A 57,671-nucleotide genomic window follows, 5' to 3' on the forward strand; every position below is an offset into this window, starting at 1 on the left:
CGGTTACTCCTTACGCCTTTTCAACCTGAACGAGGTTCGTGTGGGATGGGTTGCCCTTCGCCAGCGGCGAAGGACGCTGCGTAGTGAGAACGTTGATGCAGCCCGCCTGATCGATGCGATTCGCATCCGGGTTATACCAGGCCCCTTCCCCCAGCGCGACAACGCCCGGCATCATGCGCGGCGTCACTTTGGCTTCGATATGCACCTCGCCACGCCCGTTGAAGATACGTACGCGATCGCCATTACTGATGCCGCGCGCTTTCGCATCCATCGGGTTGATCCACATCTCCTGCCGGCAGGCCGCTTTCAGTACGTCAACGTTGCCGTAGGTGGAGTGAACACGCGCTTTATAGTGGAAACCGGTCAACTGAAGCGGGAATTTTTCCGTCAGCGGATCGTTGTAGTTTTCGAAACCAGGCGTATAGATCGGCAGTGGATCGATAACGTCCCCTTCCGGCAATTCCCAGGTCGCGGCAATTTTTGCCAGCTCTTCCGAATAGATCTCGATTTTGCCCGACGGCGTGGTCAGCGGATTGGCCACCGGATCCTCGCGGAAGGCTTTGTACGCCACGTGATGCCCGTCCGGGTCGCGCTGTTTGTACATCCCCTGCTTGCGGAAGGTATCGAAGTCAGGCAGGTCTGGAATGGCTTTGCGGGAGAGCTCATGCAGATGGCGCATCCATCCTTCCTGAGTGCGTCCCTCGGTGAACTGCTGCTCAACGCCAAGACGTTTCGCCAGCTCGGACGTCATCTCATAGATGGTTTTGCACTCGAAGCGCGGTTTGATGGCCTGGTCAGTGAAGATCACATAGGACATGTTGCCGCAGGAGGCGTCCAGCGCGAAATCCATCTGCTCGGAGGCGGTGCAGTCTGGTAGCAGGATATCGGCATACTTCGCCGACGAGGTCATATGGCAGTCGATCACCACAATCATTTCGCACTTCTTATCGTCCTGCAAGATTTCGTGGGTGCGGTTGATTTCGGAGTGCTGGTTGATCAGGCAGTTGCCGGCATAGTTCCAGATCATTTTGATCGGCACATCCAGCTTATCTTTGCCCCGAACGCCGTCGCGCAGCGCGGTCATTTCCGGGCCGCGCTCGATCGCGTCAGTCCACATAAACATGGAGATGCTGGTCTGAACCGGATTGTCCAGCGTTGGCATACGTTCAAACGGTACTTCATACGAGCCTTCACGCGCGCCGCTATTACCGCCGTGAATGCCGACGTTGCCGGTCAGAATTGAGAGCATAGAAATGGCGCGAGTGGCAATCTCACCATTCGCGTGACGCTGTGGTCCCCAGCCCTGGCTGATATAAGCCGGTTTGGCTGAACCGATTTCACGTGCCAGCTGAACAATACGTTCGACAGGAATGCCGGTGATAGTGGATGCCCACTCTGGGGTTTTCGCCACGCCGTCGCTGCCCTGGCCAAGAATATAGGCTTTATAGTGCCCGTTAGCCGGTGCGCTGGCAGGCAGCGTCTTCTCGTCATAACCGACGCAGTATTTATCCAGGAACGGCTGGTCGACGAGGTTTTCAGTAATCATCACATACGCCAGCGCATTGACCAGCGCCGCGTCGGTACCAGGGCGAATGGGGATCCACTCATCTTCACGCCCGGCGCCGGTATCGGTGTAGCGTGGATCGACGATAATCATACGTGCGTTGGATTTGGCGCGCGCCTGCTCAAGGTAATAGGTTACCCCGCCGCCGCTCATGCGCGTTTCGCCCGGGTTGTTGCCGAACAACACCACCAGTTTACTGTTTTCGATATCCGACGGGCTGTTGCCGTCTGCCCAGCCGCCGTAGGTGTAGTTCAGGCCCGCGGCAATCTGTGCGGAAGAGTAGTCGCCGTAATGGTTGAGATAACCGCCGCAGCAGTTCATCAGGCGCGCTACCAGCGTTTTACCCGGCGGCCAGGAGCGGGTCATGGTGCCGCCAAGCGTCCCGGTGCCGTAGTTCAGGTAGATGGATTCGTTGCCGTACTCTTTGATCAGGCGCTGCATGTTGGTCGCGATAATATCGTAGGCTTCGTCCCAGCTAATGCGCTCGAACTTTCCTTCCCCACGCTTGCCGACACGCTTCATCGGATATTTCAGACGATCCGGGTTATAAACGCGACGGCGCATTGAGCGGCCACGCAGACAGGCACGAACCTGATGTAACCCTTCGTAATTATCATCGCCGGTATTGTCGGTTTCTACGTATTTGATTTCACCGTCCACGACGTGCATACGCAGCGGACAACGGCTACCACAGTTAACGGTACAGGCACTCCACACCACTTTTTCCGGGGCTGAAGCGGGAGACAGAGCCTCCGCCGCCGACGCCAGTCGGGTAAAGGGGAGCGTAAAGGCACTGCTGGCAATAGCCAGGCCGCCTATTGCCGTGGTTTTCATCAACCCACGGCGAGTGACCTCGGCAGCCATTAACGCTTCAGGCGCTTTGATTTTCATAAAGACTCACTTTGGTTGCTCACAAAGAAAAGAGAGGCGGTGCAAACCGCTATGTAGTTTTATATATAACGAAAAGCTACGTTATCGGTGTTTTATGCTAACTTTCGTTCGGAGGAGTATTACTACTTTAGAGGGAGGAGGTATTGCGTCGTATCAAATCAGGGATATAAAAAAAGCGCCCTGAGGCGCTTTTTTGTTTTGAAGCAAAATATTAACCGATGAACTGCTGGCCTTTCATGTAAGGACGCAGCACCTCAGGGATCTCAATGCGACCGTCTGCCTGCTGGTAGTTCTCCAGCACGGCCACCAGCGTACGGCCAACCGCCAGACCAGAACCGTTCAGGGTATGAACCAGACGGGTCTTCTTGTCGGACTTGCTGCGGCAACGCGCCTGCATACGACGCGCCTGGAAATCCCAGACGTTAGAGCAGGAGGAGATTTCACGGTAGGTATTCTGCGCAGGCACCCACACTTCGAGGTCGTAGGTTTTGCAGGCGCCGAAGCCCATATCCCCGGTGCACAGCGCCATACGGCGGTAAGACAGCCCCAGCAGCTCCAGCACTTTTTCCGCGTGGCCGGTCATCTCTTCCAGCGCATCCATCGATTCTTCCGGACGAACAATCTGCACCATCTCAACCTTATCGAACTGGTGCATACGGATCAGGCCGCGAGTATCACGACCGTAAGAACCCGCTTCAGAACGGAAGCAAGGAGAGTGCGCGGTCAGTTTGATTGGCAGATCGTCTTCGTCGATGATCTCGTCACGCACCAGGTTGGTCAGCGGCACTTCCGCGGTTGGGATCAGCGCGTAGTTACTGCTGTCTGCTTCCTCGTCCAGCGGACGGGTGTGGAACAGATCGCCGGCAAATTTCGGCAGCTGGCCTGTACCGTACAGCGTATCGTGGTTAACCAGATACGGTACGTAGGTTTCGCTGTAGCCGTGCTGCTCGGTGTGCAGATCCAGCATGAACTGAGCCAATGCACGGTGCAGGTGAGCAATTTGCCCTTTCATCACTACGAAGCGAGAACCGGTCAGCTTAACCGCTGCCGCAAAGTCCAGGCCCGCGTGCATTTCGCCCAGCGTCACGTGATCGCGCACTTCGAAGTCAAACTCGCGAGGCGTACCCCAGCGTTTCACTTCAACGTTGTCATTTTCGTCTTTGCCGACAGGCACGCTGTCGTCAGGAATGTTCGGGATCGCCAGAGCAATATCGCGAATTTCAGCCTGAAGAACGTCCAGTTCAGCTTTCGCCTTATCCAGCTCTTCACCCAGCTTGTTCACTTCCAGGCGTAATGGCTCAATGTCTTCCCCGCGCGCTTTCGCCTGGCCAATGGATTTCGATCGAGAATTACGCTCTGCTTGCAGATTTTCAGTTTGTACCTGCAAAACTTTACGACGCTCTTCAAGAGCGCGCAGCTTATCTACATCCAGCTTAAAGCCCCGGCGTGCCAGTTTTTCAGCGACTGCGTCTGGCTCATTACGCAGCAGATTGGGATCGAGCATGCTTATCCTGTGCTTATCGAATTAAAAAAGGAAAAAGTGACCACAGCCTGCGGCCACAGAGATATATTGCCAACATTACCGCAACGATTGAACTAACGGTAGCGTTTTATAGGGCTATTTTGATCCTGTCCGGCAAGCCAGGCGAGCTTTTCGCCAATCTTACCCTCAAGACCTCTGTTTGTAGGGTGATAATAGCGGGTTTGTGCCATCTCCTGCGGGAAATACTCCTCCCCGGCGGCGTAGGCATTGGGTTCATCATGGGCGTAGCGATACTCCTGCCCGTAACCCATCTCTTTCATCAGCTTTGTAGGGGCATTGCGAAGATGTACCGGAACGTCGTAATCCGGACGTTCACGTGCATCTGACATCGCCGCTTTGAAGGCGGTATACACCGCATTGCTTTTCGGTGCGCAGGCCAGATAGACAATCGCCTGAGCAATGGCGCGCTCACCCTCCGCAGGCCCGACGCGGGTAAAGCAATCCCAGGCAGAAAGCGCGACCTGCATGGCGCGCGGATCGGCATTGCCGACGTCTTCCGACGCAATCGCCAGGCAGCGGCGCGCAACGTATAGCGGATCGCCACCGGCGGTAATGATACGCGCATACCAGTAGAGCGCCGCATCCGGCGCGCTGCCGCGCACGGATTTATGTAACGCAGAGATCAGGTCGTAGAAACGGTCGCCTTTATTATCGAAGCGCGCGCTGCGTTCACCGGCAATTTCGGTGAGCAGTTCAGGCTTCAATACGCGCTTGCCCGCATCGTCCACTTCGGCCATATCGGCCATATCGGCCATCATTTCGAGCGTGTTCAGCGCGCGGCGCGCATCACCGTTCACCAGTTCGGCAATCGCACGACGCGTCTCGTCCGGCAAAACGATATCCTGCCCGCCGTAACCCCGCGCTTTGTCGTCCATCGCTTGCGTCAGAACCTTTTCGATATCTTCCGTGGTCAGCGATTTAAGCAGATACACGCGCGCCCGGGACAGCAGCGCAGAGTTCAGTTCAAACGACGGGTTTTCGGTGGTGGCGCCGATGAAGAAAATCGTACCGTCTTCAATGTGCGGCAGGAAGGCATCCTGCTGGCTCTTGTTGAAGCGGTGTACTTCGTCGACAAACAGAATGGTCCGACGTCCGGCATTGCGGTTTTGTCGCGCCCGCTCGATCGCCTCGCGGATCTCTTTCACCCCCGACGTGACCGCCGAGATGCGCTCAACGTCCGCGTTGGCATAGCGGGCAATCACTTCAGCGAGCGTGGTTTTTCCGGTGCCGGGTGGCCCCCAGAGGATCATGGAGTGCAGATGCCCGGCCTCGATGGCGCGCGGCAAGGGTTTCCCCGCAGCCAGCAGATGTTGCTGACCGATGTACTGCGCTAAATTTTCTGGCCGCATACGGGCGGCCAGAGGTTGAAACGCATTATCTGAAAAATCGAGCGACAAATTGCTCACTCATGCCTCTTACTTATTGCGTTGGTCGTCCACCGTTACGCCCTGCGGCGGGGTAAAGGTGAATTTCGATGCATCAACAGCGCCGTTTTGCTGAGACTTCAACTGATAGCTGCTGCGCTGATCGTCCTGCTCAACCGCGCCAAACTGATTGATGGTGCCGTTGCTGCTCACGTTAATGGTGAACTGCTTCAGATTACCGTTGCTGCCTTTTGGCGTCAGGACAAACTCGTCGCCGTTTTGTTTAATGTTGTACTGCTGCCAGTCGCTGGACTGGTTACGGGCAATGAGCATAAACGGCGTATTGCTGGTCGCGTCTTTCAGCCAGGTGGCGGTCGCCTGCTCAACGAACGGGTTGTAGAACCACAGGGTTTTACCGTCAGACACCAGAATGCTTTCATCCGGCTGGGTCATGTGCCAGTTGAACAGATTTGGGCGCTTCACCCACAAATCTCCCTGGCCTTCCTGCACCGCGTTGCCGCTGCCGTCAGTCACTTTTTGCGTGAAGCTGGCGTGGAAGCTGCTCACTTTATCCAGTCGGCTTTTAAGGTCGCTGGCTGCATCAGCCCAGACGCTGCTGGCAACAAAACTGGAGAGTAATGCACAGGCGATGGCGATTTTTTTCATTGTTATTCCTTAAAATACGTCTTCCCGATATGGGGGTTCCGTTTCTATTCTGTACCTGCCCGAAGGCAGGCGACAGAAGAATATGCTTAATTTTTGCTGATTTACCCTTCTTTGCAATCGCTGAAGGTTACTCAAACGGCGGTGGCGCCAGCACCTCACGGTTACCGTTGTGCCCCTGTTCGCTCACGATGCCCTGCGCTTCCATCTGCTCAATGATACGCGCCGCGCGGTTGTAGCCGATACGGAACTGGCGCTGCACGCCCGAGATGGACGCTTTACGTTTTTCGGTGACGAAATTAACCGCCTGGTCGAATAATGGATCCAGCTCTTCGCCGCCGTCAAAACCACCGCCGCCACCTTCGCTTTCGCTGTCGGAGGTGATGCCGTCAACGTATTGCGGACGCCCGCGCGCTTTCCAGTCCTGCACAACCGCGTGCACTTCCTGGTCGCGAACAAACGCACCGTGAACACGCACCGGCGAGGTGGAGTTCGGCCCGGAGTAGAGCATATCACCCATCCCTAGCAGCGACTCTGCTCCGCCCTGGTCAAGGATAGTACGCGAGTCAATTTTACTCGACACGGTAAACGCGATACGGGTCGGGATGTTTGCCTTAATAAGACCGGTGATAACGTCCACGGACGGACGCTGCGTAGCCAGAACCAGGTGGATACCCGCCGCACGCGCTTTCTGTGCCAGACGTGCAATCAGCTCTTCCACTTTCTTACCAACGGTCATCATCAGGTCGGCAAATTCATCCACCAGCACCACGATGTAAGGCAGTTTTTCCAGCACCGGATGTTGGGCATCCATGCTGTCACCCGGCTTCCAGTATGGGTCCGGAATCGGACGACCCATGCGCGCCGCCTCGGCGATCTTCTCGTTATAACCGGCCAGGTTACGCACGCCCAGCGCCGACATCAGCTTGTAGCGACGCTCCATTTCATTGACGCTCCAGCGCAGTGCATTGGCAGCGTCCTTCATGTCCGTGACCACTTCCGTCAGCAGGTGTGGAATGCCTTCGTAGACGGACAGTTCGAGCATTTTCGGGTCGATCATGATGAAACGCACGTCTTCAGGCTGCGCTTTGTAGAGCATGCTGAGGATCATGGCGTTCACACCGACCGATTTACCGGAACCGGTAGTACCCGCAACCAGCAGGTGCGGCATTTTCGCGAGATCGGCAACCACCGGATCGCCCGCAATGTCTTTCCCCAGCACCACGGTCAGCGGGGAAGGATTATCGCGGAACTTGGTGTTGTCCAGCACTTCACGCAGATAGACGGTCTGGCGTTTCTTGTTTGGCAGCTCAAGGCCAACGTAAGGCTTGCCCGGGATCACTTCCACCACGCGAACAGCCACGGTTGACAGGGAACGCGCCAGGTCGCGGGAGAGGTTAGAAATACGCGCCGCTTTTACGCCCGGCGCCAGGTTCAGTTCGAAACGGGTGATCACCGGTCCCGGTGAGTAGTTCACCACGTCCGCTTTAATACGGAAGTCAGCCAGACGCGCTTCCACCAGACGGGCCATCTGCTCGAGAGCAAAAGTATCAACCGGCTCGACTTCAGCCGGCGGCGGCGTTAACAGATCCAGCGACGGCAGCGGCGTGCTTGGGCGTTGCAGCGGTCGGCTGTCTCCGTTACGCATCAGCAGCGGATGAATCAGGCTCTCCTGCGGCTGCGGCTGCGGCTGCGGTGCTGGCTGCTGGAACTGCGGCTGTGGCGGTTGGGCAGGCGTCTGTGGTTGAGTATACGCCTGCGGCGCCGGCTGTTGCGGCTGCGCGTAAGCCTGTGGCGCTGGCGCCTGACGCACCGGTTCCGCTTCCGGCATTACGCTCGGCGTGAACAGCGGTTCGCTTGGGCCATCATCCACCAGATCTTTCATTGGTGAGAATTCGAAATCCGACAGCGAGAACGGGTTTGCCCCCGAAGGCTGCTCACCGGAATAACGCTGCTGCTGCGTAGCGGCAAACTGGCGCGCCAGCTCCGCTTCGGCCGCATCATCGTCGTCATGCTGTGAAGGCACGTCGTGCTGATACTCGTCGCCGTAGCGCTGATTCTGCTGGGCGGCAAACTGACGCGCCAGCTCGTCCTGATGCAGTTCGTCTGCATCATCTTCGTAGTCAGAACCACGCGCTTTCTCTTCTGCCATACGCTGGGAAGGCAGTTTAATGCCATAAGAGGCTAGCTCCCGGCGAGTCGGTACGCGCACGCGGTTAGGGCGCGGCAGCTGTGGACCAATGCCCTCTTTCACCTGAGGACGCGGGGCGCTGTCGGTTGCCGGGCTGAATAGCGGAGCGGACGCGGCAGCGGCTGCCGTTGCCTGCTTCACGGCTTCAGCACCCGACGCAACGGCTGGCGTAGGATCTACAGGTGGAATGCTTACCGAAGGCGCTTTTGCAACAGGCTCCTGTACCGGCTCGGGCACGGGCTGATACCAGGCGGCAAGCTGCTCGCGCTCACGGGCACGGCGCTCTTCCACTTCTTCAAAATAGTACAGTGGCGGACGAGACGGCTTCGCTTCCTCGACCACTTCGGGTTCAGGCTCTGGCGCAACGTAGGGCTGTTCATGTACAACGGGTTCTGGCGTATAAGCCTGATACGGTTGTTGCGGCTCGCTGACAGGCTCAGGCGGCTGATACGGCTGCTGCCACTGCTCCTGCTGAACGGGAATATAGCTTTCTGGCTCAGGCGCGATGGTCGGCTCAGGCGTATGGACGCCAGGCGCAGTCTGCCAGTCTACCTGCGGTTGCTGGATCGCGGACTCCGGGGCAGGCACAGGCGAGGACGGCATCACGGCTTCAACAGGTGCAACATGGGCCTGCGCCGCCGTCGTTGCGGCAGCAGCAGCGGCTACCGGTTCAGTCACGGAATGACCATTCAGCAGCGGATCGTATTCGTCATACTCACCCGGCGTGGCGCGATGACCAGAGAACAGTACGTCATCAGGATCGACGGCCGCACCGCGATACTCAATCTGCTCGTCTTCATCCATACGTTTGCCGGAGAACAGCGCGGCGTCCGTTTTACGGCCTAACGGGTTCGCAAATTTTTCAGCAACACGCTGGCGGCGCGCCAGAGCACCGCGCAGAATACGCGCGCGACGAGACTCACGACGCACATCAGGCGCATCGTCTTCGTCATACTCATCTTCGTATTCATCTTCATCGACCCACGTATCGTCACGACGGGTACGGTTGCTGGCGAACGTCAGCAGCGTCAGAATAAAGCTGCCGATCTTCTCAGCAATGCTCACCCAGGACCAGCCGGTAAACAGCGTCAGCCCCGCCGCCCAGATACACAGCAGCGCCAGCGTGCCGCCGCTGCTGTGAAGCATCGGTTGCAGCGCGGAGCTCAGAAGGCTGCCGATCACCCCGCCGGAGGCGAAATACCAGATATCATCGGCGTTGATCGCCGCCAGCCCACAGGAGGTGAGGATCAGCGCCAGGGCACCAATCAGGCGCAGCGAAACGGCAAAATAATCGATGTAGTCGTCGTTCTGTCGATGACGCCAGGCAAACCAGCATCCGCCAATAATGATGACGGGCAGGGTATAGGCCATCACACCGAAAATGAAAAAGAGCGTGTCCGCAAGCCAGGCGCCGGGAACGCCACCTAAGTTATGGATAGGCTCATGCCATGCGGTTTGTGACCAGCTGGGATCTGAGGGGTTGAAACTGAGTAAGGCGGCCATCAGCCAGACGGCAAAAAGGGCAATAACAATCAGCAAAGCCTCGAGGAGACGACGTCCGCTGCTTAGCTTCGATAGTGTGACTTCTTTGTCTTCAGTGTATTCCTGGCTCAAGAAAGGCTCTCCAGGTATCAGGCATGTCCTGCCTGTGTGCTAAAACGGACAACAGCGCCGGGTATCCCCGGCACTGTTGCTGTATGGATTAACAGGAGTGTAATCAAACTACACTGATTTTGCACCTGTTCCGTGTTAGCGCGTCTTAATAACCAGACGATTGCTCTGTTTGACCTCTTCCATCACCACATAAGTACGGGTGTCGTTCACGCCTGGCAGACGCAGCAGGGTTTCACCCAGCAGCTTACGGTAGGCGGACATATCGGGCACACGGGTTTTCAACAGGTAGTCGAAATCACCGGAAACCAGATGACACTCTTGAATTTCTTCAAGTTTTTGTACAGCGGCGTTAAATTGCTCAAACACATCCGGTGCACCACGATTCAGAGTAATCTCAACAAATACCAGAAGTGAGGCATCCAGATAATGCGGGTTCAGCAGAGCCGTATAGCCCTGGATAAAACCCTGTCTTTCCAGTCGACGCACACGCTCAAGGCACGGCGTCGGGGAAAGTCCCACACGTTTTGAAAGCTCGACGTTGGAAATACGCCCATCCTTTTGCAATTCATTAAGAATGTTACGATCGATACGGTCGAGATCTTTGCCAGGGCGCTTCTTGCTATCTACCATTATTATTGTCTCTCTGTATTCCTTCCCTACTCCTGCCTGGACCCTGTGCACATCACTGTTCAGAGCCTGCACCCGTTATTCATCACATCGCCTGGTTATGTATTTGACGCGATGTGGATTCGGGTTCTGCGGTAAGAAGACCGTTGCCCGAAAGCAGTCACAGACATCACGTATGGCGTCTGTCCACACCATGCGTAGATTTCACTGACCCGGTAAAAATGGCATTTACGTGCATGTCTATTCGGCATGCAGTTCATGCGTCTTTTTTTCTTCCTTGAATGTTTTCGCAAAAGCGCAGGGGATTGTCAAAGCAAAACATCGATTTTTAGTACAAGATGCCGGATATTCATTACGGAGGGGTATTAATCCTCATTTTATTGCCTTATAAACGCGCGATTTTCAGTAGCAGACGTGATATGAACGCATCTGATTCATAGGGCGCGGCTATTGCATATATCGGAAGCAAAACTGCCGTGCTCTTTTTTTACGGCAACAAATTCCCTACAATCCAGCCCATTGCCTGCCAACAACAATGGGGATCTCATGGGCACGACCAAACACAGTAAGCTGCTAATCCTTGGTTCTGGACCTGCGGGATATACCGCAGCGGTCTATGCTGCACGCGCTAACCTGCAACCGGTACTGATCACCGGGATGGAAAAAGGCGGTCAGCTGACCACCACCACGGAAGTGGAGAACTGGCCGGGCGACCCGAACGACCTGACCGGGCCGCTGCTGATGGAGCGCATGCACGAGCATGCCGCCAAATTCGAAACCGAAATCCTGTTCGACCACATTAACAAAGTGGATTTGCAGAACCGTCCGTTCCGCCTGACGGGTGACAGCGGTGAATACACCTGCGATGCGCTGATCATTGCCACCGGCGCCTCTGCCCGTTATCTCGGCCTGCCGTCTGAAGAAGCGTTCAAAGGCCGCGGCGTGTCAGCCTGCGCAACCTGCGACGGTTTCTTCTATCGCAACCAGAAAGTTGCGGTGATCGGCGGCGGTAATACCGCGGTCGAAGAAGCGCTGTACCTGGCGAACATCGCCTCGGAAGTGCACTTGATCCACCGTCGCGACACCTTCCGCGCTGAGAAGATCCTGATCAAACGCCTGATGGATAAAGTGGCGAGCGGCAACATTGTGCTGCACACCAACCGTACGCTGGAAGAAGTGACCGGCGACCAGATGGGCGTGGCGGGTCTGCGTATTCGTGATACGCAGAACACCGACACCGTCGAAACGCTGGAGGTGGCGGGCCTGTTCGTGGCCATCGGCCACAGCCCGAACACGGCTATCTTCGAAGGTCAGCTGGAGCTGGAAAACGGCTACATTAAAGTGCAGTCCGGCATTCACGGCAACGCGACCCAGACCAGCGTTCCGGGCGTCTTTGCGGCAGGCGACGTCATGGACCATATTTATCGTCAGGCGATCACCTCTGCGGGCACCGGCTGTATGGCCGCGCTGGACGCAGAACGCTATCTGGACGGACTGGCTGAACAAGGTAAATAATCTTTACAAGTCAGTAACAAACGTAAATAAAGGCGGCCATTGGTCGCCTTTATTTTTGCTCACGTGTAACATGCAGAGGTCTAATTTCTTATAACGTCACCTGCAAAGTACGCAATGGAAAAAACCCGTCAACAAGAGTTAACACGCTGGCTGAAACAGCAAAGCGTTCTATCCCGCCGCTGGCTTATGATTTCCCGCGTTCTGGGATTCATCAGCGGTCTGTTGATTGTTGCCCAGGCATGGCTGCTGGCCCGCATTCTCAATCATATGATCATGGAGAACATTCCGCGCGAAGCGCTGCTGTTGCCGTTTATCATTCTGGTGCTGGTTTTCATTCTGCGTGCGTGGGTGGTCTGGCTGCGCGAGCGGGTTGGGTTCCATGCCGGGCAGCACATCCGCTATGAGATTCGCCGCAAGGTGCTCGATCGGCTCTCGGAAGCCGGGCCTGCGTGGATCCAGGGTAAGCCAGCCGGCAGCTGGGCGACGCTGATCCTTGAGCAAATCGACGATATGCACGATTACTACGCGCGGTATCTTCCCCAGATGGCGCTGGCGGTATTTGTGCCTCTGTTGATTGTTATCGCCATCTTCCCGGTTAACTGGGTGGCGGCGCTGATCCTGCTGGGGACCGCCCCGCTGATCCCGCTGTTTATGGCGATGGTCGGCATGGGCGCGGCAGACGCAAACCGCCGCAACTTCCTGGCGCTGGGTCGGTTAAGCGGCCATTTCCTGGACCGTCTGCGCGGCATGGAAACCCTGCGTATCTTTGGTCGCGGTGAAGCGGAGACCGAAAACATTCGCCTGGCGTCGCAGGATTTTCGTCAGCGCACCATGGAAGTGTTGCGCATGGCCTTCCTCTCGTCCGGCGTGCTCGAGTTCTTCACCTCCCTGTCGATTGCGCTGGTGGCGGTTTACTTTGGCTTCTCCTACCTCGGCGCGCTGGACTTTGGCCACTACGGTACGGCGGTCACGCTTTCCGCCGGGTTCCTGGCGCTGATCCTGGCCCCGGAATTTTTCCAGCCGCTTCGCGATCTCGGCACCTTTTACCATGCCAAAGCGCAGGCGGTTGGCGCTGCCGACAGCCTGAAAACCTTCATGGAAACGCCGCTGGCGCATCCTGAGCGTGGTGAAGTGACGCTGAATACGAACGATCCGGTGACCATTGAAGCACAGGATTTTTCTGTTCTGTCGCCTGAAGGCAAAGTGCTGGCAGGTCCGCTGAACTTTACCCTGCCCGCCGGGCAACGTGTGGTGCTGGTGGGCACCAGCGGTTCAGGTAAAAGCTCATTGCTGAATGCGCTATCAGGCTTTATGGCCTACACCGGATCGCTGCGTATCAACAAAACGGAGCTGCGCGAGCTTGATCCTGATGCCTGGCGCAAGCAGCTGAGCTGGGTGGGTCAAAACCCGCAGCTGCCTGCTCTGACGCTGCGCGACAATGTGCTGCTGGCACGTCCGGATGCGCGTGACGATGAGCTGCAATCGGTCCTCGACCGCGCCTGGGTCAGCGAGTTTCTGCCGCTGCTTGCGCAGGGCGTCGATACGGTCATTGGCGATCAGTCTGCCGGGCTGTCGGTGGGCCAGGCACAGCGCGTCGCGGTTGCCCGTGCGCTGCTGAATCCCTGTTCGCTAATGCTGCTGGACGAACCCGCGGCCAGCCTGGATGCACATAGCGAGCAGCGCGTGATGGATGCGCTTAATGCCGCCTCACGCCAGCAAACCACCCTGATGGTGACCCACCAGCTGGAAGGTATTGCCGACTGGGATCGGATCTGGGTGATGGAAAACGGACACATTGTTGAGCAAGGCGATTACGCCGCGCTTGTTGCCGCGCAGGGGCCGTTTGCGAACCTGCTGGCGAATCGTCAGGAGGACATCTGATGCGCGCCCTGCTTCCCTATCTTGCACTGTATAAACGCCATAAATGGATGCTGACGCTCGGTATCGTGCTGGCGATCGTCACGCTGCTCGCCAGCATCGGCCTGCTTACGCTTTCCGGCTGGTTCCTCTCCGCGTCTGCGGCCGCAGGCTTTGCCGGGCTGTACAGCTTTAACTATATGCTGCCTGCCGCCGGGGTGCGCGGCACGGCGATTACGCGAACTGCCGGGCGCTATTTCGAGCGTCTGGTCAGCCACGACGCGACCTTCCGCGTGCTGCAACACCTGCGCATTTATACGTTCAGTAAGCTGCTGCCCCTCTCCCCTGCCGGACTGGCACGTTTTCGTCAGGGCGAATTACTCAACCGCGTGGTTGCGGATGTAGATACGCTGGATCACCTCTATCTCCGCGTCATTTCGCCCATGGTGGGCGCGTTTGTGGTGATTGTCGTGGTCACGCTGGGGTTGAGTTTCCTGGATGTTCCTATCGCGCTGACGCTCGGCGGCATCATGCTGATGACGCTGATTATTCTGCCCCCCCTGTTTTATCGTGCAGGTAAAACCACCGGGGAAAACCTGACGCGTCTGCGTGGAGAATACCGCCAGCAGCTCACCTCCTGGTTACAGGGACAGGCCGAGCTCACCATTTTTGGCGCCAGCAAACGCTACCGCGCCCGTATGGAAAATACGGAACTTAACTGGCATGAAGCCCAGCGTCGCCAGTCTGAGCTGACCGCGTTTTCTCAAGCGCTAATGATGTTAATTGGTGGGATTGCCGTTATCGCCATGCTCTGGATGGCCTCCGGTGGCGTGGGCGGTAACGCGCAGCCCGGTCCGCTCATTGCGCTGTTTGTTTTCTGTGCCCTGGCTGCCTTCGAAGCCTTGGCCCCGGTCACGGGCGCGTTTCAGCATCTCGGCCAGGTCATCGCCTCTGCGCTGCGCATTACGGACATTGCCGAGCAGGAGCCTGAAGTGAAGTTTAGCGCCGGTCAAACCGCCGTGCCGGAGCAGGTCGCGCTGACGCTCAGCAACGTCACCTTCGCCTACGACAAGCAGGCGCAAAACGCGCTGGAAGACATCAGCCTGTCTGTTGATGCCGGGCAGCGCATTGCGATCCTTGGCCGTACGGGATGTGGCAAATCGACGCTTCTGCAACTCCTCACGCGTGCGTGGGATCCGCAGCAGGGCGAGATTCGGCTTAACGATATTCCGCTGCCTGGTTTTAGCGAAGCGGCCTTGCGTAAAACGGTCAGCGTCGTGCCCCAGCGGGTGCATCTGTTCAGCGCTACGCTGCGCGATAATCTCCTTCTGGCGGCACCAGACGCTTCCGACGATACGCTGCGGGCGATGCTGGAACAGGTTGGGCTGCACAAGCTGCTTGAGGACGACGGATTAAACAGCTGGCTGGGTGAAGGGGGTCGACAGCTTTCCGGCGGCGAACTGCGTCGTCTGGCCATCGCGCGCGCCCTGCTGCACGATGCGCCGCTGATGCTGCTGGATGAACCGACAGAAGGTCTGGATGCGACAACCGAGAGTCAAATTCTTGATTTACTGACAAATGTGATGAAAGGCAAAACCGTGCTGATGGTCACTCACCGCCTGCGCGGGCTGGTGAATTTCGATCGGATAATTGTGATGGACAACGGACACATAATTGAGCAAGGTAATCACGCAGAGCTGCTGGCAAAACAGGGTCGCTACTACCAGTTTAAACAGCGCCTGTAGACTATATTTGTAGCGTCCTCTCTCGCGTACTGGAGTTCTGTTGTCATGCGCCTGGTGCAGCTTTCTCGCCATAATATTGCGTTCCCTTCTCCGGAGGGGGCGCTGCGTGAACCTAACGGATTGCTGGCTCTGGGCGGCGATCTCAGCCCGGCGCGTCTCCTTATGGCTTACCAGCGCGGCATCTTCCCGTGGTTTTCCCCCGGCGACCCGATTTTATGGTGGTCTCCCGACCCGCGAGCCGTGCTATGGCCTGGGCAGTTTCACCTGAGCCGCAGCATGAAGCGTTTTCACGCAAAATCGCCCTATCGCGTTACGCTCAACCACGCCTTCGGGCAGGTCATTGAAGGCTGCGCTGAAGATCGTCACGAAGGCACCTGGATAACCCGCGACATCGTTATCGCCTACCACCAGCTTCATGAGCTGGGCTACGCGCACTCCATCGAAGTATGGAAAGAGGATGACCTCGTTGGCGGAATGTACGGCGTGGCGCAGGGCACGCTGTTCTGCGGCGAGTCGATGTTCTCCCGCGCTACCAATGCGTCGAAAACCGCGCTGCTGGTGTTTAGCGAGGAATTTGCCCAACGTGGCGGACAGTTGATGGATTGCCAGGTGCTGAATGAGCACACCGCCTCGCTGGGCGCCGTGGAAATTTCCCGCCGACGCTATATCGAACACCTCGAACAGTGCCGACAGGAGACCCTTCCGCGCGATTTTTGGGTTCCCAGAACGCTCTTTATGCCCAATGCCTAAATGTTTTCCGCATATTTTTTATGAGGGTGTTATAATTACGCCGCAGAGTAGCTTCTGCCTGTTGCCCCGCCGCCGTTTGGGACCCCCGCTTCAGATAACGTCCTGACGTTTATCCTGTCGTCTCCCCTTTACGAATGCGCTTTCCGTTCGGTTGTACCGTGACGCTTGGGCAATACGCTGAAATTGTTTTGCTGCGTTTTAAACGCGCAATTCTTTACTTAATTGATGAATTTCGGCATTATCTTGCCGGTTCAAAACTTGGTAGTGATACCCCAGAGGATTAGATGGCCAAAGAAGACAATATTGAAATGCAGGGTACCGTACTTGATACGTTGCCTAATACCATGTTTCGCGTAGAACTGGAAAACGGTCACGTGGTAACTGCGCACATCTCCGGTAAAATGCGCAAAAACTATATCCGCATTTTGACGGGCGACAAAGTGACTGTTGAACTGACCCCGTACGACCTGAGCAAAGGCCGCATTGTCTTCCGTAGTCGCTAATTGTTTTCGCCTGTAATGGCAGATGAATATTTAAAAGGTCGGGATAATCCCGGCCTTTTTTATTTAGGGTCTTAGTGTGGCTGTGTCGGCAGATGTATTGTCATCCATGGTTGTACAGGAGCGATTAAATCCCCCGCCATAGAATGAGCCATGTCATGGAGTAATCCCGTCAGGTGCGGCAACATATCGCGGTCAAAATGCGACACAAGCAGCACGTGGTTTAACGCCCGGCAGTAGTCGCACTTCGTTTCGGTATCTTCCAGTAGCCACTCTTTTTGTCGCGGTTGTTCCGCTTCGTCCTCAAGTTCCACCACCTGAAAATCACGCATGGATTCTGTGAGGCCGGATTTTACCTCTTCCAGATAAGCTCCGAGACAGCGGCAAACAGCCTGCGTTTGTGGGAGCGAATGACAGTCGAGCAGGATTTCAGTGAGCAGGTTACAGCGTTCGGCAAGAGTTGGGAGATCGGGGTTAAGTGAGAGTTCGCTATAGAGCTGAGAAAGATTGTTATTTTCCATTTGATTATGACTCCGTGTGAAATGATGAGATCTCCACCCGAACGCCAACTCAGGTGGCAGACTGAACCGGTTTGGCGTACCGACCCACACGGGAAAATCGGCGCTTCAAAAGAAGCCCCGGTTCAGCCCACCATAATTGAGTCTGCGGATTATATCGCTAGCTTTCAAAAGTGTGAACGAACCTGATGATAGTTGAACGTATCAACATCATTTCTCGTGTGTAATCAGGACGCCAATCCCGGCACCTGATTTTGCAGGTGCGCCGCCATTTTATTACTGTGGATTTATCCAGCAACCAACTTCGAACGAAACTGGAAAGCGCCTCGCAAAATTACTCTGCGCCTGATGCCCTCACCCCACCCCTCTCCCACAGGGAAAGGGAGAAAGGCAGGCATAAAAAAACCGGGCTATTGCCCGGTTTTTAGACCTACGTAAGAAATCAGTGAGCCGCTTCCGGCTTGTGCTTCGCCGCACTCTGGAAATCATACGTCAGCTCGTTCTTCGCCTGGTCCAGCGCCACGGTCACCTGGCCGCCGTCCACCAGCGAGCCAAACAGCAGCTCGTTCGCCAGCGGTTTCTTCAGATTGTCCTGAATCACGCGCGCCATCGGACGGGCACCCATCGCACGGTCGTAGCCTTTCTCAGCCAGCCAGTTGCGGGCCTCCTGGCTCACTTCCAGCGACACGCCTTTCTGATCCAGCTGAACCTGCAACTCGACGATGAACTTGTCCACCACCTGATGGATCACATCGGTAGACAGGTGATCGAACCAGATAATGTTGTCCAGACGGTTACGGAACTCCGGCGTGAAGATCTTCTTGATCTCCTCCATCGCATCGGTGCTGTTATCCTGGTGGATCAGGCCAATGGATTTGCGCTCGGTTTCACGCACCCCGGCGTTGGTGGTCATCACCAGCACCACGTTGCGGAAGTCCGCCTTGCGCCCGTTGTTATCGGTCAGCGTTCCGTTGTCCATCACCTGCAACAGGATGTTGAACACGTCCGGGTGCGCTTTCTCGATTTCATCGAGCAGCAGTACCGCGTGCGGATGCTTGATCACCGCGTCGGTGAGCAGGCCGCCCTGGTCAAAGCCCACGTATCCCGGAGGCGCACCAATCAAACGGCTGACGGTGTGACGCTCCATATACTCGGACATATCAAAGCGCAGCAGCTCGATGCCCAGCGCCTTGGAGAGCTGAACCGTCACCTCGGTTTTCCCCACGCCGGTCGGGCCGGCGAACAGGAAGGAACCAACAGGCTTGTGGTCATGCCCCAGGCCAGCACGGGCCATCTTGATCGCTTCGGTTAAGGCCTCAATGGCTTTATCCTGACCAAAGACCAGCATTTTCAGGCGATTACCGAGCGTGCGCAGCGTATCGCGATCGCTCTGAGAAACGCTCTTCTCAGGAATACGCGCGATGCGGGCGACCACGGACTCGATATCCGCCACGTTCACGGTTTTCTTACGTTTGCTGGCCGGCATCAGGCGCGCACGCGCACCCGCTTCATCAATCACGTCGATCGCTTTATCCGGGAGATGACGATCGTTGATGTATTTCACCGCCAGCTCCACCGCCGCACGCACCGCTTTCGCGGTGTAACGCACGTCGTGGTGCGCTTCGTACTTCGTTTTCAGGCCGTTGATGATCTGCACCGTTTCGTCAACCGACGGCTCGGTGACGTCGATTTTCTGGAAACGACGCGCCAGCGCACGGTCTTTCTCGAAAATGTTGCTGAACTCCTGGTACGTCGTGGAGCCCATCACGCGGATCTTGCCGCTTGAAAGCAGCGGTTTGATCAGGTTAGCCGCATCCACCTGGCCACCGGAGGCCGCACCTGCGCCGATAATGGTGTGGATCTCATCGATAAACAGGATGCTGTTGGTATCCTGCTCCAGCTGTTTTAACAGCGCTTTGAAGCGTTTTTCAAAATCACCGCGGTATTTAGTGCCCGCCAGCAGCGAACCGATGTCCAGCGAGTAGATGGTGCAGTCAGCGATCACTTCCGGCACGTCGCCCTGCACGATACGCCAGGCAAGCCCTTCGGCAATCGCGGTTTTACCCACGCCAGATTCCCCCACCAGCAGCGGGTTGTTCTTACGGCGACGGCACAGCACCTGGATGGCACGCTCCAGCTCTTTGTCGCGGCCAATCAGCGGGTCGATACCGCCGACGCGAGCAAGCTGGTTAAGGTTGGTGGTGAAGTTTTCCATACGATCCTCCCCGCCTGCTTGCTCTTCACTGTTGTTGATCTGCCCGCTGGGATCCGACGCCTGGTTAGGCTCGTCTTTTCGCGTTCCGTGAGAGATGAAGTTGACCACGTCGAGCCGGCTGACTTCGTGTTTGCGCAGCAGGTAGGCCGCCTGGGACTCCTGTTCGCTGAAGATGGCGACTAAGACATTCGCGCCAGTCACTTCGCTACGTCCGGAAGACTGGACGTGGAAAACCGCGCGCTGCAATACGCGCTGGAAGCTGAGCGTCGGCTGCGTGTCGCGCTCTTCTTCACTGGCGGGCAGCACCGGTGTGGTTTGTTCGATGAAGGCTTCGAGTTCCTGACGTAGCGCCACCAGATCCACGGAGCAGGCTTCCAGCGCTTCGCGGGCAGATGGGTTGCTAAGCAATGCGAGCAGCAGGTGCTCGACGGTCATAAACTCATGTCGGTGCTCACGCGCTCTGGCGAAAGCCATGTTTAAACTGAGTTCCAGTTCTTGATTGAGCATAGGCACCTCCCCCAATTTTATGCCTTATCAGGCCTTTTCCAGCGTACACAGCAACGGATGCTCGTTCTCCCTTGCATAGTCGTTCACCATCGCTACTTTGGTCTCCGCGACTTCGGCAGTGAAGATGCCGCAGATCGCTTTGCCACGATAATGAACGGTAAGCATCAGTTGCGTTGCACGTTCAACATCATAAGAAAAGAACTTTTGTAGCACGTCAATAACAAATTCCATTGGCGTGTAATCATCGTTCATTAACATAACTTTATACATAGATGGCGGTTTTAGCGCGTCGCGCACTTTATCTTCCGCCAGCTGGTCAAAATCCAGCCAATCGTTGGTCTTACCCATGATGCATAACCACTTTGAATCTACCTCAGATGTTAGATAACAATCATCTATTACTGTCATCCGCGATGTCTGTCACAAACTGTTGCAATAGCGTTAACTGCCTCAAATTTTGGTTGATTATTGTCCCAACTCCAGCGCCAAACCCTTGACGGCGTCTTCCGATTCTCTAAATTGTACAAGCGTGAGTTGGCGAGGTTTTGAACAGCCCCCACTCCACCACCGGTTCATTCCATCTTAATTTATAAGATTTACGAAGGATGTCGAAGCATGGAAATGGGTACTGTTAAGTGGTTCAACAACGCCAAGGGGTTTGGCTTCATCTGCCCCGAAGGCGGCGGCGAGGATATCTTCGCTCACTATTCCACCATTCAGATGGATGGTTACAGGACGCTCAAAGCCGGGCAGTCCGTCCGGTTCGATGTACACCAGGGGCCAAAAGGCAATCACGCCAGTCTTATCGTGCCCGTTGAAGCAGAAACGGTTGCATAGCTCTCTGATTCATTGTGTACACCCCGCAGGCAAAATGCCAGCCCGATCGGCTGGCATTTTTATTTTCGGGTTATTCTCGCGCCAGCGCATCCACCGGATCGAGCCGCGCCGCGTTTCGCGCCGGCAGCCAGCCGAACAGAATACCGGTGAAGGTGGAACATAAAAACGCCGTCAGGATCGCCATCGGCGAGAAGCCAATCTCCCAGCCCGGTAAGAAGAGCTGGAGCGCAAAGGCGATCATCATCGAGAGCGCAATCCCCATCGCACCGCCCACCAGACACACCAGCACCGCTTCAATCAAAAACTGCTGAAGCACGTCGCTGGCTCTGGCCCCGACCGCCATGCGGATGCCAATCTCCCGCGTACGCTCCGTCACCGACACCAGCATAATATTCATCACCCCGATCCCGCCGACGACCAGCGAAATCACCGCCACCAGCGTCAGGAACAGCTGAAGAGTACGTGTGGTCTTTTCCGCCGTTTTCAAGAGGCCGTCCATGTTCCAGGTGAAGAAATCCTTCTTCCCGTGGCGCAGGGTTAACAGCCGCTCCAGCTGCTGTTCCGCCAGCGCGCTGTCGTAGCCCTCCTTCACCCGCACGGTGATGGAGTTGAGCCAGGACTGGCCCATAATGCGCCCGGAAATGGTGCTGTACGGCAGCCAGACGCGCAGGATCTTGCTGCTGCCAAACATCGACTGCTTCTCCTCCGCCACGCCAATCACCGTGGCAGGCATGTTGCCGACCAGTATCACCTCGCCCACTACGTTCGTTTTATTGGGGAAAAGCTGCCTGCGCGAGTTAGCATCCAGCACCACCACCTGCGCCCTGCCCGCCAGCTGTTCGGCGTTAAAGGTCGCCCCTTCGCTGAAGGTCATGCCGTAGACGTTGAAGTAATCTCCGCTGACGCCGTTAGCGCTGGCCGCCACGTCAATGTTGCCGTAGCGCAGACGCAGATTTTGCGAGACGGCAGGCGTGGCGGAATTGACCCACGGCTGCTTCTGAATCGCCGCCAGATCGTCATACTTCAGCGCCTGCTGATACTGCGGCTCGTCGTCGCCAAAATCTTTGCCGGGATAGACGTCGATGGTGTTGGTCCCGATGGCGCGAATATCCGCCAGCACCAGCTGTTTCGCCGCATCGCCCACCACCACAATCGACACCACCGAGGCAATACCGATGATGATGCCGAGCATGGTCAGCAGCGTGCGCATTTTGTTGGCTGCCATCGCCAGCCAGGCCATGGTCAGCGCCTCGCGAAAGCCGCTGGAGAACTGTCCCCAGCCGCCAGAGGTGGGCAAGGCTTCCTTCGGTGCGGCCGCTCTGGACTGACGCGGCGGCGGGTTGCTGACAAGCTCCCCGTCGCGGATCTCAATGATCCGTTCGGCCTGTGCCGCCACCTGCGGATCGTGGGTGACGATAATCACCGTGTGCCCCTGATCGCGAAGCTGGTGGAGGATCGCCATCACCTCTTCACCGGAATGGCTGTCGAGCGCCCCGGTTGGCTCATCGGCGAGGATCACCTGTCCGCCGTTCATCAGCGCGCGGGCAATGCTCACGCGCTGCTGCTGACCGCCGGAAAGCTGCGAGGGCTGATAATCCACCCGCTCCGCCAGCCCGAGACGCGTTAACAGCGCCTTTGCGCGCTCAAGGCGTTTTTTCCGCTCCACGCCCGCATACACCGCCGGCACTTCCACGTTCTGCGCCGCGCTCAGGTGTGAAAGCAGATGGTAGCGCTGGAAGATAAAGCCAAAATGCTCGCGGCGCAGCTTCGCCAGCGCGTCGCCGTCCAGGGTGGACACGTCCGTGCCGGCCACGCGATAGGTGCCGCCGGTGGGTTTATCCAGACAGCCGAGGATGTTCATCAGCGTTGATTTACCCGAGCCTGACGCCCCGACAATCGCCACCATTTCACCGGCTTCCACGCGCAGGGAGATGCCCTTCAGCACCTCCACCGGCCCGTCGCCGGACGGGTAGCTGCGGCGAATGTCATTCAGCTCAAGCAGCGCCGTCATTGCGCGGCTCCGGGCAGGCTTTCGCTGGTGACCACTTCCTCACCCGCTTCCAGCCCTTTCACCACCACCACGTCGGTATCGTTACGCGCGCCAATCACCACTTCCCGCTCGCGGGTTTCGCCGTTGCGCAGCACTTTCACCTTGTAGCGATTATCCCCGGCGGATTCGCCCAGCGCGGAGAGCGGAACCGTCAGCACGTTTTTCACGCCGGTCAGCTGAATATGCACCTGAGCGGTCATGTCCAGACGCAGCACGCCCTGCGGGTTTGGCACCTCGAAACGCGCGTAGTAGAAGATGGCGTCGTTTACCTTTTCCGGCGTCGGCAGGATATCTTTCAGCACGCCCTCATAGCGGGTTTGCGGATCGCCCAGCACAGTAAACCAGGCTTTCTGCCCCGGCTTAAGGTGAATGACGTCCGCTTCGGACACCTGAGCTTTCACCAGCATGGTGCTCATGTCTGCCAGGGTCAGGATGTTCGGCGCCTGTTGCGCGGCGATAACCGTCTGGCCTTGCAGGGTGGTGATCTGCGTCACTTCCCCGGCCATAGGCGCAACGATTTGCGTGTAATCAAGGTTGGTTTTCGCCGTATCCAGCGAGGCCTGATTCCGCTTAATCTGCGCATCGATGGTGCCAATCTGCGCCTGCTTCACCGCCAGCTCCGTGCCGGCAGTGTCCAGATCCTGTTTCGAGATGGCCTGCGTTTTCGCCAGCGCCTGCTGGCGCGTCAGGGTGACCTGGGCAAGATTACGCTCTGCCTGAGCCTGAGCGCGCTGCGCGCGCAGCTCCATCAGCGTCGCCTCCACTTCGCGGATCTGGTTTTGCGCCTGCTCAGGATCGATCACCCCCAGCAGTTGGCCTTTTTTAACCTTATCGCCAATCTCAACTGACAGGGTTTTAAGCTGGCCGCTGACCTGCGCGCCCACGTCAACTTTACGCAGAGCATCCAGTTTCCCCGTCGCCAGCACGTTCTGTTGCAGCTCGCCCGGACGGACAATCAGCGTTTGATACTGCGGTACCGGCGCGTTCAGCACCTTCCATAACCAGAATCCGCCCGCCAGCACCACTACCGCCAGCAGCAGAAACAGCTTTCTGCGTTTTCCCTTCAGGTTCATAAATATTCCAAATAGTTGTTCTGGCTACCATCAACGTTGATTTTATCTAAACCACTCCTCAACGAAACCCCCGATCCCCGTAATCGTCGGGAATTGTTTACCCGATGTTGATAAAGCGCCTGCTGAAATAGCGACATTCCACCAGAAGCAGGATCTAACATGTCTTCCATCGTCGATACACCCTATTCAACCCTGCCCCAGCCTAAATCAGGCTGGCAACTGTTCAAAAGCCTGGCATCGGGTTCCCTCACGCCGGGGCTGGCGTGGCAAAATCCGGCCTATCGACGTAAGTTTATGTTGCGCTCGCTGGCAACGCCTCTGACCACTGCGCGCCTGCTCGCAAACCTTGCGAAACAGCCCCGTCTGATGCAGCTCCTGCGCGTGCAGCCCGGCCTGCCGTGCCGCCTGCACCGACCGTGGCTGACCGTCAACATGGACCGTCAGCATACGCTGGAGGCACTGAACGATCACTATCAGATGATGAACCGCCATCTTCCGGCGTCGTTGCTGAACGGCTACCTCTCCAGCCAGGGCATCACCCTGGTGACGGTAACGGGCAAAGAGGAGCAGCAGTTTAGCATTCGCCTGAGCGCGGATGCGTTTCTGGATAAAGAAGGGGAAGCGACCCTTACGTTTTGCGACCACCAGAACACGGTGCTGGCCGAACTGACCTTTACGCTGTGCAAATATGAAGGCAAGACAACGCTGTTTATCGGTGGAATGCAGGGGGCGAAAGCGCATGTCCCGCACGAGCACATTCAGCTTGCGACAAAAGCCTGCCACGGGTTGTTCCCAAAACGTCTGCTGGTGGAAGCGGTCATGACGCTGGCAGACGCTTTCCCGGTCGAGCAGATCCTCGCGGTGAGCAACGCCACCCACATCTACCGCAGCTGGCGCTATCGCAAGAAAAAAGAGGGAAAATTGCTGGCTGACTACGACAGCTTCTGGCGCTCTCTTGGCGGACAGCAGCAGGAGAATGGCAACTTTGCTCTGCCTTTAACCATGCCCCGTAAACCGATGGAAGAGATTGCGAGTAAAAAACGGGCCGAATACCGCCGCCGCTATGCCCTGCTTGATAGCCTGATCCAGCAGGTTTCGCAGGCGACCGCCCGCTAATCTGCCCTCCCGCGCGCCAGCCAGAGCACGCGGGAGAACATTTTACGCAGCAGGGTCGGCACCGACTCCACGCCCCGCCTGCCCGCTTCCGTCGCCACTTCAATGGCCAAATCCGGCTTCGACGACCGCTGAATGGCTTTAGCAATCACCCGACGCATATTCATGGGCACGTCTACCGGGATCATCGCCACGCGGTGAAAAACGTCGTCAAATCCCTGGCGGTACATGAAGTGCTCCATGTCCATCGCGGGCAGCGTGGTCAGATGCTCCCGCTCCTCTTCACGATCGTTATTGAGCAGGCTGCGCACGGTCGCCGCGTATTTTTTCCCCGCCTCATCGCCGTCTACCAGCACGTGCCACTCGATCCCCATCCGGCGTGCAAATTTGATCAGCGGCTTTAAGCCGGACTGGGCAAATTCAATCACCTTGATCCCCTCAGCATCAAAGTGGTGTCCGCACTGGCGAGCCAGCTCGTTTATCACCCAGGTTTCGGTTTCCCCTTCCACCAGCAGCCAGCAGCGGGCAAACAGGGAAGAGGCGCGGTTAAAACGGATATGAAACGCAATTCGACGGCCATCTTCGGCATTTAACCCGCCGGGCCCGAGCCGGTAGGCGGTAACGCGCGACGATTCACGCACCAGGCGGCAGACGTACTCCACCGGCGTCAGGGAGAGCAGCTCGCCGGAATTCGTGGTAGTGACACGCTGCAACGGCAGAAGATTCAGAAGATGCCACGCCACGGAAAGCATAATCGGGTGCAGACGCGTTTCCGGATCTTCCACCAGCAGCAGCGGACGCGCGTCCCGATCCAGGCGCACCGTCCCCTTAGCCTGTAAAAGCGTGGAGAAGAGTCCCAGCAGGATCACCCGATGCGTACGCCCGCCGGGCCGGTCGATCATGCGGTTGATGATATCGAGATAGCGCCAGCTTCGTTGCTCATCGTGCGAGCGGCGGCGCATCAGGCGGTGGCGAGCCTGGCCCGTTCCCTGCTCGGAAAAGTAGTGCTCCAGTAATTGCACCATGGCAGAAAGACCCTGGCGGATCTGGCCGTCGGTGAGGTTCTGCGGCCGCGAAACCAGTTCCCGGGCGAGAAAATCCAGCTCGCGGGCGGTCACCTCCACCTCTGGCATATTCGGCACGGTGCCGTTACGGATCCGCCGCATAAAGCGCGCGTCACGTAAGCGCAGCACGGGAGACAGGCGGATCAGATGACGGGCAAGATCGTCAATCTGTTCGAGCGGGATCGGATTTCCCTTCTCATCAAGAAATTCACGCAGGGTTAATACCCCGTCGTTTTGCGCCATTTCGCCCTCAAGGCGATAGAAAATACGGTGGAAACCGTCTTCACAGGGCACCCAGCAGGGGGACATCGGACGAAAACGGCGCACGCGATGGCGACCGGGCTCGGATTCGCGGAAGGTCAGAATGATATGCAGATGTTTTTCTCGTCCGTTGACATCCCCCGGCGGAAACCAGAAGTCGTCATGAACGAAGTGGTACAAGTTCTCTTCGGGCGAAAGCAGCAGCGTCAGGGCATCCAGCAGGCTGGATTTACCCCAGGCATTCTCGCCTATCAGGACGTTGTTCTGTTCCAGCTGTAGTGACAGGCGGTTAATCCCGCGGAACCCGACAATCTCCACACGTTCGAGTAGCATACATCCCCCGCATTTCGGCCACTTTTTCCTTCACGTTATCAGCAGTATAGCGGCAGGCTATGTGTCACGACAGCAGAATATATGCCCGATTAATCATTGGGCCATGCGCGGTTCCCTCCGTTCTGAACAAGGAATGACATCACATTGCCTTAAATCAAATTTAGTGAATTTATTTGAGTGGCGGAGGAAAGTTGATGGTTTCAAAATACTGGCTCTTTGCGTCGTCATCCCTTTATGACGATATAAACCGCGCGCAGAGCTGCGTGCGGAGGTTTATTTTTGAGGTGGTTATGTTCAGAAAATTAGCGGCAGAATGTTTTGGTACATTCTGGCTGGTATTGGGTGGTTGCGGTAGCGCAGTACTGGCAGCCGCATTTCCGGAATTAGGTATTGGATTTGTCGGCGTTGCGCTGGCATTCGGTTTAACGGTATTAACCATGGCCTTCGCCGTGGGGCATATTTCCGGGGGACATTTCAACCCGGCCGTTACGTTAGGCTTATGGGCGGGCGGACGTTTCCCGGCGAAAGACATTATTGGCTATATTATTGCTCAGGTTATTGGCGGTATTATTGCCGCGGCGGTGCTGTACGTAATTGCCAGCGGTAAAGCGGGTTTTGACGCAGCGGCCAGCGGTTTTGCCTCGAACGGTTTCGGCGAACACTCTCCGGGCGGCTACTCAATGCTGTCTGCCATCGTGATTGAAATTGTCCTCACCGCAGGCTTCCTGCTGGTGATCCACGGCGCGACGGACAAACATGCGCCTGCCGGCTTCGCCCCTATCGCGATTGGCCTGGCGCTGACGCTGATCCACCTGATCTCCATTCCGGTGACCAACACCTCCGTAAACCCGGCGCGCAGTACCGCGGTGGCCATTTTCCAGGGCGGCTGGGCGCTTGAGCAGCTGTGGCTGTTCTGGGTGATGCCAGTTATCGGCGGTATTCTGGGCGGCGTGCTGTACCGCACCCTGCTGGAAAAACGCGATTAATTAAGTGCGGCCTGTAATGTCGGGTGGCGCTAAAGCTTACCCGACCTACGTGAGTGTGCACTTTGTAGGCCGGGTAAGGCGTAGCCGCCACCCGGCTTTTTTGTAGCTTTACCTTACAGCCTTTATTGGGTAGTGTCTCTGGCGCTTAACAGACACATAAAAGGACCGGCTGTTCATGTTCTCAGGACTCCTCATCATTCTTCTGCCCCTGATTGTGGGCTACCTTATTCCGCTGCGTCATGAATCGGCCTTAAAGCTCATTAATCGTTTTCTCAGCTGGATTGTTTACGTCATTCTTTTCTTTATGGGGATCAGCCTGGCGTTCCTGGATAATCTGGCGACAAATTTACTTTCCATCCTGCATTATTCTGCGGTCACGGTCGTGGTTATTTTGCTGTGCAATATTGCCGCGCTACTGTGGCTGGAACGCACTATTCCCTGGAAAAATCACCACCATCAGGAAAAGCTTCCCTCCCGAATTGCGATGGCGCTGGAATCATTAAAGCTGTGCGGCGTTGTGGTGCTCGGTTTTTTACTGGGGCTGACCGGCTGGGCATTTTTACAGCACGCAACGGAAGCCAGCGAATATACGCTGATTTTCCTGCTGTTCCTGATTGGTATTCAGCTGCGCAATAACGGCATGACGCTGAAACAGATTGTCCTTAACCGCCGGGGAATGATTGTTGCCGTTGTCGTTGTGGTCAGCTCAATGGCAGGAGGAGTGATTAACGCCTTTATTCTCGACCTGCCGCTGAAAACCAGCCTGGCAATGGCATCCGGTTTTGGCTGGTATTCTCTCTCCGGTATTTTGCTGACCGAATCGTTTGGCCCGGTGATTGGCAGCGCCGCCTTCTTTAACGATCTGGCGCGCGAGCTGATAGCCATCATGCTGATCCCCGGTCTGGTACGCCGCAGCCGCTCTACCGCGCTGGGCCTGTGTGGCGCCACCTCGATGGACTTTACCCTGCCGGTGCTACAGCGCTCGGGAGGGCTGGAGATGGTCCCTGCCGCCATCGTACACGGCTTTATTCTGAGCCTGCTGGTGCCCATTCTGATGGCGTTTTTCTCAGCCTAATACTGCTTTGGCGGTAGTGACCCTGCCGCCAAAATTGCGCTAAATCAATAACCCTCCACTTAGTACAAGAAAGCACTTTTCTCCGCTGTGGCACAGGCATAACCTTAAACATGTATCTCAAATATAACTTTAACAGGTGTGATTATGTTTTGTGTGCAATGTGAACAAACCATCCGTACCCCGGCAGGCAACGGCTGCTCTTACGCGCAGGGTATGTGCGGTAAAACCGCAGAAACGTCCGATCTTCAGGATCTGCTGATTGCGGCGCTACAAGGCTTGTCCGCCTGGGCCTTCAAGGCCCGTGAATATGGCATTGTCGATCATTATGTCGACAGCTTTGCGCCGCGCGCATTTTTCTCCACGCTGACCAACGTTAACTTCGATTCTCCACGTATTGTGGGCTATGCCCGCGAAGCGATTGCCCTGCGTGAAGCTCTGAAAGCGCAGTGCCTGAATGCCGATGTCAGTGCCCACGTGGACAACCCAATGGCGGAGCTTCAGCTGGTGAGCGACGACCTGAGCGAGCTACAGCGCCAGGCCGCAGAATTTACCCCCAATAAGGACAAAGCGGCGATTGGCGAGAACATCCTCGGCCTGCGTCTGCTGTGCCTGTACGGCCTGAAAGGTGCAGCGGCCTATATGGAACACGCGCACGTGCTCGGTCAGTACGACAACGATATCTACGCCCAGTACCACAAAATTATGGCGTGGCTTGGCACCTGGCCTTCCGACATGAACGCCCTGCTCGAATGCGCAATGGAAATCGGCCAGATGAACTTCAAGGTCATGAGCATTCTGGATGCCGGTGAAACCAGCACCTACGGCCATCCGACCCCGACGCAGGTCAACGTCAAAGCGACCGAAGGCAAGTGCATCCTGATCTCCGGCCACGACCTGAAAGATCTCTACAACCTGCTGAAGCAGACCGAAGGCACCGGGGTTAACGTCTATACCCACGGCGAAATGCTGCCCGCCCACGGCTACCCGGAACTGCGCAAATTCAGTCATCTGGTGGGTAACTACGGCAGCGGCTGGCAGAACCAGCAGGTAGAGTTCGCCCGCTTCCCTGGTCCTATCGTGATGACCTCTAACTGCATCATCGACCCTACCGTGGGCGCGTATGATGACCGCATCTGGACCCGCAGCATCGTCGGCTGGCCGGGCGTGAGCCACCTTGAAGGCGATGATTTCGGTCCGGTTATCGCCCAGGCGCAGCAGATGGCGGGCTTCCCGTACAGTGAAATCGAACATCTGATCACCGTCGGCTTTGGCCGCGAAACGCTGCTGGGTGCGGCAGATTCTCTGATTGACCTCGTCAGCCGTGAAAAGCTGCGCCACATTTTCCTGATCGGCGGCTGTGACGGCGCGCGCGGCGAACGTAACTACTTCACCGATTTCGCCACCCGCGTGCCGGATGACTGTCTGATCCTGACCCTGGCCTGCGGTAAGTACCGCTTCAACAAGCTGGACTTCGGCAACATCGAAGGTCTGCCGCGCCTGGTGGATGCCGGCCAGTGCAATGATGCTTACTCGGCCATCATTCTGGCGGTCACGCTGGCAGAGAAGCTGGGCTGCGGCGTGAACGATCTGCCGCTGTCGCTGGTGCTCTCCTGGTTCGAGCAAAAAGCGATCGTCATCCTGCTGACCCTGCTTTCTCTCGGCGTGACCAACATCGTCACCGGGCCGACCGCGCCAGGCTTCCTGACGCCGGACCTGCTGGCCATCCTGAACGAGAAATTTGGTCTGCGTTCCGTGACCAATGTTGAAGATGATATGAAACAGCTGCTGAGCGCGTAAGGAGTAATTCATGACCATGCCAACCTCACAATGTCCGTGGCGGATGCAGGTACATCACATCCATCAGGAGACGCCGGATGTGTGGACGCTGTCGCTGCTGTGCCATGACTACTACCCGTACCGCGCGGGTCAGTATGCGCTGGTCAGCGTCCGCAATTCGGCGGACACCCTGCGCGCCTACACGATCTCCTCAACGCCGGGCGTGAGCGAATACATTACGCTCACCGTCCGCCGCATTGATGACGGTGCAGGCTCCCAGTGGCTGACCCGTGACGTGAAGCGCGGAGATTATATCTGGCTGTCTGACGCACAGGGCGAGTTCACCTGTGACGATAAGACGGAAGATAAATTCCTGCTGCTGGCGGCGGGCTGTGGCGTGACGCCGATTATGTCAATGCGTCGCTGGCTGGCGAAATACCGTCCGCAGGCCGACGTGCAGGCGATCTTCAGCGTGCGCTCCCCGGAAGATGTGATTTTTGCCGAAGAATGGCGCAACTATCCGGTGACGCTGGTTGCGGAGAACAATGCCACGCACGGGTTTATTGCGGGCCGCCTGAGCCGCGAATTGCTGCAAAGCGTGCCGGACATTGCGAACCGTACCGTGATGACCTGCGGCCCGGCGCCGTACATGGAGAGTGTGGAAAAAGAAGTGAAAGCGCTGGGCGTGACCCGCTTCTTCAAAGAGCAGTTCTTCACGCCCGTGGCGGAAGCGGCAACCAGCGGGATGAAGTTCACGAAGCTGCAACCGGCGCAGACCTTCTTTGGCCGCGTGGGCACCACGCTGCTTGAAGCGCTGGAAAGCAACAACGTGCCGGTAGCGGCAGCCTGCCGCGCTGGGGTGTGCGGATGCTGCAAGACCAAAGTGGTTTCCGGTGAGTACACCGTCACCAGCACCATGACGCTGACCGACGCGGAAATTGCAGAAGGTTACGTGCTGGCATGCTCGTGTCACCCGCAGGGGGATTTGGTGCTTGCATAAACGGTAACCGTTAACGCCACCGGGCTTTTAGCCGGTCCAGCTCATCTGTCTCTGTAACCCTTGTAGGCCCGGTAAGCGTCAGCGCCACCGGGCTTTTTTGCCGGGTGGCACTGCGTTTACCCGGCCTACGTTGGGCCTGCCGCCTGTAAGGCAAGTCGTAACAAGAGTTTGCCGGGTTCGCCACACGCATTCCATTGCCGTGAAAGCCATCGTTAAATGAAGGTTGTTGCACAGGCAATACAGTCACTTTCTTCTAAGCTTGTAAGCGATATCACATAAAGGAGAAGGACAACCATGAAACAAACCGTGGCTGCATACATAGCGAAAACCCTTGAGCAGGCTGGCGTAAAGCGTATCTGGGGCGTCACCGGCGATTCGCTGAACGGACTCAGCGACAGCCTTAACAAAATGAAGACCATTGAATGGATGCCCACCCGCCATGAAGAGGTCGCCGCCTTTGCCGCGGGTGCCGAAGCGCAGCTCACGGGCGAACTCGCCGTCTGTGCCGGCTCCTGCGGGCCAGGAAACCTTCACCTTATCAACGGTCTTTTCGACTGTCACCGCAACCATGTGCCGGTGCTGGCGATTGCCGCACACATTCCATCATCCGAAATCGGCAGCGGCTATTTTCAGGAGACGCATCCCCAGGAACTGTTCCGTGAATGCAGCCACTATTGCGAACTGGTCTCCTCGCCGGAGCAGATCCCGCAGGTGCTGGCGATAGCCATGCGTAAGGCGGTCCTGAATCGTGGGGTTTCTGTGGTCGTCCTGCCGGGCGACGTGGCGCTGAAGGCCGCACCTGAAACCGCCACCACCCACTGGTACTCGGCGCCGCAGCCGACCGTCACCCCCGCTGAAGAAGAGCTGAAAAAGCTAGCGCAGCTGCTGCGATACTCCAGCAATATCGCCCTGATGTGCGGCAGCGGCTGTGCCGGTGCGCATAATGAGCTGGTGGAATTTGCCGCTAAGCTGAAGGCGCCAATCGTCCACGCCCTGCGCGGGAAAGAGCACGTTGAGTACGATAACCCGTACGACGTCGGCATGACCGGGCTGATCGGTTTTTCCAGCGGCTTCCATACCATGATGAACGCCGACACGCTGATCCTGCTCGGCACCCAGTTCCCGTACCGCGCGTTCTACCCGACGGACGCCAAAATTATTCAGATCGACATCAACCCTGGCAGTATTGGCGCGCACAGCAAGGTGGATATGGCGCTTATCGGCGATATTAAATCCACCCTCGCCGCCCTGCTGCCGCTGCTGGAAGAGAAAACGGACCGCAAATTCCTCGATAAAGCCCTGAGCGATTATCGCGATGCGCGCAAGGGGCTGGACGACCTCGCCAAACCGAGCGAGAAAGCCATTCACCCGCAGTATCTGGCGCAGCAGATCAGTCACTTCGCCGACGACGATGCCATTTTCACCTGCGACGTGGGTACGCCCACCGTCTGGGCCGCACGCTACCTGAAGATGAACGGTAAGCGTCGCCTGCTTGGCTCGTTCAACCACGGCTCGATGGCGAACGCCATGCCGCAGGCGCTGGGCGCAAAAGCGACGGCACCTGAACGTCAGGTGGTAGCGATGTGCGGCGACGGCGGGTTCAGCATGCTGATGGGGGATTTTCTGTCGGTGGCGCAGATGAAGCTTCCGCTGAAAATCGTGGTCTTTAACAACAGCGTGCTGGGCTTCGTGGCGATGGAGATGAAGGCCGGAGGCTACCTCACGGACGGTACCGAGCTACACGACACCAATTTCGCCCGCATTGCCGAAGCCTGCGGCATCACCGGCATTCGGGTGGAGAAAGCCTCAGAGGTGGACGATGCCCTGCAACGCGCCTTCTCCATCGACGGCCCGGTGCTGGTGGATGTGGTGGTGGCCAAAGAAGAGCTGGCGATCCCGCCGCAAATCAAGCTGGAACAGGCCAAAGGTTTCAGCCTCTACATGCTGCGCGCCATCATCAGCGGGCGCGGTGACGAGGTGATCGAACTGGCAAAAACCAACTGGCTCAGGTAAAACATTTCACATGACCTCTTAAATTAAAGGGATGTGAAATGATTGATTTACGTAGTGATACCGTTACCCGCCCGGGTCGCGCCATGCTCGAAGAGATGATGGCCGCCCCGGTCGGGGACGACGTCTACGGCGATGACCCGACGGTCAACGAACTGCAATGCTATGCCGCCGAACTTGGCGGAAAAGAGGCCGCCCTCTTCCTGCCCACCGGCACCCAGGCTAACCTGGTGGCGCTGCTCAGCCACTGCGAGCGCGGGGAAGAGTATATTGTCGGCCAGGGCGCGCATAACTACCTGTACGAAGCCGGCGGCGCGGCGGTGCTTGGCAGCATCCAGCCGCAGCCGATCGATGCCGCGCCGGACGGCTCGCTGCCGCTGGATAAGGTCGCGGCGAAAATCAAAGCCGACGATATTCACTTCGCCCGCACAAAGCTGCTCAGTCTGGAAAATACCCACAACGGCAAGGTCCTGCCGCGCGAATACCTGAAAGCAGCGTGGGAATTCACTCGCGAGCGCAACCTCGGCCTGCACGTGGACGGCGCGCGCATCTTTAACGCCGTGGTGGAGTATGGCTGCGAGCTGAAGGACATCACCCAATATTGCGACTCCTTCACCATTTGCCTCTCAAAAGGGCTGGGTACGCCGGTGGGTTCGCTGCTGGTCGGTAGCGCAGACTACATCAAGCGCGCCAACCGCTGGCGCAAAATGACCGGCGGCGGAATGCGTCAGGCGGGTATCCTGGCGGCTGCCGGACTGTACGCGCTGAAAAATAACGTAGCGCGCCTGAAAGACGATCACGACAATGCTGCGTGGATGGCGGCACAGCTGAGCGAGATCGGCGCTGACGTGATGCGTCACGACACCAACATGCTGTTTGTCCGCGTCGGCGATGAACACGCTGCGCTGGGCGAATTTATGAAAGCGCGCGGCGTGCTGATCAACGCCTCCCCGGTTGTGCGTCTGGTGATGCATCTTGACGTTAACCGCGAACAGTTAACAGACGTGGTGAAACACTGGCAGGCGTTTTTACAGCGTTAAGGAGCATACCGTGCCGCAACGTATTCTGGTGCTCGGTGCCAGCGGGTATATCGGTCAGCATCTGACCACTGCGTTAAGCCAGCAGGGGCATCAGGTGCTGGCAGCGGCACGCAACACTGAGCGCCTGCAAAAGCGCCATTTGCCTGGCGTAACCTGTCACCACCTTGACCTTAGCTGGCCGAAGGCGCTTCCCGCGCTGCTGGAAGGGGTGGACACGCTTTACTACCTGGTGCACAGCATGGGCGAAGGCGGGGATTTTATCGCCCACGAGCGTCAGGTGGCGATGAACGTCCGCGACGCGCTGCTGCAAACGCCGGTGAAGCAGGTGATTTTTTTAAGCTCGCTCCAGGCCCCTGAGAACGAGCAGTCCGATCACCTGCGCGCCCGCCAGCTGACGGCGGACACGCTGCGCGGCGCGAATATTCCCGTTACCGAGCTGCGGGCCGGGATCATCGTCGGCGCGGGTTCCGCCGCGTTCGAGGTAATGCGCGATATGGTCTATAACCTGCCGGTGCTGACACCGCCGCGCTGGGTACGCTCGCGCACCACGCCCATTGCGCTGGAGAATTTGCTCCACTATCTGGTAGCTTTGCTGGATCACCCGGCGGAGCAACACCGCGTGCTGGAGGCGGCAGGCCCGGAGGTGCTGAGCTATCAGGAGCAGTTCGAACATTTTATGCGGGTGAGCGGCCGCAAACGCTGGCTGGTGCCCATCCCCTTCCCGACCCGCTGGATCTCGGTGTGGTTTTTAAACGTCATTACCTCTGTTCCTCCGACAACCGCGAAGGCGCTGATCCAGGGACTGAAGCACGATCTGCTGGCGGACGATCGCGCGCTGCGGGCCTTGATCCCGCAGGAACTGATCCGCTTTGACGACGCGGTGCGCAATACGCTGAAAGAAGAAGAGAAGCTGGTGAACTCCAGCGACTGGGGCTACGACGCGCAGGCCTTTGCCCGCTGGCGACCCGAGTACGGCTATTACCCGAAACAGGCGGGCTGTACGGTAAAAACCTCGGCCAGCCTTAGCGCGCTGTGGGACGTGGTGAACCAGATCGGCGGCAAAGAGCGCTATTTCTTCGGCAATATCCTCTGGCAGACGCGCGGCGCGCTGGATCTGCTGGTGGGCCACCGTCTGGCAAAAGGCCGCCCTGCCGCCCCGTATCTGAACGTGGGCGATACGGTCGACAGCTGGAAGGTGATCATCGTTGAGCCAGAAAAACAGCTGGCGCTGCTGTTTGGCATGAAGGCGCCGGGGCTGGGGCGGCTCTGCTTCACCCTTAAGGACCACGGCGACCACCGTGAACTGGACGTTCGGGCGTGGTGGCACCCGCACGGGATGCCGGGCCTGTTCTACTGGCTGCTGATGATCCCGGCACACCTGTTTATCTTCCGTGGAATGGCGAAACGGATTGCGCAACTGGCAGAAGAAAAGCGGGAAGATAAGTAAATAAAACCCTTTTTCTTTCACCTTTCCCATTGCAACACATCGTAATTCACGAAAGAATGCGCACGAAATTCTTTTCAACACAGTGGATTGTTATGAAGGTACTGGTTACCGGGGCGACCAGCGGCTTAGGCCGAAATGCGGTCGAATTTCTGCGCAACAAAGGCATCAGCGTCAGGGCCACCGGTCGCAACGAGGCGATGGGCAAGCTCCTGCAAAAAATGGGCGCTGAATTTGTCCATGCCGACCTGACGGAGCTGGTCTCCTCTCAGGCTAAGGTGATGCTCGCCGGTATCGATACGCTGTGGCACTGCTCCAGTTTTACCTCCCCGTGGGGGACCCAGGAAGCCTTCGATCTCGCGAACGTGCGCGCCACGCGCCGTCTGGGCGAATGGGCCGTCGCCTGGGGCGTGCGTAACTTTATTCATATCTCCTCCCCGTCGCTCTATTTTGACTATCACCACCACCGCGATATTCAGGAAGATTTCCGCCCGGCGCGCTTCGCCTGTGAGTTTGCCCGCAGCAAAGCGGCTGGCGAAGAGGTGATCGACCTGCTGGCCCAGTCAAACCCGCATACCCGCTTTACCGTGCTGCGACCGCAGAGCCTGTTCGGGCCGCACGACAAAGTATTCATCCCGCGGCTGGCCCAGATGATGCACCACTACGGCAGCGTGCTGTTACCGCGCGGCGGCGATGCGCTGGTGGACATGACCTATTACGAAAACGCCGTTCACGCCATGTGGCTGGCGAGCCAGCCGGACTGCGATACGCTGGTGTCGGGCCGCGCGTATAACATCACCAACGGCGAACCCTGCACCCTGCGCAGCATTGTGCAAAGGCTGATTGACGAGCTGAAAATCGACTGCCGCATTCGTTCCGTGCCTTACCCGATGCTGGACATGATTGCCCGCAGCATGGAGCGCTTTGGCAGTAAATCGGCGAAGGAGCCTGCGCTGACCCATTACGGCGTGTCGAAGCTCAACTTTGATTTTACGCTGGACATCTCACGCGCGGAGAACGAGCTGGGGTACAAGCCGATTGTATCGCTGGATGAAGGGATTGTGCGTACGGCGGCGTGGTTACGGGATCACGGGAAGTTGCACCGCTAGCCTTTTGCCCGGTGGCGGCTTCGCCTTACCGGGCCTACAACTGCACCGTACTGTCCCCTCGCCCCTTTGGGGAGAGGGTTAGGGTGAGGGGAAAGAGCAAACAAAAAAACGGCAACCCGAGGGTTGCCGTTTGCTTTTACAGAGCCGTCCAGGCATCAGCCCATGCCAGGCCTGCGCCCGGTTCATAGTACGACGGGGCGTTGTTACACCAGCCGCTGTACGGGAACGGTTTGCACTGGAACAGCTTACCGTGGTTGTTCACGATATCACCTGCGTTGTACTTGCTGTTCGCACTCCACGCCGGGTAAGACGTGTCTTCTTCGGATGGCGTAGACGCTTTCGCCTTCACGTTCAGCAGGTAAGACGTGGTGCTGCTCAGCTCGCCATCGCTGACGGTCAGGCTCACTTCATACTGCTGCGCCGTTGCAGACTCCGGTGCAGTGAAGGTCACTACCGCTTTGTCTTCGCCAGCCACGGTCTGACCGTCCTGAGCACGCCAGGTATAGGTCAGCGTGTTGCCGTCTGCGTCGGTAGAGCCTTCAGCGCTCAGCGAAACCTGCGCGCCCGCTTCAACGGCACCGATTGGGCCCGCAATCTGCGCAACCGGCGCGTGGTTCACCACGACAGGCTCAGCTGGCGTTTCATCCGGAACAGGCGCTGGCGCAGGGGCCGGCGTTTCGTCCTCGGCTGGCGTCGGAGCTGGCGTTGGCGCTGGGGTCACCGGCGTGTCGGCAGAGCCGTCATCGTTCACGATATTGACGTTATAAAACTTCTGCACGCACTTGGTGTAGTCACCGTCTTTGAACGCGCTGAACGGCGTCTGGTAGCCCACCAGCTGGCAAGAGTAGGTCTTACCGTCTGGGGTATCCGCACTCCATCCCCAGTCCTGCTCCCAGTAAATCTTCAGGGCGCCCGCACCGTACTCGTCGAACTGTTTCATGTTGGCGCAGCCCAGCACTTCGTTTGCCGGAACCGGTACTTTCAGGTAGTTGGCGAACTCTTTGTAGTACTTAATACGGTTCTGGGACTGGGCAATCTCGGTTGGACCGCCGCACTCAACGCCGCCGTTAATGATCTGGGTGGTAACGCCGAAGCCCGGCACCAGGCCGTTGGCTTTATCGTGATCGTTCGGCTGCCACGTTCCGTCGATAACCTGCAACATGCTTGGTTTTGGCGGCTGCGGGTAGGCGAAGAAGAAGATTGCGCTCGCCAGGTTCAGCCAGGTGTCCGCCACCAGCTCAGGCTTGTCGAGCAGGGTACGCACGTCGCCGTACATCGCTTCCGAGAACGGACCGTAGTTGTAGTTGTAGGACAGCTGCTTGGCGCCGCGACCGAAGTAGCTCAGGAAGTCGCCGTCTTTATCCTTACCGCACGGCCAGGTCTGGCCCTGCCAGACGTCAGGGTTACACTCGCCGTTATAGCCGCCCTTCTGCCCTTCGCTCCAGCCCATCTCACGCACGTGCACCAGCGCCTGACGCCATTCGGCTTCCGGACGCCAGCTTTCGTGGCCGCCGGTTTCCTGGGCAAAGTGGGCAAACATGGTGGCCAGCTCTTTGCGGCAGATGGCATCGCTGTCACGACCGTCGTCGTAGGTCTTACACAGCGCCGGGAATTTACCCACGGCCTTCAGGAAGTTGCTGTAGGTATAGGCCTGAGCGCGCAGCGGGAAGAGATATTCCCAGTCGCTGGCTTTCACAATCCCTTCAACGCGCTTAACGTTTTCCGGGTTCGCCGCGCGGCCTGGCTCAATCATTTCGACCTGCGCGTTATCCAGCGTCCTGATGGTCTCCTTAACCGACGTCATGAGCGGGAAATCGGTTAATTCTTTTTCTTTCTTCGCCAGATCGCTGGCTTTCATGGTGTACGGCTCACTGCTGGTTTCCTTCAGATTTGCAGCCTGGGCCATCAATGGCGCCACGCAGGCTCCCGCAATGAGTACACTCAATAACGTCCTTTTGTTCATTTCAGTATTCCTGTTTATTCAGATTAAACGTTAAAATCCCGGCTTAGGTATTATTCCGTTAATACATAAACCACATTCAGCTGTTTTCACTTTTCGAAGAACACCTTCAGGAATTCTTCAAAAATAAAAAACGTTAATACCGTGCTGCTAATTTCAGTTGCTGGTATTTCGCCCAGACCTTATGGGCATATTTCATGCGCTGTGGATAATTCTCTTTTTTTAACCCGGCGTTATAGGCGCCTACGGCTTCCCAGTTATAGCCATACACTTTAATCATGCCGGAGAGAATCGAGGCGCCCACCATGATGGACGTACACGGCTCCGTCATTAAGCGATATTCATCGATGCCCCTGCTTTCCAGCGCGGTAAAATGCGTGCTGTTAATTTGCATCAGTCCAACATCACGCGTGCCGTCGCGGTTTTGTCCAACCGCATACGGATTCATTCCAGATTCCACATTCGCGATGGCATACAATAAATAAGGATCGACATGATAATAATGCGCCGCTTTATCCCAACAGTTCGCCAGTGCGCTTTGGCTTATTATTAACAATAACAAAATGAGCTTTTTCATTTTTACCTGCTGACAGTATCGGTTATTTCTCCTTACCCACATCCTGTAAAATCAATTTAAATCGCTCACCGCACCGTGACGGGCGCGGTGAGCGTTTATCGGGTCAGATTATTTGCAGTCTGGTGCTGCGCCTTCTTTCACCCATACATCGCTGTTCGCAGGGTTATCACCGCGGGTCCACCATTTCGCACGATAAACATTGCCCTCGTACGTGGTGGTTTCGCCGCCGTTATAGACCACATCGGAACGCCAGTTGAATTTCACCTGGCTGACCAGCTCCCACGCTTCTGCGCCGAAGCCAGGCTGGTTGCCCTGAGTCCAGTACTTCGCTTTCCACACCAGGTTGTCGAAGCTCACGATGTCGCCACCGTTGTAGACTTTGCTGGATTCCCAAACCGCATGCTGGCTGGCCGCCGGGTCAACTGGCGCATCACAGCTGCCGGTTGCCGTACCCTGATCCGCCGGGGTAGTGCCTTCGTCAGACGGGATATTCCCTTCGTCAGACGGCACGTTACCTTCGTCGGCCGGGGTGGTGTCTTCGTCCACAGGCGCCGGGGCCGGCGCTGCTTTCGGGTTCACCGTTACCTGCACGTTAGACTGCACGCTGGTTTTGCCGTCGGTGACCACAACGCTCAGGGTGTAGGAAGAGGTGTTGTTGACCTCTGGCGCAGTAATGCGAACGTTGGCGGTATTTGTCCCCGTTGCGTTCATATCTGCCGGTACGCTCCAGCTGTAGGTCAGCGCGTCGCCGTCTGGATCGGTCGCCTGTGCATGCAGGGAAATCGCTTCACCGGATTCCACGGTCACGGCGTCCATGGCATTGATCACTGGTGCCTGGTTCGCTTTCGGCGCTTTGTTCACAACCTGCACGTCGATCGCGTTGCTCAGGCCTTTCGCGTCGGTCACGGTCAGGCGGAACACCAGGTTCTGATCGCTGGTCACAGCCGGTACGCTGAAGCTGGCTTTCGCTTTGGTGCTGTTCGCCAGGGTCACGGTAGCGCCGGAAACCTGCGTCCATTTGTAGGTCAGCGCATCGCCGTCCTGGTCGCTGGAGGCGGAGCCGTCGAGCGTGACGGTCGCCGGGCCCGTTACCGTCATGTCGGTAGCAGACGCGACCGGTGCATGGTTGGTTACAACCGGCTCAACAGGCGTAGAGCTGCCGCCCAGCAGGCTTTCGTTCATGGCGTTCAGGATGTCGCCGTTATCGGATTCGATAGACCACGCGAACAGGCCGCCCAGGTTTTTGTTCAGTACGTATTTGCCCTTCGCGTTCACGGAACGGGCGTTATCGTAGGTCACCAGCTCGCCGGTAGACTTGTTGAACACGTACGGCGCTTCTGCCGCTTCGTCGTATTTGTATTCCCAGCCCGGTTTGCCCAGCATCTGGTTCACAATCTGACGGTAGTCAACGATGCCGTTTTCCCACGTACCTTTGACCGGGCCAGTGGCGGTGCCGGTGAACGGATTGTCGCCGGTGTAGCCGTGAACGCCGGTCCAGCCGCGTCCGTACATGCCTGCGCCAACCACGATCTTGCCTGGCTGAACGCCCTGCTCCAGCATCGCTTTCACCGCGTTATCGGTGGTGTAGTTGGTGTCAGGTTTCCAGGACGCACCGTACAGCGCGGTCTGGTGGCCGAGGTCGGTATTGCTCCACGCGCCGTAGAAGTCGTAGCTCATCAGGAAGATATGGTCGATGTACTGCTGCGCGGTGTTGTAGTCCACGTCTTCGATCTTATCTTTACCTGCACCGATAGCGGTGGTCAGCTCGTAGGTACGGCCAGTTTCCGCAGACAGCTCGTTCAGCATCTGGCGCAGGTCGTGCATCAGCGCGGTGTAGGTCGCTTTATCGGTCTGTGGGTTACCCAGCTTGGCGTTTTCACCGCCGCCGCCCGGGAATTCCCAGTCGATATCCACGCCGTCGAACACTTTCCAGGTGGTCAGGAAGTCTTTCACGGACGCAACGAAGCGGTCGCGCAGCACTTTGTTATCCATCTGATAGAACGGGTCGGACAGGGTCCAGCCGCCGACGGATGGCAGAATTTTCAGGTCCGGATGGGCTTTTTTCATCGCCATCAGCTGACCGTAGTTGCCTTTGTACGGTTCATCCCAGCCGGTCACGCCCTGCTGAGGTTTCTGCAACGCCGCCCACGGATCGTGGATCGCCACGGTGTAGTCCTGGCGGCCCTGGCAGGCGCGCTTCAGAGATTCCAGCGCGCCGGAGGATTTGGCGCTGTCGTTAATGCCGTCGCCGCCGCAGATTGGAATGAAGCCGTACAGCAGGTGGTTGATGTTCGCCGCCGGAATTTTGTCCGCAGAGAAGTTACGGTCGTACACGCCCCACTCGGGGAAGTAAGCGCCAACCACTTTATCGGTGTGCTGCGCGAACGCTTTGTTGTTTTCCAGCAGCGGGGTGTTCAGCGGCAGCAGGTGGCTACCGTCGGTATCCGCCACGATGATCAGCTTGCTGGCGCTTTTGGTGCAGCCGCTGTCATTACACAGCTCGACCTGCTCCTGATAGCGTCCGCCTTTTTTCACTTTGAACGTCGCAGAGCCGGCGGTGCTGCCCGCTCCGGTCCAGACGGTCTGGCCGTCCAGCAGCACTTTTGCTGACGTAGGGGCGTCGCCGCTCCACACGTTCCACTCAACCTTCACGTCAACGCCATCTTTGTGCACTTTGATGAGGTTGTTGTAGTCCTGTGCCGCCTGATCCACCTCTACCAGCGCAAACTTATCGTTGCCTGATGTAATTGACGGTGTACCCGGTGCCGCTGCAAATACCGAGCTCGTTGCGGCTGCAACAAAAAGCGCCAGATATTTAGGCTTCATAAATTTCATTTTTATTTCCTGATAAATTTATTCGTAACGTAATAATCCATGTCTTCCGTGAGATCATGGATGCGCTTCGCATAATGCGTATTTAACCAACCTGAATGCCGTGAAAAAAGCTTTTTACTGCGTTGTATTCCTCCATAAAAAGATACAAGCCTGAATTCCGTCTAGCTTATATCCCTTACGATACACCGGGCGTAAAGAGACGTCCTTCTCTTCCACCGTCAAAAAAGTTTATAAAATAGCTTGACCGCTATATTTAAAATGTGGAAACCAGTTGCTGGCTGATAAACACACTTATTCCAGCAAAGGCGAGATACGGTCCGAAAGAAATAGTGAGGTTATTTTTATTTACATTATTCAGGACGAAATAACCGACAATACCGCTTAACGCTGCCGCCAGCTCAATGGTGGGTAGCGCCTGCCAGCCACACCAGGCGCCCAGCGCCGCCAGCAGTTTAAAATCGCCGTAGCCCAGGCCTTCCCGCCCCGTGACCAAACGAAAGGCCCAGTAGAGCAGCCAGAGCGACAGATAGCCCGCTACCGCGCCGAACAGCGCGTCGTGCAACGGCAATTTATGGTCAAACGCATGGAGCAGGAGACCTGCCCACAGCAGCGGCTGGGTCAGGCAGTCCGGGAGAAGCTGGTGCTGCCAGTCGATCATCGCCAGAGGCAGTAAAAAGAGCGCCAGTAACCACAGGGAAAACATCGCCTGAACGTCCGGCATGCACCAGGCCGTGACGCCAAAAAACAGCGCGGAGAACAATTCGACCAAAAATAACCGCAGCGGGATGGCCGTGCTGCACTGGTGGCAGCGCCCCCGTAATAATAGCCAGCTGACCAGAGGAATATTTTCCCATGCGGCCAGCGTGTGCTGGCACACCGGGCAGTGCGAGGCAGGAAAGAGCAGATTGCCGCTCCCCTCCTCGTCCATCATCATCCCCGGCAGGCGCTCGGCCACAACGCCCAGAAAACTGCCCATAATCCCGCCCAGGATCGCACTCATCATCGCGAAACTAACCGGACAGGCTTCCCGGATCAGCGAGACGGTATTCATGCGTTTTTTGCCCAGGTAAGCTGCACCTGCGCTTTCACATCGCTGAGGTGGTCAACCGGCGTGAGGTTTATTTTTTGCAACCTGACGCCGGAGGTCTGATTAATTTCGCGCAGCCAGCTTTTTAATTCATACACATTTACCCGACTCACCACGAACGATAACGTTTGTCCCTCCTGACGCACGTCCGTCAGTGAAAGGTTAATTTCATGGGCGCTTTTCTCAACCACCGTACGTGGATTATCCGTTTTGACTAACTGGACCTGAAGATGATTTTTATTAATTTCACTGCGCATCCAGTTTAACGTCTCTTTTTGTCGTTTAAGCGTCGATTTACTATTTTGAATCATATTATCCAAAGGGATCACTCCTGCGTAATACACCGCAGCCCCAAGCAGGGCGACGATGCAGAGTTTTAAAATAACTTTCTCCCGGGCGCTGTAATTTTGATAGCGTGATTTCAGCTGCGCGATTCGCTCTTTCATTTATGTTTCCCTGCGATCATGGCGGTATACGGTTCGGTGGTTGAAACAGGCTGTAAGGTAAAATCGAAATTCTCACGGGTCTGATTAACAAACGTTTGCAACGCGGGCTGGTTTTGCGCGCTGACGCTCAGCGTTAGCGTGTTTTGCTGCGCATCGTATTCCAGCAGATCGATTTCCATCGCAGGGACTGACTGCCGGGCGGCGGCCAGCTCGTCCAGCTGAAGGAAGATCCCCTTGCTCTGTTTTTTGACGTTCTGACCAAAGTGATATTTGATGTTGGTCTGGTGACGCATGCTGGGGAAATGGTGCTGATACACCTGGAGGATCTCCTCCTGTATCTGGTTTTCCTGCTGCACCAGCATCCAGGCCATCGCAATGCGCGGCCCCAGCAACAGGCCAACGGACAGCAGGCCAGCCGCCGCCACTGCGGCTTTCATACGTTTCGCGACGCGCCCGTTACCGGCCTTAAGGCTGAATTCACCGTGAAGCAGATTCACGCGACAGGCTTGCCACTGCGGCTGGATCAGCACCAGCGGATGCTGCCAGGCATGCTGCACATCAACGGTGACGTTTGCAGGCGCGTCGCCGAAGCACCACACCTCGCCTTCGCCGGCTTTCTGCATCAGCAGCGGCAGCAGGCTGGCCTCCATTTCTGCCGCCACGTGGGGCGATAAGCGCAGCCAGTAGCCATTATCCTGCGCGACCAGCGTGCTGCCGCCTGCCGCCACGGGCAGCAGCCAGGCATCAGGCAGAGCCTGAATCACGCGGAGTCCGGCCTCCTGACAGCGGGCCAGTGCCGCGCGCAGGCGGTCGGCGTCAATGGCCACGGCGTCGACCTCGGCCCCCTTTTTGTGAAGCACCGTCCAGTGGAGGGTGTCCACGTCGCCAATCAGCGTCTCTTCCGCCATCCACGAGAAGGCCATCGCCTGAGAAGCCACCTTTTTCGGCAGCGTGAAGTGGCGGAAAATCATGTCGCCGGCGGGCAGCAGGAGACAGACGCGTGCCGCCAGCGGGTGATCGGCCAGCGCCTCCAGGCTGTCGAGCACCTCAACGTGCTCGCTGCCGGACTCACACCACATTATTTTTCCGCCCTCGCGGCTGTCGGGACGAACAAAAAGTACCTGTTTCATAACGTTCTACTTTTCTTATTCAATCATTCGGTAACGGCGCTGCCACGTCACGATCTCGCCGGCTTCGTTATTAATCTGAAGCTGGCTGACCACGCGAAGCGTTAATTCGTCGGTATTGCCGCTGTAGTTCACGCGGAAGTACCGGCTGTTTACAGAAAAGCGATCGGCCACCTGGGGGAGATCGTCTTTGACCTGCGGGAAGGTCTGTTCCAGCGCTTTGCTGAACGCCTCCATATTTTCCCAGCCCGATTCAGGCCGCGAATCCAGCAGGCGTACGGCGTCATCCTGCGTGAGTTTTCCGGGGAACATGGCCGCCAGCACGGCGGCCTGTTCCGGTTGCAGGGTGTTCACGTCAACCTTGCTGGCGGCGTCCGGCAGCGCGCACAGCAGCTTGCTCACCTTCGGGTAGGCCGAAGCAGGAAACGCCGGCAGCAGCTTGATTTCCGCGATGCTGCGCATCATCTGGTTTGCCGGTTGCCGCGCGGGCACGACGCCAGCCCACGCGTCGCTTTCGGCGCCCTCTTTCGCCGTTGTGCTGTCACCATCGAGATAATCCACCAGCTGGAAATAGACCTCCTCCGCCGTGCTCTGGCTGAGGCCGCTCTCCGTCAGCAGTTGCTCGACACTCTGCTCTTTACGCGGTTTTTCCACCACGGTGGGCGCGCTTTGCCCCTGGGGTGCGACGTCGACGGTCAACAGGTTATTGACGTTAAAGCAGTCCTGCGCGTCTTCCACCTGGCTTACGACCGTGTAATCTTCACCCCGGGTCTCCAGCGGCTGATGCCAGTCGCCGTCCAGCGACAGCGGCTTGCTTTCGCCGCTGGCGTCAGTCTGCAACCGGTCCTTCACCACTTTTTCCTGGGCCTGCATCGCCCAGCGCAGCTGCTGCTGGCTTACCTGATAATGGGTTTTCTGCAAATTTCGGCAGAACTGCTGGCTGATTTTGGCGGCCAGGGCAGACATCATCACCAGTAAAATCAGCACCACCAGCAGGGCAACGCCCTTTTGTTGACGGATCCGGCTCATGGTTTGGCCTCCGGCAAAGGGGCGGCATCCGGGGTCGCCACCGGCGCGTCGGCGGCCTTCTCAGGCGCTGCGGCAGCGGTCACTTCCGGCATATCGCCCGGCGTGGTAAACACCCAGCGCCAGGTCTCCCCGTTATCCATCGTCAGCGTCGCCTCCACGCCGTCCGGCAGATGGGCGGCGTCGGGCCAGGACTTCAGCCAGCCCTGACGATAAAACTGCCACTGTAACGTTTTCACGCCGCTGACAATCGGCACGTCGTCGGGCTTCACGTCTGCCGGACCGTCAATCACCGGCCAGACGTCGCGATACAGTCGCCCCTCCTCCAGCCGCCAGCGCACGCGCTCCAGCTGGACCGTTCCGCTTACGCCGTTCAGGGTGGTCAGCTCAAGGGCATCGTCCTCCTGACGAAACCGCTCCGGCTCATTGCGCGGGGCCCGTGCCTGGAGCTGGAAAAAATCACGCTCCATCAGACTCCAGGCGCGCTGAAGCTGGTTGAGGCCGGCGGCGCTGGCATCCGTCGCCGAGCTGGTACGCATCGCGCCGTCCAGAATTTGCCAGGCCAGGGTGCTGATCACCGCGAAGATGGTCAGCGCAATCATGATCTCCAGCAGGGTAAACCCGCGCTGGCGTCGCGTTTTTTTCACTTGCTCTCTCCCGGCGGAATGACGTGCAGGGAGATGACCGGCTGGCTCTCGTCACCTTCCGCATAGACGCGAATGGCGTTCGCCCAGACGTTGTCGGCGGTTTTCACCCGCTGCTTGCGCCAGTTCCAGCTGCGCCCACCCATCATCTCCGTCCCCTGCTGCTCGGCATCCGGGAAGTCGGTTTTGGTAAGCTGTGCTTCCGCCAGCTGGTTTTCCGCTACCCAACTGGCCTGCAAGGTGTCGGCCAGACCATGGGTAAACCGCACGTTCAGGGAGACCGAGTTCATCAGCGCCAGCGCGGCAGTGGAGAAAATCACCAGGGCAACCATCACCTCCAGCAGCGTCATCCCCTTTTGCTTTTTGTTGCCCTTAGTCATCGTTTTCTACCGATACCGGTGCCGCACCCTGCGACACCACGCGGAAATGGTGCTGTTTGTCGAAACTTTGCAGCGTGAGCGTAAAGCGGCTGATTTCACCGTCCGGTAAAAAGATCACCTGCGGCTCGGACGTCACCGTTGCGGCCAGGCGCTGCGGCGAGAGCGAAACGTGCATCTCTTCCGGGAAATCGCCTTTGGTGGTAATACGTCCTGCGGATAATGGCACCCAGTGACGCTCGCCATTTTTATCGTCGATCGTCACCAGCTGATATTTATCCGTGGTCATCACCAGCCCGACAATATTTCCGTCCATGACCGCACGGTCTGAACCATAATCAACGAGGGCTTTTAATTGCTGGCCAAATATATCCGCACCGCTGCGTGAAGGTATGGTCGACACCACCATCATGGCGCAACTGGCAAATATCACCAGCGCCAGAATAATTTCCAGCAACGTAAAGCCGCGTTGATTTTTCATTATTTCCCTTTCTTATCCAGAGACCAGTTGGTAATGTCATCGGCGGTATTCGCTTCGCCGTCCGGACCAGCGGAGAAAACGTCCACCGCGCCGTGTTCACCCGGGCTAACCAGAATATAATCACCGCCCCACGGATCCTGCGGCAGGCGACGGATATAGCCGTCCGCGCGGTAGCCGTTCGGGATGGGCGCGATTTCAGGCTTGGTTACCAGCGCCTGCAAGCCCTGTTCAGTGGTCGGGTAGCGGTGGTTATCCAGCTTGTACATATCCAGCGAGCCTTCGAGCGCGACAATATCGCTGGTCGCCTTTTGCTCATCCGCTTTTTCTTTATTTCCCATTAAGTTTGGCACCACCATACTTGCCAGAACGCCGAGAATAACAATGACCACCATTAATTCGAGCAAGGTGAAGCCCGCCTGGCGAGCCAGGTTTTTACGTTTTAAAGCCATGATTTAACCTACCATATTATTAAGTTGCAGAAGCGGTTGTAATATTGACAGCACGATGAATAAAACAATCGTTGCCATGGATACCACCAGCGCCGGTTCAAAAACCGACAGCGTTAATGTAATTCGATGTTGTAAAGCCGATTCCTGATTTTCCGCCGCGCGATCCATTAAATTACCCAATTCCCCGCTCTCTTCGCCTGAGGCAATCATATACAGCATGGTTGGCGGGAATAATTTCGCCTGTTCCAGCGCCGCATACAGCGACGCCCCCTGGCGCACGGTGTCGGCGGCCTGCTCCAGCACCTGCCGGGCATAGAGGTTTTCAATCCCGTCCATCGCGATATACATGCCCTCCAGCAGCGGCACGCTGCTGGCCTGCAAAATGCTCAGGGTACGGATATAGCGGGCGCTGTTGATGGCGCACACCAGCTTTTTAATCGGCGAGCCGTTCACCAGCCAGCTGTGCCAGCGAAAACGGTTTTTCACGTTTCGCACCCAGGTTTTAAAGCCGATGAACGCCCCCGCCAGGCTGCCGGCAATACAGATGCCCCAGGCTTGCAGGAAATCACTGACCGCAATCAGCGTGCGGGTGGTGATCGGCAGTTGCTGCTTCATGTGGGTAAACTGCTCAATCACCTGCGGCACCACCGCCACCAGCAGAATGCTGATGACCGCGATGGCGACCACGGTGAGGGTAATCGGGTAGACCATCGCCTGCGTCAGCTTGCTTTTCATCTTCTGGCGCTGCTCGTTGTACTCCGCCAGTTTCTCCAGCACGTCGCCCAGGTGACCGGTCTTTTCACCGGCCATCACCAGCGTGCAGTAGAGCTTGTCGAAGGTGCGCGGAAACTGGCTGAAGGCGTCGAACAGCGTATGCCCTTCCACCACTTTCTCGCGGATTTCCACGACCATCGCCGCCAGCTTTTTGTCTTCCGTCTGCTTAGAGATGGCCTTCAGCGCGCTCTCCAGCGGCAGCGCGGCGTTCACCAGCGTCGAGAGCTGGCGGGTAAACATCGACAGCACCGGCGTGGAGAGCTTCACCCCGGTTTTTGCTTTTCCGGCTGATGCCGCCTCGCGGGTTTCGGTGATGCTGACGGGCATCAGCTTTTGTTCGCGCAACGTCTGGCGAACCTGCTTTTGCCCCTCGGCCTGTAGCGTCCCGCGCTGGGTTTTTCCGGCAGCATCCGTCGCCGTCCAGGCGTAGAAGGCCATTACGCATCCCCCCCACGCTCGGCGGTAACGCGCATCACCTCTTCCAGAGACGTCACGCCGCTAATCACCTTCAGCAGCCCGTTTTCGCGCAGGCTGTAGGCCTGCTTAAACAGCTGCGTTTCGATGGACATTTCGTCCTTATCTTCATGAATGGCGCGGCGCATGGTGCTGTCCACCACCAGAAATTCATGAATACCGGCGCGGCCCTGATAGCCGCTCTGGCGGCAGTGTTCACAGCCTACCGCGCGGTAGATCGCTTTTGGCGGCGCATCCATAAAGCTGAACAGCGCTTTTTCATTGGCATCCAGCGGACTGGTGGTCCGGCAGTGCGTGCACAGCCGACGCACCAGACGCTGGGCAATGACGCCGAGCAGCGATGAACCAATCAAAAACGACTCCAGCCCCATATCCCGCAGGCGGGTTATCGCCCCCGCGGCGCTGTTAGTGTGCAGCGTCGACATCACCAGGTGACCGGTAAGCGACGCCTGCACCGCAATCTGCGCGGTCTCCCCGTCGCGAATTTCCCCGATCATCACCACGTCCGGGTCCTGACGCAAAATCGCGCGCAGCCCGCGGGCAAAGGTCATATCGACACGCGGGTTAACCTGCGTCTGCCCCACCCCTTCCAGCTCGTATTCAATCGGGTCTTCCACGGTCAGGATGTTGCGTTCATGGCCGTTCAGCGCCGAGAGAATGGCGTACAGGGTGGTACTTTTACCGGAACCCGTCGGGCCGGTAACGAGGATGATCCCGTGCGGGCGATCGATAAGCCCCTTCAGCTTCTCCAGCTCTTCATCAATCAGCCCAAGCTTGTTGATGTCGGGCTTCAGGTTGCTTTTATCGAGCAGGCGCATGACCACGCGCTCGCCGTACTGGGACGGAATGGTCGACACGCGCACGTCGATCGCCTTGCGGCCAATGCGCAGGGAGATACGGCCATCCTGCGGCAGGCGCTTCTCGGCGATGTCCAGCTTCGACATTACCTTGATGCGCGACACCAGCAGCGGGGCGAGCTTGCGCGCCGGCTGTAGCACCGGGCGCAGCACGCCGTCGACGCGGAAGCGAATGCTCAGCGTGCGCTCGAAGGTTTCGATATGAATATCCGACGCGCCGTCCTTCACCGCCTCGCTGAGAATGGCGTTGATCAGGCGGATCACCGGCGAGTTTTCGTCGTTATCGAGCAGATCTTCGTTATCCGGGATCTCCTCGGTTAACGCCATCAGGTCGATATCCGCGTCCATATCGTCCACCAGCTGCTGCGAAACGCCGCTGCTCTGCTGCCAGATTTTGGCCAGCAGCTCATCGAAGGCTTCCGGCGTCAGGGTGACCGGAACGAACGCACGTCCCAGTACACGGCGTACCTCCAGCAGTGCATAAGCCGGGGTGTCCTCACGGATAAAGACCTCGTTGTTGTAAAACAGAACGCCGTTATCCTTTGCGTAGCTGCTGCTGCACAGCGCTTTACTCAGTTCGTCCACGTTGCCCCCTCCGCACTATTCTTTAAACGGATTGCGCGTGGCGCTGGTTTTCACCGGCGCGGCGCTGGCGTCGACAGGGAACGCGGGCAGGACGGCATTGTCGCTCGGCACAATGATGCCGAGCTTTTTCTCTTCCAGCCGCTGCATCTGGCGCACCCGGATCTGGTCATATTTCTCCTTCGACGCCGCGCTGTAGTTGTCGTCGTCACGCAGGACGGTGGTATGAATAAACACCATCAGGTTGCGCTTGGACGTATCCTGCGAGGTGTAGCGGAACAGCTGGCCCACCAGCGGGATATCGCCGAGCAGCGGCACCTTAGAGACCGACTGCTTGGTGACGTTTTCCATCAGGCCGCCGAGCACCACCGTCTGGCCGCTGTGGACCATCACCTCGTTATTGATGGTGCGGGTGTTGAAGGTCGGGCCGAGGCTGGCGTCTTCCGTCGCGCTGTTGTCAACGCTGGAGACTTCCTGCTCAATCTTCAGGTGGATCATGTCGCCGTCGTTAATCTGCGGCACAATTTTCAACTTGGTACCCACGGTCTTGCGCTCAACGGAGTTGAAGACGTTGTCGCCGCTGGTGGTCTGCGAGCCGGAAAGCACCGGCACGTCCTGACCCACGTTAAACGACGCTTCTTTGTTATCCAGCGTGACCACGCTCGGCGTGGAGAGGATGTCGTTTTTGCCGTCGGTGGAGAGCGCGGTCACCAGGGCGCCGAAGTCGCCGTTAAAGAAGCCGGTCGCCAGGCCGGTGAAGCTCGCCCCCTTCATGGTGCCGTTCTTGATCTGGCTAATCGGCAGGCCGGTGGCGCCGAACTGCACGCCGCCGTGCTTGCCGGTCCACTGCACGCCGAGATCCATGCCGTTACCGTCCTGCACTTCCGCAATGATCGCTTCTACCAGCACCTGCGGACGGCGAATATCGAGCTTGTCGATCACCTTCTCCAGGGAGTTCATCACGTTAGGCTGGGCGGTGATCACCAGCGAGTTGGTTGACTCGTCGGCGGTAATATTCAGGTCCGTCGCGGCGCTCGCGGTTTTCGCTTTGGCCGCCCCCGGCTTGTCTTTCAGCTGTTCGCCAATTCCGGTCAGCACCGGAACCACTTTGGTGGCGCTGGCGTACTTGAGGTAGAAGACGCGGGTATTCCCCTCGTTGTTCTGCTCGCGATCGAGCTGGTGAATCAGGGAACGGGTGCGCGTGCGCGCATCTTCCGAACCGCTGATCACCAGGCTGTTGGTTTCGTCATCTGCCACCACCTTGGTGGCGAGCTGCGGCGCGTTCTGCCCCTTCTGCTCTTCATTGTTGAGGTTGTTCAACATGTCGGAGAGATCTTTGGCAGAGGCAAAGCGCAGCGGCACGATTTCACGGCGCTGAACGCCCTCTCTGTCAACGCGCTGCACCAGATCCACCAGGCGGTTCACCACCGAGGCCTTACCGGTTAACAGCATCACGTTGGACGGCTCAAAATGCACCACGTTACCGATGCCGGTGGCATCGTTCAGCTGGCGCAGCAGCGGGGCCAGCTCGCGCACCGGCACGTTTTCCATCCGCACCACGCGGGTGATGATCTCGTCACCCTTGCCCGGGTTTTTGCTGTCCGCCAGCGGCGCACCGGCGGTACGCGCCACGCTGGAGCGCACCACTTTGACCATGCCGTTGTCCATCGGGATCACCGACAGGCCGTACAGGTCCAGCACGCTCAGGAAGAACTGGTAATATTCATCTTCCGTCAGCACGTTGTAGGTTCTGACCGAGACGGTGCCCTGAACGGACGGATCGACCAGAATGGTTTTGTTGAGATTGCGGCCTACCGTATCGATAAACTCGCGAATATCGGTATTTTTAAAACTCGCGCTAAAGTTAGCTGCAAGCAGCGAACTGGAATATAACGACAATGCGGTCAGCGCCACGCACGCCCATGGAAATTTCTTCATGTCTGTACACTTGTTAATTGTTTAGAACATTGACCCGAATATTTTCAAGGTGAGCGTGACGCCGAACCACGACCTCCGCCTCTTTCATTTTCGACCAGTTAGCAATAATGCTTTTCGCTTTTGCTTCATCAGTCATATCGACAGAATTAACTTTCACCGCCACATCCCCTTTTTCCAGACCAGACTGGCTGTAGAACGAGGAGGCATTCCGTGGGTTGATCCTGTAGCCTTCCAGCTGGCCCTTTTCTATTAACGGCTTTAACACCAGATAATCATCCAGATGCAAACTGTCTGCACCGGGATCTTTTGTCGATTTGGTCACCGGGCCGCTTTCTGTGCCGCCCTTAAAATAGTCCGGCTTATTTAATGCCAGTACCTGCGTAGCACCTTCATAATTAACAACCACATTGTCTTTATTAATTTCCTGAATAAATGCGTCGTTAAAGCCGGTGAGCGGTTCACCCTCGCGGTAGCTTTTCTGGCCGCCCGGCGTTTTGATGACGGCGAAGGAGAGCCAGGCGTCATCGCTGCTCACGATGCCCTCGATTTCCGCCGCCAGCGGGGCTTTTACCGCCGCGGGCACGTTATCCTGACGCACGGCCGCGGTGAATAGCGTAAAGGTTTTTTCCTCACGCAAGATTTTCAGCGGCTGCTCGTCAGAATTAGCCAACTTATTCGTAACTTTTTTATAATCTTTAAAGGTGAGATACCCTTGCTGGCCGCAAAAAATCAGCAACACAAACATAATACAAGGCGTTATCCACCGTGACAGAAATGAGAACCTCATTTTTTATCCGGCCTATAGCAAAGCAAAAATAAGCAGCGTCATACTGCGCCAATATGGATGAAAATAGTAATAAGCTGTTGCAAATGCGACCACTGACTTTGCCGCTAACTTTCATAAAGAAAAATATTGACCGTATAAAATCCAGATGTTAGGCGCTGCCAGCAGGATATTTTTACCCTGTTTGCAAATTGACCACCTCAGAGCATTAACTTACTTTCTGGTGCTGTTGCTATTCCTAATCAGAGACGGTAAGTCGTTATGTATCAGAGCCACTTTAATTTTAAAAACCCGCCATTCAGGACGATCGCCCGTTTATCCGGGGATTTTCTGGTGCCTTATCATCAGGATGTGTTTAACCTGCTGAAAGAGAAAACCCAACAGGCGGGCATTATCGGGCTCTTTAGCGACGACGCGCCGCTTCTGGCTCACTTCAGCGATGCGCTGAAAACCAGCAGCGGCAACGTACTTGCCATCAACGCGTTTCCAAAATTGAGTGCCAGTAGCCTGCTGTACAAGCTCAATCCGGGAACGAAAGCGATCGGCAACCGCATGCAGGCGGTGGATGCCATACTGCGCCAGTGGCAGGAGGGAAAAGCGAAATCCAGAGTGCTGACCATCGCCCACTGCGAAGCCATGAAAGAGGGCTGTCTGGAAGTCCTGGGAACGCTGCTCACGCGTGCCCAGGAGCTGAACGTCCGCCTGTCCGTGGTGCTAATGGGCGCAGCGGATCGGGAAAGCCTGATTAAGCAACCTGAACTGCGCGAATATATGCACACCCATCACGTTCTGCGCCCCCTGACCTGCCGCGAATACCTGAGCTACGTGCAGGCGCAGTGCGAAGAACACGGCTGTGAAAATTCGCCGTTAACGCCGGCCCGCGTGCGGAAAATGCACGCGCTGACCAAAGGCAACATCAGCAAACTGAATGCTCTGGCACACCTGTCAATGCTCGCCGCCTGGACGGAACGCGCGGCGCAGGTCAGCCCGCGTCATTTACGCCTGGCGGCGGGAGAGATCCTCCCTGCCAAAAAACACGGTAAGCGCCTGGCGACCGTGGGTCTGTTCGCGTCGGTACTGTTTGCGGCCTGCGGCTGGTATCTGACCTCGTCGATCAACGCGCACCTTCCCATCCCGCTGCCGGTCCCCGTCAGCTGGAAACAGCCGACGCCAAAACCAGAAGCAGCCGTGGTGCCGGTTATCGACAACGAAATGGTGAATCAGCCGGATGCGATGCACCAGCTTTATCTGATGTGGGGGTATGACGCCTCGGCAGAAGAGGCCCTGTGCCATAACGCCGCGAAGGTGAACCTGATGTGTAAGCAGGGGAACGCGACGCCGGACGCGCTGGCGCGGGAGGGGTATCCCTGGGTCAGCGAGCTCAAAACCGGCGGTCATCTTAACTATGCGGTTGTCGCCCGGGTCGGCGACACGTCAATTGACCTGCTCATGAATAACCGGACCTGGCAGGTGAGCCGCAGCTGGTTTAACCAGCATGCGACCGGCAACTTCACTCAGCTGCACCGCCTGACGCCGGAAGGCCAGGACGCGATCGGCGCCGCCAGCGACGGTAAAGACATGGCCTGGCTCGATCAGCAGTTAAGCCTCGCCCTTAGCAAGCCGGAAACGCACGCCCGGATCTGGACCACAGAGATGATGAAACGCACCCGCGAGTTCCAGCAACAAATGAAACTGCACGTGGACGGCATCCCGGGAGAAGACACGCTGATGCAATTAATGCGCGTGACCAACAGCACGCCGAGCGTACTGATTCAGGCCGCCCGCACCACCGTGGACGCAAAAACGCAGGAGAAAAAAGCCTAATGTCGACCATCTATCTTGCGGCCCAGCGCAGCTATACAACCGGAGAGGCGGTCTGGTTCTCGTACCGCCTCCCCAGCCTGAAAAACGTATTCGGCAAAATGGTGTTATGGGCGTTCGGGCTTTGCGCCATGCTGGTTACCGGCCTGTATGCACATGTGTACTGGCACCTCCGCCACCCGTCGCCCGAACCGGTCAAAGCCAGCGTGGCGAAGCCGGAAACGCAGCTTTCAGATATGCATTACGTGTATGTGAGTAAACCGTTCCCGCATCCCCAGCCTAAACCCGCGCCGGTGCATGTTGATGTTCCGCCCATGCAGGATCTGCCCATAAACAGCGATGATGCCGACTGGCAGCAGGCGCCCGACGGCGCGGTGCCGCAGGACACGTCGCGGGATACCCTGCCGGGAACCGAGGCGCACGAACGCGACATCGCGCCCGCCAGCGCAGGCAGCAACGATGCGTCTCTTGAAGAATTACTTAAGCAGGCATTGAAAGAACAGGAGCAGGATTATTCGCAGGGAAAAATACCCGCGCCGCCGGTAGACGAAACGCAGGATAATACGCAGGCAAGCGTAATACAGAGCGATAATAGCCGGCCTCCGTCAGTTGATTCAGGAGACCGGCGGGAGCAGCATTAATATTTTTCAGGCAGTGAGGTGAGATTAAGCAGTCGACCTTTCTCCACCACAATATACTGGCCTTTTTTAAGGTCGGAGAGAATTTTAATAATGGTGCTGCGCGCCAGGTTAGTGTATTCCTGAATGTAATCATAAACGTTGATATCGCGTTGATGCTGGACAATCAGATCGTTTATTTCATATAAAAATTCGCGGACAACGGAATACGCGCTGCGGGCAACCAGAACATCATCGCGTTTGCTCAGCATGCAGATATACCAGGAAAGCACCTTCGTCAGTTCAGGCCACAGGTTTTTCTCGGTCATCAGCCGGGCGAAATCCTCTTTCTTAATGGAGCGAACCACGGTATTCGCCCGCACGAGACCGTACATATGGGCGGACTGGTAGTACATTGAGGAGAGGCCGAATATGCAGTATCCCGTTACGCTGAACATGCACAGCTCGTCAGACTCACGGCGAAACTCTACTTCCCCGCTGACGATAATATGGATATATTCGGAATCAGCCGTAGAAAGTTTTTGCCATTTCTTTAACGTTTTTTCCTCAACGCCGGAAGTGGCAGCGATAATTTTTTCCATCTCGGCCTGCGGACGTAATTTATTTGCGTATATTCTTAACATTGTTATACCCGATTTAAGATTTTAATGATTAATAATGGCCCCGGCCTGTTGCCGGAACCTGAATATGAGTCCTGATGACATTCTCAAGAAAAAAAGAAAGAATAATGCTTTTATTTATTTGCCAATTTAGTTAGCAAGCTATGTGTCTATCTTAAATCCGGATAATTTTAAGTCAATTTACTAAAAGTTAATTGACGATGTACTTAAGATTAATCTCATGACAAGTAAGGAGAATATACCTATTCGGGGGTATTCCGAAGAATTACCCCTGTCCGTATTTTTCTAACAGCGCTTCGGCAATAGCCAGGGATTCAACGTCGGCTACGCCGTTCCACAGCTGCGGGCGGAAATGCATCTGGAACGCCATGATGATGCGTTTTTGCTGCGCGGGGGTGCTGTCTTCGGGCACCTCGTAGCCGTAGCGGGCCAGCAGATCGAGCAGCGTTGCGGTATCCACCGGCTCATAACGCGATCGCCCGTTCATATAGAACGCCACGCGCGCCGGATCGGGCCACGCGCCTATCCCCTGCTGCGCCAGCTCGCGCCACGGGAACAGCGGGCCGGGATCGTCCTTACGCTGCGGGGCAATATCGGCATGGGCCACGACGTTCTGCGGTTTGATGTCGTAGCGGGCAATGATGTCTTTAGCGAGAGGGATCAGCGCCGCGATTTGTGCCGGTTCAAAGGGCACGAAGGTTTTTACCCCTCCAACTTTCTGCCAGCCGCGGTTCTCCAGCTCAATCCCCACGGAGGTATCGTTGATGCGGTTGGTGCCGCGCCAGAAGCTGATGCCCGCATGCCAGGCAAGCTCGCTCTCCGGCACCAGTTGCCAGATGCGTGGTTTACCGTCCGGCGCGGGGGGCCTGGCGGGGATGAGATAATGGGAGCTGACGTTTTTATCGGTCAGGGTTGCAAGCGAGGTGTCAAAATCGTCTG

The 57,671-nt window shown here is 57.1% G+C and carries 46 protein-coding genes (1 of these 46 running past the window's edge); 17 read left to right on the plus strand and 29 right to left on the minus strand.

Annotated elements, in window-relative coordinates:
• Positions 1-10: 10 nt before the first annotated feature.
• From dmsA to lrp, 6 genes are all read right to left on the minus strand, one after another.
• Positions 11-2,455 carry a dimethylsulfoxide reductase subunit A gene (dmsA, locus tag N5C09_RS17680; protein ID WP_279749552.1) on the minus strand — a complete coding sequence of 815 codons (2,445 nt, stop codon included), beginning with the start codon at positions 2,453-2,455 and terminating at the stop codon, positions 11-13.
• Between the two features lie 211 nt (positions 2,456-2,666).
• On the minus strand, positions 2,667-3,959 hold the full coding sequence (gene serS, locus N5C09_RS17685) for a serine--tRNA ligase (protein WP_279749553.1): 1,293 nt from the start codon (positions 3,957-3,959) through the stop codon (positions 2,667-2,669).
• Positions 3,960-4,051: 92 nt separating this feature from the next.
• The gene (gene rarA / locus N5C09_RS17690) at positions 4,052-5,404 is read right to left on the minus strand and encodes a replication-associated recombination protein RarA (RefSeq protein WP_279749554.1); all 1,353 of its coding nucleotides are present in this window, start codon (positions 5,402-5,404) and stop codon (positions 4,052-4,054) included.
• Positions 5,405-5,413: 9 nt separating this feature from the next.
• Entirely contained in the window at positions 5,414-6,028 is a 615-nt protein-coding gene (gene lolA / locus N5C09_RS17695; RefSeq protein WP_063866268.1) for an outer membrane lipoprotein chaperone LolA, read from the minus strand.
• A gap of 127 nt (positions 6,029-6,155) precedes the next feature.
• Positions 6,156-9,830: a DNA translocase FtsK 4TM domain-containing protein gene (locus N5C09_RS17700; RefSeq protein WP_279749555.1), complete on the minus strand. Its 3,675-nt coding sequence runs from the start codon at positions 9,828-9,830 to the stop codon at positions 6,156-6,158.
• Positions 9,831-9,965: 135 nt separating this feature from the next.
• Positions 9,966-10,460: a leucine-responsive transcriptional regulator Lrp gene (gene lrp, locus N5C09_RS17705; RefSeq protein WP_000228469.1), complete on the minus strand. Its 495-nt coding sequence runs from the start codon at positions 10,458-10,460 to the stop codon at positions 9,966-9,968.
• Between the two features lie 543 nt (positions 10,461-11,003).
• On the opposite strand from lrp, the gene trxB reads away from it, so the two are divergent.
• From trxB to infA, 5 genes are all read left to right on the plus strand, one after another.
• A complete protein-coding gene (gene trxB / locus N5C09_RS17710) occupies positions 11,004-11,972 on the plus strand; it encodes a thioredoxin-disulfide reductase (RefSeq protein WP_063449177.1) in 969 nt (322 codons plus the stop codon).
• Positions 11,973-12,086: 114 nt separating this feature from the next.
• On the plus strand, positions 12,087-13,853 hold the full coding sequence (gene cydD / locus N5C09_RS17715) for a cysteine/glutathione ABC transporter permease/ATP-binding protein CydD (RefSeq protein WP_279749557.1): 1,767 nt from the start codon (positions 12,087-12,089) through the stop codon (positions 13,851-13,853).
• On the plus strand, positions 13,853-15,574 hold the full coding sequence (cydC, locus tag N5C09_RS17720) for a cysteine/glutathione ABC transporter ATP-binding protein/permease CydC (protein ID WP_063866265.1): 1,722 nt from the start codon (positions 13,853-13,855) through the stop codon (positions 15,572-15,574). Before cydD ends, cydC begins: the two co-directional genes overlap by 1 nt.
• A 45-nt stretch (positions 15,575-15,619) precedes the next feature.
• The gene (gene aat, locus N5C09_RS17725; protein WP_279749558.1) at positions 15,620-16,324 is read left to right on the plus strand and encodes a leucyl/phenylalanyl-tRNA--protein transferase; all 705 of its coding nucleotides are present in this window, start codon (positions 15,620-15,622) and stop codon (positions 16,322-16,324) included.
• A 284-nt stretch (positions 16,325-16,608) separates the two neighbouring features.
• Positions 16,609-16,827 carry a translation initiation factor IF-1 gene (gene infA, locus N5C09_RS17730; protein WP_002211347.1) on the plus strand — a complete coding sequence of 73 codons (219 nt, stop codon included), beginning with the start codon at positions 16,609-16,611 and terminating at the stop codon, positions 16,825-16,827.
• A gap of 71 nt (positions 16,828-16,898) precedes the next feature.
• Here the strand turns inward: infA and N5C09_RS17735 are convergent, their stop codons facing one another.
• The 3 genes from N5C09_RS17735 to clpS form a co-directional block, all read right to left on the minus strand.
• The gene (locus N5C09_RS17735) at positions 16,899-17,345 is read right to left on the minus strand and encodes a hypothetical protein (RefSeq protein ID WP_279749559.1); all 447 of its coding nucleotides are present in this window, start codon (positions 17,343-17,345) and stop codon (positions 16,899-16,901) included.
• Positions 17,346-17,784: 439 nt separating this feature from the next.
• Positions 17,785-20,064: an ATP-dependent Clp protease ATP-binding subunit ClpA gene (clpA, locus tag N5C09_RS17740; RefSeq protein WP_279749560.1), complete on the minus strand. Its 2,280-nt coding sequence runs from the start codon at positions 20,062-20,064 to the stop codon at positions 17,785-17,787.
• Between the two features lie 27 nt (positions 20,065-20,091).
• Positions 20,092-20,412, minus strand: coding sequence for an ATP-dependent Clp protease adapter ClpS (gene clpS, locus N5C09_RS17745; RefSeq protein ID WP_006174393.1), 321 nt, complete (start codon positions 20,410-20,412; stop codon positions 20,092-20,094).
• Positions 20,413-20,679: 267 nt separating this feature from the next.
• On the opposite strand from clpS, the gene cspD reads away from it, so the two are divergent.
• On the plus strand, positions 20,680-20,901 hold the full coding sequence (gene cspD / locus N5C09_RS17750; protein ID WP_006809408.1) for a cold shock-like protein CspD: 222 nt from the start codon (positions 20,680-20,682) through the stop codon (positions 20,899-20,901).
• 70 nt (positions 20,902-20,971) lie between these two features.
• Here the strand turns inward: cspD and macB are convergent, their stop codons facing one another.
• Together macB and macA are read right to left on the minus strand one after the other, a co-directional pair.
• Positions 20,972-22,912: a macrolide ABC transporter ATP-binding protein/permease MacB gene (gene macB / locus N5C09_RS17755; protein ID WP_279749562.1), complete on the minus strand. Its 1,941-nt coding sequence runs from the start codon at positions 22,910-22,912 to the stop codon at positions 20,972-20,974.
• The gene (gene macA, locus N5C09_RS17760; RefSeq protein WP_279749563.1) at positions 22,909-24,024 is read right to left on the minus strand and encodes a macrolide transporter subunit MacA; all 1,116 of its coding nucleotides are present in this window, start codon (positions 24,022-24,024) and stop codon (positions 22,909-22,911) included. Before macA ends, macB begins: the two co-directional genes overlap by 4 nt.
• 159 nt (positions 24,025-24,183) lie before the next feature.
• On the opposite strand from macA, the gene N5C09_RS17765 reads away from it, so the two are divergent.
• Positions 24,184-25,140, plus strand: a complete 957-nt coding sequence (locus tag N5C09_RS17765; RefSeq protein ID WP_279749564.1) for a VirK/YbjX family protein — start codon at positions 24,184-24,186, stop codon at positions 25,138-25,140.
• Here N5C09_RS17765 and N5C09_RS17770 read toward each other — a convergent pair.
• The gene (locus N5C09_RS17770) at positions 25,137-26,795 is read right to left on the minus strand and encodes an ATP-dependent endonuclease (RefSeq protein ID WP_107535040.1); all 1,659 of its coding nucleotides are present in this window, start codon (positions 26,793-26,795) and stop codon (positions 25,137-25,139) included. The two genes, N5C09_RS17765 and N5C09_RS17770, sit on opposite strands and share 4 nt — an antisense overlap.
• Positions 26,796-27,085: 290 nt before the next feature.
• On the opposite strand from N5C09_RS17770, the gene aqpZ reads away from it, so the two are divergent.
• From aqpZ to N5C09_RS17810, 8 genes are all read left to right on the plus strand, one after another.
• Positions 27,086-27,781, plus strand: a complete 696-nt coding sequence (gene aqpZ / locus N5C09_RS17775) for an aquaporin Z (RefSeq protein WP_131637871.1) — start codon at positions 27,086-27,088, stop codon at positions 27,779-27,781.
• 175 nt (positions 27,782-27,956) lie between these two features.
• Complete coding sequence (locus N5C09_RS17780; protein ID WP_279749565.1) at positions 27,957-28,856, plus strand: lysine exporter LysO family protein; 900 nt, start codon at positions 27,957-27,959, stop codon at positions 28,854-28,856.
• A 144-nt stretch (positions 28,857-29,000) separates the two neighbouring features.
• Entirely contained in the window at positions 29,001-30,653 is a 1,653-nt protein-coding gene (gene hcp, locus N5C09_RS17785) for a hydroxylamine reductase (protein ID WP_279749566.1), read from the plus strand.
• A gap of 10 nt (positions 30,654-30,663) precedes the next feature.
• Positions 30,664-31,632, plus strand: coding sequence for an NADH oxidoreductase (gene hcr, locus N5C09_RS17790; RefSeq protein WP_131637868.1), 969 nt, complete (start codon positions 30,664-30,666; stop codon positions 31,630-31,632).
• 294 nt (positions 31,633-31,926) lie between these two features.
• Entirely contained in the window at positions 31,927-33,645 is a 1,719-nt protein-coding gene (gene poxB / locus N5C09_RS17795) for a ubiquinone-dependent pyruvate dehydrogenase (protein WP_155024272.1), read from the plus strand.
• Between the two features lie 38 nt (positions 33,646-33,683).
• Positions 33,684-34,682 (plus strand): low-specificity L-threonine aldolase, encoded by a 999-nt coding sequence (ltaE, locus tag N5C09_RS17800; protein WP_279749567.1) that lies wholly within the window; start codon positions 33,684-33,686, stop codon positions 34,680-34,682.
• A 10-nt stretch (positions 34,683-34,692) separates the two neighbouring features.
• Entirely contained in the window at positions 34,693-36,129 is a 1,437-nt protein-coding gene (locus tag N5C09_RS17805) for an SDR family oxidoreductase (protein WP_279749568.1), read from the plus strand.
• Between the two features lie 92 nt (positions 36,130-36,221).
• Positions 36,222-37,235 carry an NAD(P)-dependent oxidoreductase gene (locus tag N5C09_RS17810; RefSeq protein ID WP_063866510.1) on the plus strand — a complete coding sequence of 338 codons (1,014 nt, stop codon included), beginning with the start codon at positions 36,222-36,224 and terminating at the stop codon, positions 37,233-37,235.
• 136 nt (positions 37,236-37,371) lie between these two features.
• Here N5C09_RS17810 and N5C09_RS17815 read toward each other — a convergent pair whose 3' ends face one another.
• From N5C09_RS17815 to gspC, 15 genes are all read right to left on the minus strand, one after another.
• Complete coding sequence (locus tag N5C09_RS17815; protein WP_279749569.1) at positions 37,372-39,198, minus strand: chitinase; 1,827 nt, start codon at positions 39,196-39,198, stop codon at positions 37,372-37,374.
• 133 nt (positions 39,199-39,331) lie between these two features.
• On the minus strand, positions 39,332-39,772 hold the full coding sequence (gene iagB, locus N5C09_RS17820; protein WP_063449202.1) for a type III secretion system invasion protein IagB: 441 nt from the start codon (positions 39,770-39,772) through the stop codon (positions 39,332-39,334).
• A gap of 108 nt (positions 39,773-39,880) precedes the next feature.
• Entirely contained in the window at positions 39,881-42,607 is a 2,727-nt protein-coding gene (locus N5C09_RS17825; RefSeq protein ID WP_279749570.1) for a glycosyl hydrolase family 18 protein, read from the minus strand.
• Between the two features lie 253 nt (positions 42,608-42,860).
• Entirely contained in the window at positions 42,861-43,658 is a 798-nt protein-coding gene (locus N5C09_RS17830) for an A24 family peptidase (protein WP_279749571.1), read from the minus strand.
• Positions 43,655-44,140: a type II secretion system protein M gene (locus N5C09_RS17835; RefSeq protein WP_107535030.1), complete on the minus strand. Its 486-nt coding sequence runs from the start codon at positions 44,138-44,140 to the stop codon at positions 43,655-43,657. The genes N5C09_RS17830 and N5C09_RS17835 overlap by 4 nt, the downstream gene beginning before the upstream one ends.
• On the minus strand, positions 44,137-45,270 hold the full coding sequence (gene gspL, locus N5C09_RS17840) for a type II secretion system protein GspL (RefSeq protein WP_279749572.1): 1,134 nt from the start codon (positions 45,268-45,270) through the stop codon (positions 44,137-44,139). Before gspL ends, N5C09_RS17835 begins: the two co-directional genes overlap by 4 nt.
• A gap of 15 nt (positions 45,271-45,285) precedes the next feature.
• Entirely contained in the window at positions 45,286-46,296 is a 1,011-nt protein-coding gene (gene gspK, locus N5C09_RS17845) for a type II secretion system minor pseudopilin GspK (protein WP_279749573.1), read from the minus strand.
• The gene (gene gspJ, locus N5C09_RS17850; protein WP_279749574.1) at positions 46,293-46,940 is read right to left on the minus strand and encodes a type II secretion system minor pseudopilin GspJ; all 648 of its coding nucleotides are present in this window, start codon (positions 46,938-46,940) and stop codon (positions 46,293-46,295) included. Before gspJ ends, gspK begins: the two co-directional genes overlap by 4 nt.
• Positions 46,937-47,317 (minus strand): type II secretion system minor pseudopilin GspI, encoded by a 381-nt coding sequence (gene gspI, locus N5C09_RS17855; RefSeq protein WP_063866244.1) that lies wholly within the window; start codon positions 47,315-47,317, stop codon positions 46,937-46,939. The genes gspJ and gspI overlap by 4 nt, the downstream gene beginning before the upstream one ends.
• Positions 47,310-47,795: a type II secretion system minor pseudopilin GspH gene (gspH, locus tag N5C09_RS17860; RefSeq protein ID WP_279749575.1), complete on the minus strand. Its 486-nt coding sequence runs from the start codon at positions 47,793-47,795 to the stop codon at positions 47,310-47,312. Before gspH ends, gspI begins: the two co-directional genes overlap by 8 nt.
• Entirely contained in the window at positions 47,795-48,244 is a 450-nt protein-coding gene (gene gspG, locus N5C09_RS17865) for a type II secretion system major pseudopilin GspG (protein WP_279749576.1), read from the minus strand. The genes gspH and gspG overlap by 1 nt, the downstream gene beginning before the upstream one ends.
• Positions 48,245-48,247: 3 nt before the next feature.
• On the minus strand, positions 48,248-49,456 hold the full coding sequence (gene gspF / locus N5C09_RS17870) for a type II secretion system inner membrane protein GspF (RefSeq protein ID WP_279749577.1): 1,209 nt from the start codon (positions 49,454-49,456) through the stop codon (positions 48,248-48,250).
• The gene (gspE, locus tag N5C09_RS17875) at positions 49,456-50,934 is read right to left on the minus strand and encodes a type II secretion system ATPase GspE (RefSeq protein WP_063449212.1); all 1,479 of its coding nucleotides are present in this window, start codon (positions 50,932-50,934) and stop codon (positions 49,456-49,458) included. The genes gspF and gspE overlap by 1 nt, the downstream gene beginning before the upstream one ends.
• Before the next feature lie 15 nt (positions 50,935-50,949).
• Complete coding sequence (gene gspD, locus N5C09_RS17880; RefSeq protein ID WP_279749578.1) at positions 50,950-52,869, minus strand: type II secretion system secretin GspD; 1,920 nt, start codon at positions 52,867-52,869, stop codon at positions 50,950-50,952.
• A gap of 13 nt (positions 52,870-52,882) precedes the next feature.
• On the minus strand, positions 52,883-53,614 hold the full coding sequence (gspC, locus tag N5C09_RS17885) for a type II secretion system protein GspC (protein WP_063866239.1): 732 nt from the start codon (positions 53,612-53,614) through the stop codon (positions 52,883-52,885).
• A gap of 300 nt (positions 53,615-53,914) precedes the next feature.
• On the opposite strand from gspC, the gene N5C09_RS17890 reads away from it, so the two are divergent.
• Positions 53,915-55,477, plus strand: coding sequence for a peptidoglycan-binding domain-containing protein (locus tag N5C09_RS17890; protein ID WP_279749579.1), 1,563 nt, complete (start codon positions 53,915-53,917; stop codon positions 55,475-55,477).
• Positions 55,477-56,115, plus strand: coding sequence for a hypothetical protein (locus tag N5C09_RS17895; RefSeq protein ID WP_279749580.1), 639 nt, complete (start codon positions 55,477-55,479; stop codon positions 56,113-56,115). Before N5C09_RS17890 ends, N5C09_RS17895 begins: the two co-directional genes overlap by 1 nt.
• Here N5C09_RS17895 and N5C09_RS17900 read toward each other — a convergent pair.
• Together N5C09_RS17900 and N5C09_RS17905 are read right to left on the minus strand one after the other, a co-directional pair.
• Complete coding sequence (locus tag N5C09_RS17900) at positions 56,112-56,735, minus strand: helix-turn-helix domain-containing protein (RefSeq protein ID WP_279749581.1); 624 nt, start codon at positions 56,733-56,735, stop codon at positions 56,112-56,114. The two genes, N5C09_RS17895 and N5C09_RS17900, sit on opposite strands and share 4 nt — an antisense overlap.
• Before the next feature lie 262 nt (positions 56,736-56,997).
• Positions 56,998-57,671, minus strand: partial view of an N-acetylmuramoyl-L-alanine amidase gene (locus tag N5C09_RS17905; RefSeq protein WP_193032576.1) — the 3' portion only. It continues 157 nt past the right edge of the window; the window shows 674 of its 831 coding nt (coding positions 158-831); its start codon lies beyond the right edge, outside the window; it ends in the stop codon at positions 56,998-57,000.

Source organism: Enterobacter sp. GD03975, assembly GCF_029838645.1.
In the GTDB taxonomy this organism is placed as follows: domain Bacteria; phylum Pseudomonadota; class Gammaproteobacteria; order Enterobacterales; family Enterobacteriaceae; genus Enterobacter; species Enterobacter quasihormaechei.

What these genes read in the sequence shown, in the direction of transcription:
- N5C09_RS17735 (WP_279749559.1), bottom strand. Translation starts at nt 17,345, where the DNA reads ATGGAAAATAACAATCTTTCTCAGCTCTATAGCGAACTCTCACTTAAC.
- N5C09_RS17900 (WP_279749581.1), bottom strand. Translation starts at nt 56,735, where the DNA reads ATGTTAAGAATATACGCAAATAAATTACGTCCGCAGGCCGAGATGGAA.
- N5C09_RS17895 (WP_279749580.1), top strand. Translation starts at nt 55,477, where the DNA reads ATGTCGACCATCTATCTTGCGGCCCAGCGCAGCTATACAACCGGAGAG.
- serS (WP_279749553.1), bottom strand. Translation starts at nt 3,959, where the DNA reads ATGCTCGATCCCAATCTGCTGCGTAATGAGCCAGACGCAGTCGCTGAA.
- poxB (WP_155024272.1), top strand. Translation starts at nt 31,927, where the DNA reads ATGAAACAAACCGTGGCTGCATACATAGCGAAAACCCTTGAGCAGGCT.
- clpA (WP_279749560.1), bottom strand. Translation starts at nt 20,064, where the DNA reads ATGCTCAATCAAGAACTGGAACTCAGTTTAAACATGGCTTTCGCCAGA.
- hcp (WP_279749566.1), top strand. Translation starts at nt 29,001, where the DNA reads ATGTTTTGTGTGCAATGTGAACAAACCATCCGTACCCCGGCAGGCAAC.
- N5C09_RS17810 (WP_063866510.1), top strand. Translation starts at nt 36,222, where the DNA reads ATGAAGGTACTGGTTACCGGGGCGACCAGCGGCTTAGGCCGAAATGCG.
- infA (WP_002211347.1), top strand. Translation starts at nt 16,609, where the DNA reads ATGGCCAAAGAAGACAATATTGAAATGCAGGGTACCGTACTTGATACG.
- ltaE (WP_279749567.1), top strand. Translation starts at nt 33,684, where the DNA reads ATGATTGATTTACGTAGTGATACCGTTACCCGCCCGGGTCGCGCCATG.
- hcr (WP_131637868.1), top strand. Translation starts at nt 30,664, where the DNA reads ATGACCATGCCAACCTCACAATGTCCGTGGCGGATGCAGGTACATCAC.
- trxB (WP_063449177.1), top strand. Translation starts at nt 11,004, where the DNA reads ATGGGCACGACCAAACACAGTAAGCTGCTAATCCTTGGTTCTGGACCT.
- gspL (WP_279749572.1), bottom strand. Translation starts at nt 45,270, where the DNA reads ATGAAACAGGTACTTTTTGTTCGTCCCGACAGCCGCGAGGGCGGAAAA.
- N5C09_RS17830 (WP_279749571.1), bottom strand. Translation starts at nt 43,658, where the DNA reads ATGAATACCGTCTCGCTGATCCGGGAAGCCTGTCCGGTTAGTTTCGCG.
- gspF (WP_279749577.1), bottom strand. Translation starts at nt 49,456, where the DNA reads ATGGCCTTCTACGCCTGGACGGCGACGGATGCTGCCGGAAAAACCCAG.
- aqpZ (WP_131637871.1), top strand. Translation starts at nt 27,086, where the DNA reads ATGTTCAGAAAATTAGCGGCAGAATGTTTTGGTACATTCTGGCTGGTA.
- gspG (WP_279749576.1), bottom strand. Translation starts at nt 48,244, where the DNA reads ATGGCTTTAAAACGTAAAAACCTGGCTCGCCAGGCGGGCTTCACCTTG.
- cspD (WP_006809408.1), top strand. Translation starts at nt 20,680, where the DNA reads ATGGAAATGGGTACTGTTAAGTGGTTCAACAACGCCAAGGGGTTTGGC.
- lolA (WP_063866268.1), bottom strand. Translation starts at nt 6,028, where the DNA reads ATGAAAAAAATCGCCATCGCCTGTGCATTACTCTCCAGTTTTGTTGCC.
- N5C09_RS17890 (WP_279749579.1), top strand. Translation starts at nt 53,915, where the DNA reads ATGTATCAGAGCCACTTTAATTTTAAAAACCCGCCATTCAGGACGATC.
- gspI (WP_063866244.1), bottom strand. Translation starts at nt 47,317, where the DNA reads ATGACTAAGGGCAACAAAAAGCAAAAGGGGATGACGCTGCTGGAGGTG.
- gspH (WP_279749575.1), bottom strand. Translation starts at nt 47,795, where the DNA reads ATGAAAAATCAACGCGGCTTTACGTTGCTGGAAATTATTCTGGCGCTG.
- N5C09_RS17825 (WP_279749570.1), bottom strand. Translation starts at nt 42,607, where the DNA reads ATGAAATTTATGAAGCCTAAATATCTGGCGCTTTTTGTTGCAGCCGCA.
- N5C09_RS17770 (WP_107535040.1), bottom strand. Translation starts at nt 26,795, where the DNA reads ATGCTACTCGAACGTGTGGAGATTGTCGGGTTCCGCGGGATTAACCGC.
- gspD (WP_279749578.1), bottom strand. Translation starts at nt 52,869, where the DNA reads ATGAAGAAATTTCCATGGGCGTGCGTGGCGCTGACCGCATTGTCGTTA.
- N5C09_RS17765 (WP_279749564.1), top strand. Translation starts at nt 24,184, where the DNA reads ATGTCTTCCATCGTCGATACACCCTATTCAACCCTGCCCCAGCCTAAA.
- cydD (WP_279749557.1), top strand. Translation starts at nt 12,087, where the DNA reads ATGGAAAAAACCCGTCAACAAGAGTTAACACGCTGGCTGAAACAGCAA.
- gspK (WP_279749573.1), bottom strand. Translation starts at nt 46,296, where the DNA reads ATGAGCCGGATCCGTCAACAAAAGGGCGTTGCCCTGCTGGTGGTGCTG.
- macB (WP_279749562.1), bottom strand. Translation starts at nt 22,912, where the DNA reads ATGACGGCGCTGCTTGAGCTGAATGACATTCGCCGCAGCTACCCGTCC.
- cydC (WP_063866265.1), top strand. Translation starts at nt 13,853, where the DNA reads ATGCGCGCCCTGCTTCCCTATCTTGCACTGTATAAACGCCATAAATGG.
- N5C09_RS17780 (WP_279749565.1), top strand. Translation starts at nt 27,957, where the DNA reads ATGTTCTCAGGACTCCTCATCATTCTTCTGCCCCTGATTGTGGGCTAC.
- lrp (WP_000228469.1), bottom strand. Translation starts at nt 10,460, where the DNA reads ATGGTAGATAGCAAGAAGCGCCCTGGCAAAGATCTCGACCGTATCGAT.
- iagB (WP_063449202.1), bottom strand. Translation starts at nt 39,772, where the DNA reads ATGAAAAAGCTCATTTTGTTATTGTTAATAATAAGCCAAAGCGCACTG.
- clpS (WP_006174393.1), bottom strand. Translation starts at nt 20,412, where the DNA reads ATGGGTAAGACCAACGATTGGCTGGATTTTGACCAGCTGGCGGAAGAT.
- N5C09_RS17835 (WP_107535030.1), bottom strand. Translation starts at nt 44,140, where the DNA reads ATGAAAGAGCGAATCGCGCAGCTGAAATCACGCTATCAAAATTACAGC.
- aat (WP_279749558.1), top strand. Translation starts at nt 15,620, where the DNA reads ATGCGCCTGGTGCAGCTTTCTCGCCATAATATTGCGTTCCCTTCTCCG.
- N5C09_RS17815 (WP_279749569.1), bottom strand. Translation starts at nt 39,198, where the DNA reads ATGAACAAAAGGACGTTATTGAGTGTACTCATTGCGGGAGCCTGCGTG.
- macA (WP_279749563.1), bottom strand. Translation starts at nt 24,024, where the DNA reads ATGAACCTGAAGGGAAAACGCAGAAAGCTGTTTCTGCTGCTGGCGGTA.
- gspC (WP_063866239.1), bottom strand. Translation starts at nt 53,614, where the DNA reads ATGTTTGTGTTGCTGATTTTTTGCGGCCAGCAAGGGTATCTCACCTTT.
- dmsA (WP_279749552.1), bottom strand. Translation starts at nt 2,455, where the DNA reads ATGAAAATCAAAGCGCCTGAAGCGTTAATGGCTGCCGAGGTCACTCGC.